This window comes from Caldivirga sp. MU80 (genome assembly GCF_001663375.1).
Classification (GTDB): Archaea; Thermoproteota; Thermoprotei; order Thermoproteales; family Thermocladiaceae; genus Caldivirga.
Genome location: NZ_LCTF01000009.1, coordinates 1 through 57,671 on the forward strand (window position 1 = coordinate 1; position 57,671 = coordinate 57,671).

Consider the following 57,671-nt stretch of genomic DNA (forward strand, 5'->3'; position numbering starts at 1 on the left):
CTGTTAGGTTTAATGGGTCGATTAGTAGGGTTGTTATAAAGCCCACTGTGTCGAGGAGTTACAGGGAATTGCTCAATGCTGTTCTTTTTGAACGTGTCAAGTACATGGGTAGGGTTGTGGTTAGGGATTACGGTGTTAGGGGTAGTCAACTGTGGGTTCATGGTGAGATTCAAGTGACAGTGCCAATGGATGTTTATTATGAGCACATGACTAGGCATAAGAAAAACAGTGGCAAGCTCATTGGTGGTGTTGACGTTAACTCGGATAGAATCAACCTAGCAATCATTGATGAGGAGGGTGAGCTTAGGGACACCCACACCTTCTGGTTCAGTGAGGTGACTGCACGAGGCTTTCCCATGCACAAGGCTTGGGGCATTATTGGCATGAGGATTCACGAATTACTTGATTACGCTTACCGCCATGGCGTTAAGACCTTGTTCCTAGAGAATCCGGAGGTTCTCGGTAGGCTGAGGCTAATGTGGATTAGGAGTGGTGATAGAAATCATGAGAATTACAATCACAAGGTCTCAATATTCAGGAGCTCAATCATTGAGAAAATAGCCATGAAGGCACCACTATACAGCATAGAAACCAAGTACGTAAACCCAAAGGGAACAACAAACTCAACAAAACACGACGAACTAATGAGAAAGCATGGGCTGGACAGGCACACAGCATCAGCCTACTCAATAGCCCTAAGAGGACTCACTCACCAACAAAAATAAACACCACAACCACGAAAACCAAAACAGCCCCTAAGGTTTATTACGGTGAAGCGTATCTTGTTTAATATTAGTAAAGCGTAAAATACCTAACCCTAGGTGCTGGTTGATGAGGCTGCTTGAGTATAAGGGTAAGGAGATACTGGCTAAGTATGGTGTGAAGGTGCCTAGGGGTGTTGTCATCGGTAAGCCTGATGATGTGGATAAGGCCAGCTTAAACTACCCAGTATTCGTCAAGGCCCAGGTGCCCTTCGCAGGTAGGGCTAAGATGGGGCTTGTTAAGAGGGCTGGTAGTAAGGATGAGGCCAAGAGGATAGCCTCAGAGTACCTGGGCAGGGTGATCCAGGACTTCGAGGTGAAGAAGGTTCTACTGGAGGAGGGTGTTGACGTTGTTAAGGAGTACTACGTCTCAGTGACCATAGATAGATCCAGCAGGACCTTCATACTACTGGCCTCACCTGAGGGTGGGGTTGACATTGAGGAGATAGCTAGGACAAGCCCGGAGAAGATATTCAGGGGTAGAATACACCCGTTTGAGGGTTTAAGGGATTACACTATTAATGCCGTTAACAAGTTCATGGGGTTCACGGGTGATTTAGCCTACAAGTTCGCCTCACTGCTGAGGGTAATGTACAATGTCTTTGAGGCTTACGACACAGAGTTGGTTGAGATTAACCCACTGGCCTTAACAAGGGGTGGAGACTTCGTTGCCCTGGACGTTAAAATAATGGTAGATGATAATGCCCTGTATAGGCATAGCGACATATCTGTTGAGGAGGAGGGTGACTTGACTAGGGAGGAGATTGAGGCTAGGAAGTACGGCTTCCACTACGTTGAGCTGCCAGGCTACGTGGGTGTCATTGGTAATGGGGCTGGCTTAACAATGGCAACCATGGACCTGGTTAGGGAGTTTAGTGGGGAGCCAGCCGACTTCCTCGACGTTGGCGGTGGCGCCAGTAGGGATGTTGTTAAGGCAGCGTTAACGCTACTGCTTAAGGATGAGAGGATAAGGGGCATAGTCCTAAACATATTCGGTGGTATAACGAGGGGTGATGAGGTTGCCTACGGTGTGGTGGATGCGTTTAAGGAGGTTGGGGCAGCCAAGCCACTTGCCATAAGGCTTAAGGGCACTAATGAGGAGGAGGGTAGGAGGATACTGGCTCCACTCGGGGTTAAAATTTATGAAACAGCCGAGGAGGCCATAGGTGAGTTAATGAGGAACCTGCAGGGTGGTGGCAGATGACGATACTGGTTGACCAGAACACCAGGGTACTTGTGCAGGGGATAACGGGTAGCGAGGGGTCTAGGCACACGCTGTACATGCTTCAATACGGCACTAAGGTAGTTGCAGGGGTAACGCCTGGTAAGGGTGGTCAGCAGGTCCACGGGGTACCGGTTTACGACTCGGTGGAGGAGACTTTACGGAGACACCCTGATGTAAACACATCAATAATATTCGTACCGGCTAGGTTTGCCTCAGATGCAGTCTACGAGGCGGTGGATAATGGCATAAGGCTAGTGGTCATAATAACAGAGCACATACCGATACACGACGCGATTAGGTTCGTGAACTACGCCAAGTACAAGGGTACTGTCATAATTGGCCCGAACTGCCCAGGCGTGGTTAGCCCTACGATAAGTAAAGTCGGCATATTGCCTAACAGCGTCTACACGAGGAAGGGGCCAGTGGGCATAATATCACGCAGCGGTACATTAACCTACGAAATATCATACCACCTAACCCAGGCGGGCTTTGGGCAAAGCACGGTGGTTGGTGTTGGTGGTGACCCAATAATAGGCACGGACATGGTTGAGGCAGCCTTGATGTTTGAAAATGACCCGGAGACCAAGTACCTAGTGGTGATAGGGGAGATAGGTGGTGACCAGGAGGAGAGGTTAGCAAGCCTAGTTAGGGAGGGTAAGATAACTAAGCCCATCGCCGCCTTCATAGCTGGTAGGACAGCACCCCCTGGGAAGAGGCTTGGGCATGCTGGGGCGATTATATCAATGGGGGTTGGTACATATGAGAGTAAGGTTAAGGCCCTTGAGTCGGCAGGCATAAGAGTTGCAAGGACGCCGCTGGAGGTTGTTAAGATAATCCGTGAAATATCAGGGAAGTGACTTACCTCCTTTTAAAACTAGTCTAAGTCAACAAGCCTTTATTCAGAGTCCTCCGGATTTGAACCACATGCTGAGTTGATTGTTAAAGTGAGTTGGGTACAGTTATAAAGCCCATTAGTGCGTACTGGTTAAATGGCCGGTGAGTCGTGTATTGTAGCCAGGATTAGGAACTATGCGCTGGTGAGTAGTGAGGTTGTTAGTGGCAAAGTCACCGATGTGGTTAGGAGGGTGGCCGCTGAGTTACTTAAGGAGTGGGACCCAGAAAGGGGGGATTTCATGGTGCTTAGGGATGATAGGGTTATTCAAGTCAAGCTACCCTTACCATCCCCGGAGCTCTACGATAGGTTGAAGAACTACAACATTAGGAGGAGTGGTGACTCAGCGGAGGCGACAATACCGGTCTACGAGATAATATACTCAGGGGACTGGGTTAGTGGAGGTTTTAGGGCTGAGGAGGCTGTGTTAGTCTTCCCATTCATATCAAGCGAGTTAAACAACCAGATAATAAGCGACATCATTAACACCTTGAGGACTGAGGAGGTGGGGTTTGAGGAGGAGTAGATGACCTTTTCCCGGAGGGTAGGGTTTTCACTTCGGGGTTTGGTTATTGCCCTGTCTATTATGGGGGTCAAAGTTCGCAGAGTTGTAATGCTAGCCGCAGCAATGTGGGCTATGTTTCATTGACCAGGCTGGTTAGGAACTCGGCAACACCCTTCCCACTTGGGCTCCTGGTGACTAGTTTAGCCTTCTCCTTAGCCCTCTTGGTTGCGTTTCCAACGGCAACGCCAAGCCCGACGACACCGAAGGCCTCAGCGTCAATATCACTGTCACCTATGAAGGCCACTGTTGAGCAGTCCACCCCCATGAGCTCGCACATCTTGGCAATAGCCTTAGCCTTACCGCAGTCACGGGGCCTAACGTGCACGGCGTAGCCACTAGTCTCAACGTCATATAGGTCACCTAGCCCCATTCTCCTTAACTCATCCTTAATCCTCCCCACAACCCCGTAATCATCGCCAACAACATCAATGGTAATGTCCAGGTACCTGCATTGATACTGGTATGTTGGCCTTAACCCAAGCCTCCTAATTAATTCGTCAACCACCTCCCTGGCACTTAAGTTGCTTAACCTTATGATGGTTGACCCAACTTTGACTATGCAGCCGTTTTCGGCTATTATGGGTGAATCATCCCCCAGCCCAATGTACCTAGCTAAGGCTTCAGCCACTATTAGGGCGTTGCCGGTGACTAAACCTATCTTAACCTTATCCTTAACCCTTTGAATAACCCTAATGGCATCTGGGTCAAGGGCTAGGTTACCCCTATCCACGGTTAATGTTCCATCGACGTCCAGTAGGACTAGGTTAATGGCCATGCCGTTGATCATGGCTTAGGGTTAATAAGCCTTTATTGCTCTTTAAATTAAGACCTGAGGTATTTAAAGGGGTATCTATTAGGCTTCACGTGGATGGGCAGGTTAATGCTAGTGTTGTCAACTACAGGGAGTTGAAGAGAATACCGTATATACTGCTGCTTCTGCAAAACGGAGTTAATGACCACGGCTTCACTAGGGTTAATGTAAGCGACTTGTCTAGGCAAATAGGCACCACACCGCAAAACGTCTCCAAGGTCCTTAAGAGGCTTGAGAGGGAGGGTTACGTGATTAGGAGTGGGGCCAAGGGTGAGGTCAGTCTCATGCTCAGCGAGAGGGGTAGTGCGCTGTTGAGGAGCCTAATGGACTTGATGGAGAGTTTACTGGGTAGAAACATAACGATAGTGCTCAGGGGTGTGGTGACGACTGGCCTTGGGGAAGGTGGCTACTACATGAGCCTTGAGGGCTATAGGAGGCAGTTCACCAGTAAACTGGGCTTCGACCCATACCCAGGCACTTTGAACGTTAGGCTACTTGACCAGTACGTCAAGTATAGGCTATACCTGGAGAGGATACCTGGAATCAGAATTGAGGGCTTCAGTAACGGCGCAAGAACCTATGGTGGGGTTAAGGCCTTCAAGTGCGTGATAAGCAGCATACAGTGCGGGGTGCTGCTCGTTGAGAGGACTTCACATGGCCCAGAGGTGATTGAGGTTATAGCGCCCGTTAAGCTTAGGGATAGGTTAAACCTGAGGGATGGGGATGAGGTGACCATTAACATACTCCTCTAGTCCGCTCAATAACGAAAACGGAGGGTTAGCCCGACTCCTTTCCCCACCTTTTTGGCTAGGATGCACTGGGGTCTTGGGGCTACACCCTCCTTACGGGTGTTGCTAAGTTTCTGGGTGTGCGCCTAGTGGTGCAGTGGGCTAGTAGGTCGATGACCCCCTCCCCGCCTTGTTGGGTGGGGTTTGACTGTGGGGGTCTTGGTTGTTACCCCGCCTATTGCGGGGTTATTAAACACCCCAGTAAAGCAGGGGTAGTAAACCTGACGCATAAGACCCCACGCAATGGGACAACCCCGCCCTAAAGGGTGGGGCTTGACCATTTTGTCAAACGGTAATGCTTTAAAATACATGTACAGGGAGGAGAGTTGGTGAGTTGAATGGCAGCTCAACAGGAGGCCACAATACTGGTTGGTAAGAAGCCAACCACAAACTACGTAATAGCCACGGTGATGCAGTTCAACCAGGGTAGCAGGAGAGTTATCCTGAAGGCCAGGGGCTCAGCCATAGCGAGGGCCGTGGCCGCGGCCACAATGGTCCGCGACAGGTTCCTGGCCGGCCAAGTGGATGTGAGGGAGGTTAAGCTACTAAGCGACAAGATAACTGGCCAGGGCGGTAAGGAGAGGGTTGTGGCGGCCATCGAGATAGTAATCGAGAGGAAGTAAGGCCGCCCTAAAAACAAGGCGACTCATCATTGGTAACGCTTTTTTGATTTCACCATTAATGTGAAATAAGCATTATCTTTAAACTATAGGCAAAGTGCATGTGGCACTGTACGTAATAGGCGTTGGGCCCTGGGACCCTGAGCTAGTCACAGTGAAGGCTATTAAGGCTATGGCAAGGGCCCACGTGGTTTACTACAGCTCACTGGTTAACCCAGAGATCCTTAGGCGGTATGCACGCAGAGCTAGGTGGGTTTACATGGGGCACGTTAGGGGTGTTGAACATGAGGCTTACGTTAGGGAGGCTATTGAGTACGTTAAGGGTGGCCTAGAGGTGGCATTCCTCAAGAACGGTGACCCAACCCTCTTCAGCAGGGGCGTGAGGATATGTGAGGAGGCTAAGAGGGAGGGGGTTGAGTGCGTGATAATACCTGGGGTACCCAGCTTCACGGCGGCGGCCGCCGAACACCTACTTGAGTTAGGTGACGTTGTGACACTTGTATCCTACCCAAGCGTGGCTAGGGGTAGGGTTAGGAGGACAACCGTAGTATTCATGGCATCTGGGGTGATTGATAAGATAAAGGAATACGTGGGGAATGGCGACTCAGCCTTAATTGTAAGTAGAGCCACCTACCCAGACAGCAGTTTGACCAAGCTAACCAGGGATAATATAGGTGGGTTAATTGTTAAGGCGCCATCACTAATCTTCATCAGGGGTGGTTGGGATGGAATTAACGACGCCTAGGCTGATCATATCCTCGTATAAGGGTAAGTCAGGCAAAACAATAGCAACCCTGGCCATAGCCAACGCCCTAATTAGGGCAGGCTTCACGGTCTCCATGTTTAAGGTGGGGCCGGATTACATAGACCCAAGCCTACATGGCTTAATCACCGGCTCACCAAGTAGGAACCTGGACTACGTACTAATGGGTAGTGGGGTCCTTGAGAGACTCTACAGATACTCCATGGGCAGTGACATAGCCCTAATAGAGGGTGTGGCTGGGCTATACGACAGCATTGACGGTTTCAGTGAACTTGGCAGTACGGCTCAGTTGGCTAAGTTAATCAAGGCACCAGTGCTGCTAGTCATTAATGGTGAGAGGATTAACAGAACGGCCAGGGCCATCATCAGGGGGTTGAGGCAATTCGACCCAGAGGTTAAGATAATGGGCGTCGTGTTGACTAATGTTCCCCCGAGGCAGGTGGATAAGTTAACTAGGATCGTCGAGGAGGAGGGGTTACCGGTGGTTGGTGCTATACCGAGGAGTGAGGATATTGAGGAGTCATTTAGCTATAGGCACCTTGGCTTAAGGCATGCCAAGGAGGTTGCCAGGCAACAGCTCATTAGTATCGTGGACTCTGCATCAACAGGCATAAACACAGACATAATTGTGAAGATGGCCAGGGAGTACTCCGAGCCCATAAAGCTTAATGGCCAGCTGGAGGTTGAGGTGCCCATTGTAAGGGGGAGGCCCAGGATAGGTATCATTGCAGGTAAGGCCTTCACCTTCTACTACCCAGAGACCCTTGAGGAGGCCCTAACCTTAGGTGAGGTTAAGTTACTGGACCCTGAGGTGGATGGTGACGTTGGGGATGTGGACATACTCCTAATAGGTGGTGGGTTCCCTGAGGTCTATGCAAGTGGCCTTGAGGGTAATAGGGCCTTTAGGGCATCCGTGAGGAGGTTCGTGGATAAGGGTGGTTACCTCTACGCCGAGTGCGGGGGTTTAATGTACCTAGCAAGTTCAATAATATTCAACAACAGTGAGTATGAGATGGCTGGGATAATAGACGCAGTGGCTGTGATGCTGAATAGGCCCGTGGGCCATGGGTACGTGGTGGCTAGGGTGATTAAGGACACTTTAATTGCACCCAGGGGAACGGTGCTTATGGGTCATGAGTTCCACTACTCAAGGCTAATACTTAAGGGCAGCTACGACCTGGCTTTGAAATATGAAAGGGGCTTTGGGGTTAATGGGATGGATGGATTCACAATCAACAACACCTACGCCCACTTCATGCACCTACACCCACACACCCACGACGTACTGAGGTCAATAATACTTAACCACGTTAAGGGAGCTTAAACCATAGCCGTCTCTCTGGAGGCGGCGGAGGTGTTAAACCTCCACCGTCTCCTTCTCGACGGTCTCCCTGGGCCCCCTCACCGCAGCAGCTCCCCACCCGTCGCCGGGGGTTCCCAGCCACTACGGGTCTCGGAAACCCAGGGTAACCAGTAAGGGTTACTAGGGTTTGGTTTATAAGCAAATCGCTTCAGCACCAATAGCAACAAACCCCACGAACAATCACGAAAACCGAAATTGCCCCATAGCCCAATGCTAATCCGCATCCTAATTACCGCTATTAGTTGTTAATGCTATAGTTTATAACCAACCCCTTAGCGGCTTGCTTAACCGGTGATGAGCCTAGGCTGGGTGATTGGTGAACGGGGTTAATAGCGCTGATACTTCATGGCAAGCATCCCTCATTAAAGTAATCCGCCACCTGGTACCTCTACCAAAGCCAGCTCTATAAGGCCTTATGCACTCTCGGCGTATGGAGTATTTTTGATGTGAATTATTTATAAATTAAGGCTTAATGGCTAGTTGATGCAGCCATTTTCAATCTTCGACGCACTCGTGGCGTCTGTGCAACTGTACGCAATAATAGACCCATTGGGGGCCATACCGCTATTGGTTAATGTACCAAACTACGAGAACCTGATGGATAGGTTCCTTAAGCTGGTAGCCCTCACGGTACCCACCCTTCTGCTCCTCTTCGCCTTTGCCGGGCCATTCATATTAAGCATATTCAGCATAAATATAGATGATTTCAGGGTGGCTGGGGGAGTGATACTACTGATAATAGCCGTGGATGTGCTTAGGGAGGGTACACCCAGGACTATGGGAATTAACCCAGAGGAGTACATAATAGTGCCCATAATAACACCCATGCTTGTTGGACCTGGGGCAATAACATCAGTGATGGTCATGGTTACGTACTACAACGAGCTCAGTGTACTCACGGCCATACTAGTGGCATCACTGGCAACGTACCTAACCATGAGGTACTCCATATACCTAGTCAGGTTGATAGGCAATAACACGCTTAGGATATTCGCAAGATTCTTCAGCATAATAATAGCATCATGGGCGGTTCAACTCATAGCCTTAGGAATACTAGGCATCGTTAAGGCCGCCTAGCGTTAAAGAACTTTAAACCAACCAAACCAACGGCCCCTATGATTAGGCGCATCATTAGCACCGGCGGTGATGTGGTGATCGAGTTGAGCAGTGCCGCATCAATGTTGTCAAGTACGGTCGACGGTGGGTTAAGGTACGGTGTAAGGTTCATCATACACCACCACGTACCAAAAGACTTCAACGCAGACCCAGCCACAGAGGTTAAGGTAACCCACATTAGGCTCGGGATTAACAGTAATGAGGCGGTAACCTTCCTAACAGCGGCTGAACTATCCAAAAGCCATGTGATTCACAATGAGCAGCACGGTGACATAGATATCACCGTATCCGTAACCATGGGGCTAAGTAACCCATATAGGATCGATGGACCTAGGGTCATTGAGATGTGGAGGGGGCCATCAACAGTGAACATTGCCATCATCGTGAATAGGCCACTGACGGTTACCGCTATGGTTGACGCCATCGCCTTATCGGCTGAGGCCAAGCATGAGACGCTTAGCAGTTTAAGTGGTGGTAGGTTGCATGGAACCACAAGCGATGCATTAGCCATAGTCTCACTAGGTGAGGGTGAACCCGAGCCCTACGCTGGCCCAGCCACCAGGGTGGGTAAGGCAATAGTCAGCTCAATCCACAATGCGCTAACCAAAGCCTACACCATTGTTGAGTCAGGTTAATCAGTTTAATGGTTGGAAAAATTTAAAAGTTAAGATGTGAAGCGCATTGAGGCCGCCGTAGCTCAGCCTGGTGGAGCGGCGGGCTGTTAACCCGTAGGTCCCGGGTTCAAGTCCCGGCGGCGGCGCCAGAGAATGACACTCCCCCACATTCCTCTCATTCAATTCTAACCCACCATTCATACTGACATGTGTGGTCATTAATATGCAACATGCTATGCAATTTATGGATTTGCTTATTGTGGATCACTCAGCCAAGTACTGAGACATTGTTGTAATTGGTCATGCTGGGTGGACTCTCTACGACCCCTATGGCTACACGTTAGTGATGTGGGTAATGCAACAAGGAGCCTTCTACATTGCCGGCTAAACGGATACCCTAAGCTAGTCTGCATTTAATGGATGAGTCAATGTTTAGGGAGCGTGAAGTAGGGTTTAGTAAGATTGTTGATACGCGATTAAGCGCTGATGTCTGCATAGCCCATGATCCTAGGTCTTCTAGGCTTTGCATTCACATTAATCACTAAAGCCCTACCGTTAACCAATGGTAACTCCCTACTAAGCTTTACCTCGCCGCTCTCAAGCCTCCCCATAACCTTTATACCATTGAAAACCACGTGAACCTCCCTTGCATCATCACTCCACTTAAACTTAGTGAAATTGTTTATTGAGTTTGTAAACCTAGTGCCAGGCTTAACAAGCGCCTGTACGTCTTCCACGTCCTCGAGCCTAATGTTCCTAAGTGCCAACCCGACACGTGTACCTGGCATTACCTCCTCCTGGTCATCATCGAGTACCTGTATGCTCCTTATCTCGACCTCTCTATTCACTGGATATACAATGAATTTATCATGAACGGCTACCCTAGTTAATGCGTAACCCAGCACTACAACGCCAACACCCTTAACATTGAAGGCCCTATCGATAAAAACTAAACCCCTATCCGCCGCGTCACCATCAAGTTCTCTGAATTCGGTAGAAACTAGCCTGGATATGTTAAGTTCCTTAAAGAGCTTCATAAACATCTCAACATCGCTTGTAAGCACAACGCCAGGTATGTTCGCAGACTCGGCAAGTAACGCCAACTCACCCTCAATCCAAGTAAACCTGGGCATGCTTAGATAGAAGGAGCTGGATATTGAGAGGGCTCTCGCTACCTCAAGAATGCTATCGGTACTGGGTATTAATACGCTTCGAACCAATTCGCCAATCCTCCTGTAGTAAACCCTTTCCTCCATCTTATCCCTTTTACCTAACATTGACGCTATGTTAATAGCATCCTTCTCCTCCGATGAAAGCACTGTGATTATGCTTCCTTGAAGCATGAGGCATGGGGTAGGGATGATTTATTTTTAAAACTATCGTAGTATGTAAGTAAAGTACCATGATAGCGGTCTTCCTCCTTAGGTAAACCATGGCTTATACAGGTCTTGTTTAGGCGCTTCGTGATGTTCGTGAATTAGGGAGGGAGAGTGGGAGGTAATTCCACAATGATCAACCAGCGCTGCATGTTATATACGTCTTCATGGATAGTAGGGCTGGTATGCATGGATACCCATGAGAATATGCATGGTTAAGGGAATTGAATGCTAGAAGGCTCGTTCCTTATGGTGCGGGGGGTGGGATTTGAACCCACGCAGGCCTACGCCAACGGGACCTAAACCCGCCCCCTTTGACCAAGCTCGGGCACCCCCGCTATGTTGGTTTAGGCCTAGGCCCCTTTAAAGCTTTTACCTTACTCCTTACTGGTTAACTGTTGTTTGCAACCTCTATTTGAGCCGCCCTGTACAACGCCTGTAGGTAGCCTATTGCATGTAGCCTACCCAGTGCTGAGTAACCTGGCACGGATAATTGGGCTATGTCACCGCTTAGGGTTGGGGTATGGTCCACTCTGAAGGGTCCGTTGAAGCCGTGCTTAACGAACTCTTTCATTACTAGGTAGAATTGGTCAGGGGCTTCGTCTATGAAGACCTCCTCGAAGGCCCTTGCATTGCCCCTGACAGCCCTGAAGTGGACGAAGAAGACCCTACCCGTCTCGAGGAAGTGCCTAACGGTGGCCAGTAGGTCGTTTGTCATTAATGAGAAGTTGCCTAGGCATAGGGTTATTCCATTGTACTCACTTTTAACCAGGCTTAGCAACCTATCGAAGGCATCAACGGTATTCATTATCCTAGCCACGCCCGGCGGTGCCTCAGGTATTGGTGGGTCATCTGGGTGTAGGGCTAGTTTGACGTTTGCCGACTCGGCTATTGGCACAATGTACTCCAGGAAGTCCTTAAGCGTCCTCCATAGGGTGGAGGCGTCGACCTTACCAAGCCTTGGTGGTGGAGAGTCCTTAAGGTCCTCCTCGTAGAAGCCCGACGTATAGGCCCCACCCCTACCCCTTAAGGTTGCCCTAGTCCTAAGCCAACCCGTGGGCATCCAGTTGTAGACCCAGATCTGAATCCCAAGCTTACCCATGTTCTCTATCAACTTAGCCACGTTGTTAAGCTGCTCCTCCCTGCCTGGTAAACCATAGATTAACCTATCCATTGGTGGGTTATCCTCAATGATGGTTAACTTGAACCCAGCCCCCTCAACCATCCTCTTGTAGTTGGCCAGTGGCGCATAGTCCCATGGTTCATAGGCCCTCCACTGTCTCCAATCAGGGTAATTCCTAGGCAGTATACCAGTGGCCTCCTCGACGCCAACCTGCCTAAGCATGTCCCAGAAGATAGTTGGGCTACCCTCCAGGAGTATTTCAGCAATCCTAGGCCTACCACCCACCACTGCGTTACCCATATCCACCACACCACCTAGCCTATTTTAACCGTGTCGGTGTGCTGGGCAGTAGTGTTTTAAGAGAGACGTGGAGTCGCTTAAGGGAGGGCCTTGGTGATTTAGGTGGATGTTCAGGGTGGTGAGTCTAAGGTTGGGGAGTTGCGTAGGATTAGTGAGGAGGTTGAAGCCTGTTCAAAATGCCCCCTACACCTTACCAGGAAGAGGGCTGTGCCCGGTGAAGGCAACCCAAACGCCGAGGTAATGCTGATTGGTGAGGCTCCAGGTGAGGTTGAGGATGAGACAGGTAGACCGTTTGTGGGTGCTGCAGGTAAGCTGCTTAACAGCCTGCTCCAGGATATTGGGGTTGATAGGTCAAGCCTATACATAACCAACGTCGTCAAGTGTAGGCCACCCAATAATAGGGACCCCACTGACGAGGAGATTAACGCATGTAAACCGTACTTAATAAGGCAAATAGCCGTGGTGAGACCCAGGAGGATAGTGACCCTGGGTAGGCACAGTACCAGGGTTATACTTGGCCTCGGTGGTTTGAGGGTAAGCGAGATCTCTAGGGTTAGGGGTAGGGTGTTTAGGGTCACCATAGCTGGTGTTGAGGTTGAGGTTTACCCAACGTACCACCCAGCAGCCGCATTATACAATCCATCACTCAAGGGAGTGCTTAAGGAGGATTTGGCCAGAGCCATTAGAGCTGGCGGATCTGGCCCAGCAAGCATCTTGGATTACCTCAATGGTGGTTAATTATTTAAGCGGAGGCGCCTTGAGTAAGAGTTATAAATAGGAATACTGTGGTATTACAAGTGGATTTAGACGAGTTGGCATTATCATTAACTGGACCGTTGGTTAACTGGTACGTTAAGAGGAATGAGCAGGACCTTGAGAGGTTTCTTAAAAATGCTAGGGTGTATATGTCACCTGAGAGGTTCATGGCAAGGGTCTTCTTTGCAACAGTCATGATGGCCATCTTCTCCGTACCCATTGGCCTATACTTAACATACATGGCCATTGAATCACTCCTCAACACCCTAAGCCCCTCCGTTGGACCTATGATTATGCTGGTGTTCGGTGTTGTAATGCTAATCCTCCCCCTCATGGTCTACTCAATAATGATGGCGTTGCCTAGGATGCAGTCATCTGACTTTCAATTCAAGGTTGACTCGGAGCTCCCCTTCTTCGCAGCGTACCTAGCCATGATTTCACAGTCTGGGTTAAGCGTCACCTCAGCCATAGAAAGGATTGCCGGGATTAAGCTCCTAGAGGCCATTGGTAAGGTGGCTAGGGAGATTGTTGTTAAGAATAAGGCATTTGGTATGGACCCCTTAACGGCATTAACCGAGACGGCCTTAAGCACCCCAAGCCACCTATTCCAAAGCTTAATAATGGGTTACGTGACCAACGTCAGGACGGGTGGGGACATATTGCATTACCTTGAGATTAGGCTTAACGAGATAGTCAGTGACACAATTGATAGGGTTAGGAGGGGTGCTGAGTTCCTATCAACACTGATGGAATCGTACATAGGGGCTGGGGTTATACTGCTAATTGGGCTTAACGTCCTCTACCTAGCCCAGGCAATAACACCCACTGGCAACCCAATTGGTGCCCTTCAACAGGCCGTGAACAACAACCTACTCTTCGGGTTACTCGTGGTGCCGGCGATATCAGTAGCCTTCATATACCTAGGTGAGGTTTCGATATACAGGGTTCCTTACACGGATACCAGGCCATACATAGCCTTCGGAATATCCACAACGGCGGCCATGGTTGCCATACTGGCTGGTTATACCTCAATGTTTCACAGCGACTTGGGCTACGTCATTAAAGTGGGGCCCATTAGCATAGACTTCGCCATATACATGGCCACAGTCATGGTCATAGCCTACACCCCAGCAGCCATATACGCAGGTAAGGTTATAGCCGAGAGGCGCAGCCTAGAGAGGGCCTTCTCAGACTTCCTGAGGGACTTCACGGAGCTGCGTAAGAGCGGCTTCACACCCGAGAAGATAATAAGCACGTTGGCTGATACAAGGGATTACGGTGCCCTTTCAAGGTACCTTAAGGACATTAGTAAGCAGATTAAGTACGGCGTACCTATTAGGGTTGTCCTATCGGAGTTCATGAGTAAGACTAAGTCCTACTACGCCAGGGTCTTCGCATGGCTACTCCTGGAGTCCATTGAGTACGGTGGTGCAACCCCAGAGACCCTTGAGTCCTTAGCCTCATTCTCATCACTGATGATTAGGATTAATGATGACTTGTTGGCCAGGCTTAAGCCCCTTAGGTTCGTGCCGTACATAGGGGCCATGATACTCACCCTAACTCTAGTCATAATGGTGTTCACGGTTGTTAGCCTGTCCAGTGTCCTACTCAACTTATCCGGCTACTACGTTAACTACGTCACAAGCAGCTTCGCCCTAACGACTGTAGTCGACTCTTTCATAATGGGGCTCGTGGCAGGTAAGCTAGGTGAGGGTGAGTTATCCGCCGGCTTTAAGCATGCAGTGGCTATCACGGCCCTGGTGCTTTTAATCTACCTTGCCTCACCGTTAATATCAAAGCTGTTCGTTGTATAACTCACCACTTATGTGGCTCAGCCTCACCGCTCATTATCACCCTAAGCCTCTCAACCCCCTTAACCTCATCTATTATCCTAGCCACTGAGGCTGGTACGAGCCCCCTCCAGGACTGGTCACCCTTAATCATCATCTCCCTTATCCTGGTTGAAACATACCTATCCCTATCGTACATAGGCTGCTGCCTAACCTCAACCCCACCCTCCCTGAGGAGCATGGCCACGAATGGATTGCCCGTGTAGGCAACTTGGAATGGGGGTAGGTAGGACTTTATGTAACTCAGCCAAGCTGCGTTATTCTCAATGTTAGGTATGGGCACTATTATAACCCTGCCTAGGTCAACCTCACCTTCCTTAAGCCCCTCCCTAAGCATCCATATCCTCTCCCCCACGGTAAATGGATCCTTCTCTATGTAGTTGAATTGCGCGGACCCAATCACCACTATTAATTCATCCACCTCGCTCAGTATAGCCTTAATCGCCCAAACATGCCCCCAGTGGGGTGGTTGGAACCTACCTATGAATAGCCCCCTGATCACGCATCAACATCAGCCATGGCGTATTTAACGCTTTCCCAACAAAGCTATTTAGATTAGCCGTAGGGTATTGGGTTAAAATAAACCCACCCCCTGTATTTAAGCTCCCTTGAACCCACGTAAACCCCCACACCCTCCTCCACCCTAGCGAAGTCCATGAACCCCAAATCCCTGAATAGCCCTAGGCAGGTTGGCCTTATGGAGAAGACTGGTAGGTACTCCTCACCACCATTAAACACAACCTCCTCCGGGTCAATGTTAAGTGCGCTACAGGCTTGCTTAACATCAGGGTTTATTGGCAGTGAGTAAACCGTGACCCTAGCCGCCTTACCCATCTCACTCAGCACCCTCCCTAACCCATCACTGGAGTCCATTGATGCGCTTATGCAGTCGATATTACTCGTTAACTCATCACTGGGGCTCCAGGGCCTTGGCCTCCTGGTCAACTCAATCCCCCTAGCCACAACTGGGTCGTTAGAGTGCATTTCAAGTAGGCCGCTGTACCATAGCTTAAAGGTGAGTCCAGTGAACCCGAATTGTGGTATTGTGACTAAGACGTCGCCTGGCTTAGGTGACCTACCTATTGGCCTTTTAGCCACCCCAAGCATAGCCACGTCCAGGACATCATCATTGCCCTCGTTTAAGTCCCCGCCAATGTAACTTGCCCCAATGGCCACGGCGGCATCCCTAATCCCCTTAACCAGGTCCTCGAACTCGCTCCTCGTGTGGTCACCCTTAAGGGTTAATGATGCTACTAGGGCTATTGGCTTAGCCAACTTAACCAATAGGTCAGATGCAGTGCCCACGGTTACCCTCCAGCCAACGTCGTAGTAACTCATGAAACCTGTTTTAATCCTAGATAGGGAGCCTCCATCAATCTTAAGGGCAAGTAAACCAACCCCTGGGAACTCCACGTAGGATACGTCATTATCTACGTTGGGTGGTGTCAAGCCTATTATACCCTGCATGATGCTCATCAACTTATCCTCACCAAGCCCACTAAGCATCATGAACCTCATGCGTGATTATCTTTATAAACGCTTAGGTTACTAGGCGCCTCGTGTCTAGTGAAGCTACACAGGGTGAGCAGGCTGCGCAGCAAGGCCAGGTAACCACCGGGGAGGTTACACCTGCTGCGGCACCGCAGTTGAGGAAGCTTAGGTGGGGTATAGCCTACATTTACGCAAGCACCAACAACACCATGATAATAATAACGGACTTAACAGGCGCCGAGACTGTGGCCAGGGTTAGTGGGGGGCAGGTTGTTAAGGCTGATAGGGATAAGCCAAGTCCATACGCGGCCATGATGGCTGCCTATAAGGCGGCGCAGATAGCCATGGCGAGGGGGATTAACGCAGTTCATGTTAAGGTTAGGGGGCCCGGTGGCTATGGGCTTAAGGTTCCTGGGCCCGGTGCTGTTGCGGCGATTAGGGCATTAGCCAGGGCCGGTATGATAATAGGTAGGATTGAGGATGTTACACCAATACCCCACGACACCATTAGACCACCTGGAGGTAGAAGGGGTAGGAGGGTCTAATCCAGTATTGTTGAAAAATCTTTATATACCTACTGTTGCCTAAGCTTTAAAAATATGAATATGAATGATTTGATATGGATGGTTGACATAGTACTAGTGGTGGTTCAGACATTCATAGTGGCCCTAATACTCAGGGAATACTTAGACACGGGCTTCACACCGGTGGGTAGGCTGCTCATCACGGCTGCATTCCTATTCCTAGTTCAAAGCATAGTTCTGTTATCCTCCTACTACTACTGGTGGGCTATACGCAACACTGATTACCACGTGGCCGTACCCTTATTAGCATCAACCCTGCTGAGCCTAATAGGGCTATACATGCTTTACAGAATAAGCAAACTATGAGACGCCAGCGTGCTTAACCATACCCACCTACACCGGCATGTATGCTTAAATTACCCAACTACCTTAGGGTGGGTATTAACCCTTATGCCCATCCCTAATCCTATGGATATGCGCATTGCACGGCCTTACACCTTCCATGGGGGATGGCAGGTCTTGAGGGTTTATGGTTTAATTGTTGCCATTGGGAAAATAAACAAAAATCCGACGCAGGGGGTTTGGATTAATGGATACTGGTAGGCCACGGTTACTAACCAGGAGGGTCCTCTTATACTACCTCCTAACATTCATACTACTGGCCCTGGGTGAGGCCTTGGGTTACCTACTGTCAATAAGTGGGATCAAGGTTATACCCAGTAGTGAGCTGCAGGAGTTGGAGCAGCTGGCCCAACATCCATCACCCATGGTTATTTTTAGGCATAATTTAACGCTGAACCTACTAATGAACATACCGTTCATAGGACCAGTGATATATGTCTTCCTGATTGGGTTCACTGGAGCGGCGCTTGGCTACATAGTCGTCGCTAGGATGGGCTTAAGTATCATATATCTGATTGCGGCCTACGTGACCTCAGCTGTACTTCCACATGGCCTACTTGAATTATTCTCATACTCACTCTCAGCCTACAACTCTGTTGATGTCTCCGTGAACCTGATTAAACGCAGGTACATCGCTGCATCGCTAACTCACTGGGTGATTAGGCTAGTAATCTCGATGGTGATACTATTCATAGCAGCCTACGTGGAATACATTGAGTTAACCATAGCGGGTGCCTTTGCTAATGTTTAATGTAATGCTCAGGTTTAGGGCGGTGTGGGTTATTTTAAGGGTGTTCACGGTAAGGTACCTACTCTTCTCCGTGGCGTCATCAATAGCCCTGGTGTCCATTGCCCTGGCTGGCCATATTGCGTTGCTTAACCAGCAGTACACAGGTGGCCTACTTAAGGTGCCCGTGGATTACGGCTTAGTTAAACTCGGCAACATGTCCATACCCTTCTACGTCACTAATGCAGCCTACGCAAGCCTATACGGCATCAGTGTTAGGGGTAACGAGTGCATTGTTCTTGGGGAACTACCCCAACCAGTAGTTGGTGAATTAACTGAGGTTTTGAGGTGCGGCTCACTGGTCACTTACCCTGCGTATGGCTACTTAATGGTGGTTAAGCTAGGTGAACTGGGCAACGGCTCCAACGGAACCTTAATCATACCTAAGGACCCGGTCTCCTACTTCTCAACCGTACTAATGGGTAATGTGTCAGGCTTCACTTCACTGATGTACGTGGTGTTTTTGACAATAGTTGGTTTATCATCCACGTACCTATCCCTAAGCCACCTAGGCTACTTAACAGAGGCCTTCAGGAGACTTAGATTCATCATGGGTGGTGGGTTAGTTGAGGCAGTCTCCCACTTAACGGTGTTGGTGGTTTCATCTTACCTATTGGTGGCTACGCTTGAGGACTTAGCCCTTGGGTTGCTTTTAAGTAGGCAGAGCCTGGTTAGGTTTAGTTACGGGGCTCCACCATTAATGGTAATTGGGCAGTTAATCACCCTAATCACTCCAATGCTGATTGCGGTGGTTGCGTCGTGGAGGTTAAGCTCACGTTAATGATGCTTAGGAGGACCCTGGTTCATGCATTACTTGCCTCGATACTCATAGGGCTCTTAACCTACGGCATAGCCCTACTTGCCTCACTGGCCTACGCTGGGTTAACCATGGTTAAGGCGCCCTTCGGCATGCACGCAATAACAAGTAACGGCTCATTAATGCCCTTCACAGGCATGGTACCCATGAGTCTCTCTTACGCCTTAAGCCAACTTGGGATTAGGAACACGCCCATTGTGATAGCCCTAGCCCTAGTCGATTACAGGTACGTGGTGATGGTGATGGGGTTAAATAACATCACTGGGCCAGTCTGCATAGCCGGCTCCATTGTGGGTGTTAAACCTGGGTTACACTTACTCACGAGTTACGTTAGGCAAGTGACCGTGCCCATTTCAGTGGTGGTTAGGGGCAGTGAACCATTCCTCATGTGTAGCATCAACTACACCATGCCCCTCTCCAATGTTGGCTATGGCGCGGCGACAATGATACTTATCCCCAATGAATACTGGGGGAGGGTTGAGGGGTTGGTGAGGCGTGGGATCAACATAACAATAGTCAATACCCTTAATGAAACCGTAGACCTAAAGTATGGTTACTTGGGCTTAGGCTATCTCGTAAATTATGGCCCAGTTAAGCCGGGGGTTAATATAGTGAACTTACCGCTGAACTACTACGTCATCTACGCTGTATTAAATGGGACACCGATACCCATTGGCGAGGCTCCCAAGGAACTAACAATGACCATCAATCCCCCCTCAAAGCCTTCAAAGTTCACTAGGCAATGCACGTTAACTGTGAATTCACCCAGTGATGCCGAGGTCTCCGTGGTTAACGGTAGCGGCGTGGTCCTCATTATTAGGCCTGGGGGTAACTTTAACGTCACATTGCCGTGCGGTTCATATGTAGTAACCGCCTATAGGGGTGGTGAGTTCTTCACAACCAGGGTTAACATAACGGGAAGCACCGTTGTTAACGCATCGCTGGTGTCCTTTACCGGTGAGTTGGCCGGCATTGAGGGTAGTTACTCCGAGTACGCTAGATCTTACTTCAGGGGCCTTGAGATGCTTTACGCCAGTTTCGTAGTACTCCTTGCAGTGGCGGTTGGGCTTACCTCAGCTGGCCTATTAGGACTAGTCTCAATGATCAGGGTGATTGCCTGGGCCATTGGGCCTATAGCTAAGCCACTGCAGTACGTGGCTACCCTCGAATACGCTAGGCGGGTTGTATCAACATTCACGTTAATCCTAGCCTCAGTGATGTGCGTGGTCTCTTGGCTCATATACGGCATGTTGCTTAACATCCACACAATTCTAATAATCAGGCAACCTATGGAACTAAGCCCAGTGATAACGTTACCCACCGCCGTTGCGGTATCGCTTAGCGTATGGTTAACCCTAGTTACCTCATTGAGGTCTTGACCCCATTGCCCAGCGGTATGGGGTAGGCTGATAACTAGTTCATTGGCGCAATACTATAATACACCCAACACCTGCTACTACATATGAGTTCGGGGGCAATATCTGTCCTGGAGATGAGGGTGCTGGACGCCAATACGGTGTACCTTGGTATAGACAGTAGGATACTTATGGAGAACGCCGGTAGGGGTGTTGCTCAAGTTGTTCTGTCGAAGTGGCCTGAGGCCAAGAGGATCCTGGTGGTGGCTGGTTTAGGCAACAATGGTGGTGATGGTATTGTGGCCAGTAGGTACCTGTACAATTCAGGTAGGGAGGTTGTGGTTATACTTCTAGGCAAGGTGAGTGACCTAACCGAGGAGCCGGCTGCCACGAACCTTAAAATATGCCTAAACCTACTGGGCTGCAGGATACTTGAGGCTAGGGATGAGATTGAGCTGCTGGCTTACCAGGACTACTTCGTTAAGTGGGCTGACGTCATCATTGACGCCGTCTTCGGCATTGGGATTAGGGGTAGGATTAGGCAACCGGCCTCAGCGGCCATAGACCTAATGAACATGTCCAAGGCGCCTAAGGTGGCCGTCGATGTGCCATCAGGCATGGATCCGGATACTGGTGAGGTCACTGATAAGGCGGTTAAGGCTGATGTAACGGTCACCATGCATAGGGCCAAGAGGGGCCTGGTGACTGAGGGTGCTAAGCAGTACGTGGGTGAGTTAGTGGTCGTGGACATTGGGATACCTAGGGAGGCGGAGTTGATAGTGGGCCCAGGCGACCTACTTCACTTAAACTACGCCAGGCGACCTGACTCGAAGAAGGGTGACTTCGGTAGGATAGCAATAATAGGGGGCTCCAGGGAGTATACGGGTGCAATAGCCTTAACAGCCCTGGCTTCACTGGTTACTGGGGCGGATTTACCAATAGTCTACGCTCCCCATGAGGTTGCCCACGACATTAGGTCCCAGACGCCCAACCTAATAGCCGTACCCCTTGAGGGTGAGGTGCTTAGCAGGGATAACGTGGGGCCTGTGCTTAAGGGTATTGAGAGGGCTAATGTGGTTGCCATTGGGCCTGGGCTTGGGCTTGAGAGGGAGACGATGGAGGCGGTCTACATTATACTTGAGGCAGCGGGTAAACTGGGTAAGAGGGTTGTTATTGATGCGGATGCCATAAAGGCGATTGGGGCTGGTAAGAGACTTAACCTACTTAGGCAGGGCATGGTGCTAACCCCACATGCAGGCGAGTTGAGGGAGTTAATTGGGGTTGAGGTGCCTAAGGCGACACCACTGGAGCTTGGTCAATGGCTAACTGAGCAGGTCTCAAGGTGCTGCCAGGGGAGCGTGGTGCTACTTAAGGGTAACGTGGACGTCATTAGCGATGGCTCAAGGTTCAAGCTTAACATGACGGGTAACCCAGGTATGACAGTCGGGGGTACGGGTGACGTGTTAACTGGGGTGCTGGCGACAATGCTGCATAGGGTTAATGACCCATTTGAGGCGGCCGCCATAGCGGCATTCGTAACTGGTGCGGCAGGCGACTTAGCCGCCTTGGAGTTGGGCTACCACATAACTCCACTCGATGTGGTCAACAAGATACCCAAGGTCTTCTCTATATTCAAAAACTCCAAGGAGGTGGTTAAGGAGGCCATACATAAACCCCTAAGGGAATACCTAAGTAGACGTGGACTACTTAACGGATAATAGCAACTTAAACATGGCCTTAAAGGGGGTCATTTAATTTTTAATCTAAGGTCTACTACAGACTAGGTAGGAATCTTTATCATTCCTATTGCCAGTAGTATATGCCTTTTAACCTAATACACCTAGCCACTTAACAGCGTCCTCAATGTGCACCTCAGGTCTAGGTGGGTTATTCATGGAAAGACCGTGAAGTACTTAGGATCCCCTTGTTAATAGGTCTAATAGTGCCTTCCTTAGGCTTTCATTGTTTAGGTATGCGCTTGTTAAGGCTTCGTCGTACTTACCCTCAACGTACACTGAATCATTCTCCACAGTTACGTTAAACCACTTCACCTCGAAGGGTTCATCAGGCATGGTGCTTAGTAACTTCTCGTAAATCCTCTTAGTGACCCTCAGGGTAACAATGTCAATCAGGTTCATGTTGATTTTAGCCATGTATTGGCCGGGGTTGTACATGGGTATGAGTACGTAATCCCTGAAGCGCATCTTGAATCCACCTTCAAGGTCACTTATGGCCTTGTTAATCCACTCAATATCATAGCTTATTATCCTCTTAATGTCCTGGTATGGTATAGGCTTTAAACTACCATTCCCGGATCCCCCACCCTTAAACGACTTGATTAAGCTAACCTTAGCTAAGGCATCAACTCTACCTATCAAATAAGCCTCAATCCAAAGATCCCCCCTAATCCTGTAGAATGGTATCAGCATTAATTAGGGGGTTTAAGCCGGCTTAAATTGATTATTCAAATCGACGGGCAATAAATGCATATATACCGGTATCCAATTGGGTATTTAATGGACGTGAGTGGTAGGGAACTTAACAGTGGCATGCCACTAGGCGGTATAGGTGCAGGCGCAATTGAGTTCTTCCCAGATTTAACCATAGGCAACGTGACCATAATGAACAACTGGCTCAACCCAATTAAAGTTGTTAGGGGTTTCCACGTAGTCCTACTTGAGGATGAGCCACTGTTCCTCCAGCTAAACCCAGGTAAGCACGTGGAGGTTAAACCCAGGTATAGGCATGTTGACAGGATTAACGTCGAGGCGCAGTACCCTAGGATAAGGTACGTGTTCACTGGCCTACCCATCAGTGAGGTGGAGTTCTACACACCCATCGTTAAGGGTAATGTAAAGGATTCGTCACTACCCCTAATAGTGGCGAGGGTTAGGGGTAGTGGGACAGTGGCATTCTCCTTCCCAAACATAGTGGGGAGTAGGAGGTGGGGTAGGGTTAACTACTCCGTTAAGGGTAAGGTCAATGGGGTCCTCTTCAGGAACCTAAGGTCACTCCAAAGTGACCCAGCCTACGGCGAGGTCTTCATAGGGTGTGAGGGCTGCAGCACATATTCAGGCTACCCATACTGGATACCTACCGTGGGGGGCATGACGGAGGATATATCAGTGTTCAGTAGGTTAAGTAAGTTGAGTGATGAGGGTAGGTACACCATTAAGCCCTACGCAAGGGAGGAGATTGCCGGTATAGTGTGGAAGAGGGTTGATGGGGAAGCCTTGTTCTTCATAACCTGGTTCTTCAACTCAAGGCCGCATCACTACCCCTACGGGCATTATTACGAGAACTTCTTCAACTCAGCCGTTGAGGTAGCTGAGTACGCCCTGGAGAACTCTGAACACCTAAGGCCACTTGACATTGACATAGACGGCTGGTTAAGGGATGCTGTGTTGAACAGCCTATACATCCTCTCATCATCAACCTGGTTGACTAAGGATGGTAGGTTGGCTGTCTACGAGTCCTTATCCATAGCACCGCTCATGAACACCATAGGCTCAATGACATGGGATGGCTTATCCTTCGCCCTCCTAGACCTATACCCAGAATTGGTTATCAAAATGGATGAGCTCTTCGGTTTCTATATACGCAATGGCGAGGTTCCGCATGACCTAGGTGAGGAGAGCATAGAGGATCCAATATACGGCGCATCCTTCATGTACCCATGGAATGACTTGGGGAGTACCTGGGTCCTCATGATCTATAGGGATTACGTGTTCACGGGGTCCATTGAACTGCTTAGGAGGAACTTCAAGAGGATGAGGGAGGTTATTGATTGGTTAATGGGAAAGGATCACGATGGGGACTGCATCCCAGACTCAAGGGGTGGGTTCGACAACTCCTACGATGGTACCAACATGTACGGCGCCTCATCTTACGTGGCCTCACTGTTCCTGTGCGCAATCCAAGCCCTATTGAAGTCCGCTGAGGTGCTTGGTGTCAAGCTGCCTGGTAAGTATGTGGAGTGCCTCAGGAGAGGTAGGGATGTCCTCAACTCCCTATGGAATGGGAGGTACTTCATAGCCTGGAGGTCAAGGGATGGTTCAGCCAATGAATCATGCATGAACAGTCAGGTCCTTGGGCAATTCTGGTGCGACATGCTTAAGCTACTCCCAATTGTTGATGATGATAAGCTTAAGTCGGCTTTAAGGTCAATATACGAGCTTAACCACAAGCCCTCCCCATACTGCCTAGCCAACTCCGTTAAGCCTGATGGGACCGTGGACTTATCCTCAGGTCAAATGAGGTCCTGTTGGCCTAGGGTAAGCTTCACGGTAGCCGCCCACATGGTGCTTAGGGGTATGGTTAACGAGGGGCTTGAGGTGGCTAAGAAGGAGTGGGAGACAATAGCCAGGCTGGATCCGTGGAACCAAAGCTCAAGGATAGACGCAGTGGAGGGTAGGAATGTGGGCCTCGACCACTACATAGGGAGCGCCTCACCCTACCTACTCTACATGGCTATGAAATACGTAAACAAGGCCCAATGAATTATGTTCCTTAAAAGTAGTAGGGTAATACGTTGTTCTTAACGTACTCCAGCACGTTTTGCTCGTGGGTGAGCATTTTAATGAAGGCGGCGTCGGCGTTTCTGGCTGCTATGGTCTCGTAGACTTCCCCATGCTCCTTAGTCTCCTCAAGTCTCCTACTGTAGCTTGTAAATATGTTAACTCTGACTATCTTTAACTTAAGCCTAATCTGCTTAAGCACACTTGATATGACTTTATTGCCGCTGGCCTCGGCCACTAGTTCATGGAATTCGCCGTTTAGGTCAGCTAGCTTAATGGGGTTTGGGTTAGGTTGCATGACCTCAACCTTTATGGCCTCAATTATGCTGTTCATCCTGGCTAGCTGCTCGTCAGTGGCTCTTTGAGCTGCTAACCTGGCCGCCATGGCCTCAAGGGGTATCCTGGCCTCGTACAGCTGGATAACATCCTCCTTGGTTATCGGGGTAACCACGTAACTCCTCCTATCCTTAATAACAAACCCCTCCTTCTCAAGCCTAGCCAAGGCCTCCCTAACAGGGGTTCTACTTGCACCTATCATTGATGCTACCTTATCTTCCCTAAGTATCTGCCCTGGCTTAAATTTCCCCTGGATTATTGCGTTTAACAGCTCCTCATATACCTTATCCACCAGTAGCCTAGTCTCCATAATCACCTAGGTATACCTCTCAGTGTATTTATAAGTTTATTTTTCGTTAAAGGGTCCTGGACTTTAACTTAGGCATTAAGGCCGCTGCGGATTTTAGGGAAAGCTTTTTAAAGGTTTCCGATATCGGTGGCGCTATGACTGGCAGGGCGTTCACTTTACTGTTAGTAACGGCTACGCTACTCATCACGGTGCATGTGGTAAGTGCCCTAGTGATTACTGGGTATGTTAACGTGTTGGCTGCCCCCGGGCAGGATGCAGTGCCATTGGTGATAAGGGTGGTTAACAACGGTAACCAGGCGTTATTCAACGTAACCATTAAACCACTATTCACCTTCCCCTTTGGCCCATATAACTACGTAAATGGGTCATACAAGGCCACAATACCTGTATTACCACCTGGATCAAGCATCAACATTACTGAGCTTATTGATGTTAACCCAGGGGCTGTTAACGGCATTTACCAGCTTAGAGTTAACGTGACGTACGTGGAGTTAAGTGAGGTCATCTTAAACAAAAGCATACTGCTAATTCCTAAAAACATGAGCAGTGAGTTCAACATCACAATACCCATACTCGGCTACGTGAAGTTCAGCGGTGGATTACCTGTGTGGGGTTCTTTAAGTAACCCCATTGAGGCGACACCCGGCGTAGGCATCCTACCCCTGGTGGTGCCCATCCTCAACCTCGGCAACGTTGTGGCGAATAATGCATCCGTAACGCTGATAGTGAACAATGGACTAGTGCCAATAATTAACAAAACCTACGTGGGCTACGTGCCACCTGGAACACCGGTTTACGCAATTTTCCTCATTAACGTGACTAGTAATGCGCCGATTGGGGTAGTTAACGGTAGGGTGGTCATTCACTACTTCTCTAACGCCACCCAAAACATAACCATAGGCATACCCATTGTGGGTGAGCCAAGGCTAACCGTGGAGGGCACTGGCTGGGGTTCGCCAAGCAGTCCAATTGCGGTTGGGCCAGGTTACGGCGTTGTACCACTATTCGTAACCATAGTTAATTCGGGCACCGCCAACGCCGTTAATGTAAATGCAACGATAATCCTACCAAGAGGCTTCAAGGCACTTATTAACTCAGTAACCATAGGCGGCGCACCCATTGGGGTCCCAGTTTACGCAGTTTTCATGGTTAACGTGACTGATGTAAGCCCAGGTACCTATTATGCAAACTTAACTTTAACTTACAACAATGGCTTAACCGCAATTGTAAAGGTCCCACTCGTTGTCTCAGGGGAACCTAGGCTGGTTGTGGAGGGTACGGTGTGGGGTTCGCAAAGTAGCCCAGTCACCGTTGGGCCAGGTTATGGGGTAGTACCATTAACCTTCATAGTGGTGAACTCAGGTACGTCACCAGCCTTCAATGTTAAGGCTAATGTATCATTACCAAATGGCCTAATACCGTTAACCAGGAACGTAACCATAGGTAATGTACCTGTTGGCGTACCAATATACGTGACCTTCATGGTTAACGTAACCAACGTGGGGGCTGGGACTTACTACGCTAACTTAACGTTAACGTACAGCGGTGGCTCATTAACTGTGAGGGGGATTCCGGTGGTCATTTCAGGTGTGCCTAATGTGGTGGTTGTGTCGTACTACACTAACCCACCCAACCTATTCCCAGGTTACCCACAGTCCCTACTAACAGTCTACATAGGTAACTCAGGGACGGCAGTGGCTAGGGATGTTAAGGTTAGGTTGATTGGGGATAATTACGTTACCGTGGTTAACCCATCCAACGGCGTAGTTGACATAGGCAACCTACCTGTTGGTGAACCAGTGCCCGTGAACTTCGTGATATCCACGGTTAACAACCTGTACACCACTGTTCACGCCAACCTAACGCTCATAGTTAATGGGATAAGCTTCAACAAGACCTACATCATACCACTGGTCATTAAGCCTAAGGCAAACCTAGTGGTGGTTAACGTGACCAGTAATTTAAGCGTTGGTGATAGCAATGTCCCGATTTACATAACGATAGCCAATGAGGGTAATGTAACGGCTAATAATATTGAAGTCATTTTAAATGGACAAGGCGTCATTGAGCCCCATGTCAGTAGTAGCAACCCGCTAAGCGCCTTAACAGCTGGCACACTATTCATAGGTGATTTGAAGCCTGGTGAGGAGAAGGAGATAATATTCATGGTTGACGTGCAGAACGGCATAAACCCAGGCGACTACAGGGCCACGTTGACCCTGCTATGGAACCAGACAGGTTCGTTAATACCCATGGTTCAGAACGACGCATTCACCATACACGTTAACCCATCGTTATCCCAGCAGTTCGTGAGTTTATTAATACCTAACAAGCCATCATCAATACTGTTTTACATAGTGCTAATACTAGTGATAATCCTCATAGCTCTACTAGCCAGAAGCCGTGCATCACTACGTTAAGTTGAGTGGTAATATTAGTGGGATGCATGTTTTTTAAACGGTAAGTTATTATTACTCTGAATCATTAACCAGAGTGTATAGGCATGGTTAAGTTAACTAAGACTGAGCTTGCGGTTGGGGACCTTTACTACAGGCAGGGTTTAAGGCCTAGGGAGATAGCCCAAAGGCTAGGCATCTCAATAAACACTGTCTATAAGGCATTATCGAAATACCGCTCCCAGCTAAGGGGTGACCTGAACATTAGCGAGCAGGCTGAATCACCAACAGGCGGTAAGGAAGATTATGTACAGCCCCAGGGTGGGCAAGCAGGAATTACCCTAGTCAACTTAAGCTTCACAGTGAACGCTACTCAGCCGATCCAACCCAGTGTTGTTAACCTCGGAGAGGTTAACGAGTTACTGGCGTCGTTAAGTAGGGATATTAAGCTCCTTAAGGATGATTACTCACGGATCATTGATGCTTTAATGGAGTTGAAAAAGTTGGTAAGCTCCATGGCGGTGGTGAATTGTGGTGGTTATGTGGATTCGAGGGTTAGCGGCGATGGCAGGGACTTAAATCTGCCGAGTTTTGTTAGGGATAATGTTTGGGTTGATATAATTAGGAGTAAGGAGGGTGGCAGGTCAATGCTTACCTCTGCGAAAAGTTCATAAGTTGAGTCCGCATTAGTTTAACTGAAGTGTTTATGGGGCAAAGAAGCCCAATAATGCCCCTGGACTCCAGGTTAACAGATGTAATAGGGTTGATAGACACCATACTAAACGACTTTGGGGGTAGGGCTGACATATACGCCGTCGCTCAACACATGGATGCTGACCTAGATGACATAATACCCAACTTAAACGCTGCAATATACCTAGGTTTCATCAAGGTGGATAATGGTGACGTTGCGGTCACTGAGCTAGGTGTCAAATTCCTCAACTCCAAGATATCTGAACGTAGGAGGATGCTTAGGGACCTGATATCCAACATTGAGCCCTTTAAAACTGCCATTGAAATAGGGCGAAGTGAACCGTTCCCATTGGATAAGCTAATAACGGCACTGATTAACAAGGGGTATAGTGAATTTAAGGCACCGGGCATAAGGGACCTGTTAACAGTGCTGTTGTCTGAGTGGGGTGCATACGCTGGTTTAATAAAGAAGAGGGGTGATGAGTACATCATAGTTTAGCCGTCGTCCCCAACTAACGGTGGTGGCCACTAATCTGTGTTTCATGTGTACCGTTAATAGGTAATAGGTGTGCCTCAACTCCATGTTACTTAATTGCCCATAGCCGTAATCGTTAAGGTGAGGGCAACTTAATCCTCCTTAACAGGGCCTGGACCTTACTATCCCATGGCGTCAACCCAAGCCACGTCAGTAGCTCGTAAACGTCACTGGGACTGGTGGGTTTAGTTAGGTTCAATTCCCTGTTGAGCCTAACCAGCTTATCGGCCTTGGACTGGTTAACTATGATTGCATCATTAATGCCGTAACCGCTGAACCTAACCATCAGTAGTATTGAAACCACCTTATTTATCCTCTCCGGTACCCCAGTCAACACACCTCTGAGCGTTATCCTAACCCTGGGCACGTTATACTCACCCAGTTTAATCAGCCTATACAATTCGTACGTTTCACCCCTCCTAACGACCTCACTGTCACTTATCCCACCTATTATGAAGGTTTCAGTGGTCTTAACCATGGTTTCCGTTAACTCGACCTCGCCGTAGGGGTCTAGCATTATAGCCGACTTCAAGTAATCAACAGGTATGCCGCCTGTGAACTTCACCATGGTTCTCATGTTGCCTGCGGCTGCCTTGAAGAGGCTTATGAATTCTGGGTCAGCGCCACTTATGGTTATGTTCCCATCCCACAGGTACCTCCTCACCTCCCTGATGGTTTGCATCAACTGAACCATTAGGCTACTTAACTCACCCTTGGTGTGCCTCCTCCAAAGGGAAACATCGATAATGAACCGCGGGTGCTCGGGCATTGCTGCATTGCAGCTAACCTGGTCACTGCACTTATGGTCTATTAGGCAGTCCGCCTCATGGCCACCTACCCCGCTTAGGATTGGGAAGTCGCCAACCATTGCCACAACATCCCCGATCCCACGTCTCCTGCACACCCTAAGCCTACCAAGTAACACCTGCACTGCGACTTCATTAAACCCACCGTACCTGTTAAGTAGCCTACCGTTGATGTAGAGGCCGCTGCACATCCCCCTCAATGCTGATGATAGTGAGAGTAGTGCCTGCATTCTTAGCCTGCTACTTAACTGGGGCGTTGAAGCTTAATTACGTTACTCTTGACGTTACCCCTATCGGCGTTCCTAAGTAGCGCCTCCAGGAGTTCGTTATCCTGGGTGGCTAGGATAACCTGCCTAATAACCCCCTCCTCAACGGCCTTGGTTATTGTTGCTGAGAAGGTTTCCTTGGCGTTAACGTCAACGTACGGTATGGGTTCATCCATCAGTATGAACCCTGCGTTATGCTGCATTAGCCTATACACAGCCAGTACGAAGGATTGGGCTAGGGTTAACCTTTGGCCATCGCTAAGCCTAGAGATAGGTACATCCCTACCGCCCCTAGTGGCGTAGAGCACGTAGTCGCTTCCCCCACCCCTCCTCTCCTTAAGCCTAACTGTGATGCCCTCCAGGTCACTGTAGGGGTAAAGCTGCCTAAACAGGTTTGCAACGTTGGACTGTATCATCTCCACAACCCTCCCCCTAACCTTCCCCTGAACCTCCCTAAGCCTACCCAGTATGCGCTGAAACCTGGCGTTGATATCCTCAAGCTCCTTAACCTCGCTGAGCAGCTTCTCAACGTCAACCTCCCCCTGGCTTACCCTCGATAGAACGGTGTCCAGTTGCATGTACTCAGCCGTGGCCTCCTCAAGCCTCTTCCTAAGCTCATCCATCCTCCTCTCCATGTCCCTCATCGCCTCATCCACACTGACAGCCTCCTCAAGGTTCACACCACTCCCCTTAAGTTCATTAAGTAGCCTATCCTCCTCAGCCCTAAGCGAGTCCCTCTCCTTAAGCTTCCTGTGGATTAGGTACCTCTTCTCAGTCTCCTCAAGTCTCTTACTGGCTAGTTCAACCACGCTCTTATACTCCCTTATCCTCCTCTCCAGGTCCGCTATGGACCTTTCAACCCTCTGCAACTTATCCAGGTACTGGCTTAACTGCGCCTTATATTCCCCAGCCCTATTGGTTAACTCCTGGTACTGGAGGTACTGGTTGTAGAGGTTCTCCATCTCCACGGCAACACCCTCAAGTTCACTGATACGGTTCTTAACGTCAATGACCCTTAACTCGCTTAACTCCCTCTGCAGGCCACTGGCCCTCTCCTTAAGTTCACCCAGTTTATCCTGGGTCACCTTAAACCCGTACACTGGGCACGTCGCCTCACCATGTAGTTCAATTTCCCTTATCAGGTAGTTAAGCACCTCGAGGGCTGATGCCTTAACCCTGGCCGTTGCCTCAAGTTCACTGTACCGCGCCCTCGCCTCCTCAAGGTCGGCCTTAACCTTGCTTAGGTCCCCATACCTCTTGGCGTACTCAGAGTATTGCCTAGCCGCCTTCTCAAGGTTGTTAAGCCTCTCGGTTATTGAGGCTAACTCTCCCCTAGCCCTCTCTATTAACCTATTCAACTCCTCCCTACTCCTCCTCATCTCCTCAAGCTCCTCCTCAAGCTCCCTCACCTTGCCGTTAAGCGCATTAACGCCGCTGTAGCTTAACTCAAGTAGTTCATCTATCGTTGTTGCCTTCTCGAGCCTCTCGGCTAGGTCCTGTAGCATGGCTGTTTCGAGTCTTGGCATAAGCATGTGCCTAATGACCTCTAGGCTCCCTTTAATCAGGGTTTCCCCGTAATCCTCCTCCCTAACGCCCCTAAGCTCCTCCTCAAGCTGCCTGAGCCTCTCCCTAACGTAAAGGTACCTGGTATACTGCTCCTCAACCTTCCTAATAGCCTCAAGGTACCTAGACCTCCTGTTGGCTAACTCAACGTAGGCCGATGATATAGACTTAATCTGGTCCCTAATACCCTCCACCTCGGCGGCTAACCTACTCCTCCTATCCACTGCAGCCTTGATTGAGCCATACCTGCGTAGCAAGTCCTCCACCTCCCTTATGCTGGCTAGCCTCTGCTTCCTGGCCTCAATGGCCTCATTAACCTGCCTAATGGGTAATACGTTGCCCAGTATTTCTAGGAATTCCAGGCCGAAGAGCCTATCTATGGCTATTGTCCTCCTTTTAACAGGCCCGTAAACCAACTCCTCAAGTGTCTTGTGGCTGACCAGTATGAACCTCTCAAAGTCGTCGTTGTCAATGCCCAGCAGGGCGACGACCTCTTCATCAGGCACCCTGTTGCCGTTCAGGGTCAGGCTTTGGTAAGTTGAATCACCCCTGCGGGTTAGCCTCCTAACTATCATGTTATTCCCCAGTCTAAGCGTTACGGATGCCTCACTACTCTCCTCGTTTATCAAGTCGCTTAACTTAGCCACCCTCTCCCTGGCCTCGAGTTGGTTGCCGTATAGTGCGAACTCGATGGCTTGTATTATGCTTGACTTGCCTGAGCCTATTGGGCCGTGGATTATGTTTATCCCATCAATGAAGTTGAAGCCTACCCTACCCTTGAAAACCCTAAACCCCTCCAACTCCAGAGAAGTGATTGTTAGGCGGTTGCTCATACCTTAACCCCATACTTACCAAGCATGCTGCTTAACTCCTCCCTAACCCCCCTAACACCCCTCTCCCTATAAGCCTTATAAAGGCTAAGCACAAGGTCTGAGTCCTCACCGAACTCACTCCTTATCAACTCAGCCACGTCATCAGGCCTACTGCTCATCCAGCCCTTAGAATGTTGAGAGTGATTATTAAGGTTTCGCTCCAGGTCTAACACAGGCCTGGGTTTTTAGCCCCTCTCGTGTGCAGGTGATTACCGCCTTGAGGGTGATGGCTTATTGAGAGGTTTGCTTAAGTATCTTTGGCGCTATGTCTGGGGCTAACTCCCTGATCCTATCCTTGTACTTCTCGAGGAACTCCTCATCATCCTTCTTATTCCTCAACTCATCGGGCAGTAGTATGGGTATCTCGTCCTTTATCGGGTACCACCTACCGCATGTTGGGCAGTAGAGTATACCGTTAACCACCTCATGCTTTATGCACTCACCGCATGGAGCCTCCTGGGCCGGGTTCTTCATATCCTTGATGTTCATCTTCTTGAATGCGCAGTACAATTCGCAGAACGGCACCTTACCCGTATACGTCCTCTCCGGGTACTGCTTCTCCTCAAACACCACTAGCGTTAGTGGGAATGTTTTATCGTACGGGCACGCTAAAATGTCCATTAGCCTATATTTCATCAACAGGTCTTGACACATGTACTTAAAAATATTACTCCAGAGCCCTAGCATCAAGTAGTTGAGCAATGAGCCTGGTGCAATGGACCTGCCTAGGCTTGCCTGCGCGTGATGTGTAGAATCATATCTATTTGTACTGTGGAAACTTTTTTAAGGGATTATTGACGTCGGTGGTAGTAATAATGCGTAGTGATGATGCGCTTAACATGCTTCACCCATTGATTAGGGAATTGATGGTTAAGAGGGGGTTTAGGGAGCTTACAGAACCCCAGGTTAGGGCAATACCAGTTATTTTAAGCGGCAAAAACACGCTCCTAATGGCCCCAACGGGGAGTGGTAAGACTGAGGCAGCTCTCCTACCCGTCTTATCCATGTACCTCAACCTGCCCCAGGATAAGCCCAGGGGAGTTTACATACTCTACATAACCCCCCTAAGGGCTCTTAACAGGGATTTGTTGAGGAGGATTGAGTGGTGGGCTAGTAATGCCGGTTTAAACGTGGCGGTTAGGCATGGGGATACTGATAAGAATGAGAGGGCTAGGCAGAGCAGGAACCCACCTGAATTACTCATAACTACACCTGAGACACTTCAAATACTCTTCATTGGGAGTAGGCTTAGGGAACATATATCCAAGGTTAAGTGGGTCATAGTCGATGAGGTCCATGAGTTGGTTGAGGATAAGAGGGGCAGTCAATTGGCCATAGGGCTCCAGAAGCTTAAGATGCTCGCCGGCAGGTTCCAGGTGATTGGGTTATCGGCATCCGTGGGTTCACCCAGTGAGGTGGCTAAGTTCCTGGTCGGTAATGATGAGGACTGTGAGATCATTAACCTATCCTTTGTGAGGGACTACAAATTCGACGTCATTAACCCAGCCGTGACGTTAAGTGGTGACGAAATAGAGGAGCTTAAGGGTAGGTACGTTAAGGCCGAGGGTATTAACGTCGATGAACTCTTCCACAGGGATGCCCTAGCCAGGCTACTGTACATAATGAACCTGATTGACAATGAGGGTAAGTCGTCGATAGTCTTCGTTAACACGAGGTCCATGGCTGAACTGCTAACCTCAAGAATACTGATGGTTAACCCAACCTACCCAGTGTCGATACACCACAGTTCACTATCCAGGGTTAGTAGGCTTAACACTGAGGAGATGCTTAGGGGTGGTAGGCTTAAGGCTGTTGTGGCCACCTCAAGCCTGGAGTTGGGCATAGACATAGGGCACGTGGATCAAGTCATCCAATACGTATCCCCACACCAAGCCACTAGGCTGGTTCAGAGGGTTGGTAGGAGTGGGCACAGGTTAGATAAGGTGCCAAGGGGTGTTGTGGTGACTGAGGACATTAACGATACATTGGAGGCCATAGCCATTGTTAACAGGGCTAGGGCGGGTTGGCTTGAACCCACTAAAACACCCGAGAAGCCCTACGATGTCCTATTCAACCAGATAGCCTCCCTGGTGTTGATGAGGCCTAGGTGGACTGTCGACGAGATAATGAACATTGTTAAGGGTTCCTACCCCTACAGAAACCTTTCCAGGGATGAGTTGGTGGCTGTCCTGAGGTTCATGAGTGAGGGCATTAGGCCTAGGTTAGTGTACTTCATTGAGGATGAGGGGGTGGTGCTTAAGCCAAGGAACCCCAGGTCCAGGGCTGAGTTGAGGATGTACTTCTTCAACAACCTATCCATGATACCAGAGGAGAAGCAGTACCTAGTCACCAGGATAGACACCAATGAAGCCGTGGGTGTACTGGACGAGGCCTTCATGGCTGAGTACGGTGAGCCTGGGGTTAAGTTCGTCTTCAGGGGTAACGTCTGGGTGTTAAGGTCCATCAAGGATGATGTCGTCTACGTTGAGCCAGCTAAGGATCCAGTGGGGGCGATACCATCGTGGATTGGGGAAGAGATACCGGTGCCCTTCGAGATAGCCCAGGACGTTGGGAGGATTAAGAGGGTAATTGCCGACGAGTTAATGGTTGGGAAGGGTTACGAGGCGGTGGTCGACGAGCTCACGGAGAAGTTAGGCGTATCAAGGCGTACCATTGAGTACGTGGTGTCGGCTGTTAGGGAACAGTTGAGGCACGGCTTCGTCCCAACAGACGACGTAGTGGTTATTGAGAGGGTTGGTGAATTAGTGGTGGTGCACGCCAGCTTCGGTACACTGGTTAACAGGACCCTCTCTAGGTTGCTGGCCAGTTACATGACAAATGAGCTTGGCTTACCCGTCAGGGTTCAGCAGGACCCATACGCAATAATACTTCAATTACCCAGCAACGTTAACACCAGCATTATCATAGATGCCCTTAATTCACTGGCCAGGTTAAGCATGGATGAGCTACTGCAGTACATAAGGAGGATTGCCCTTGAGACAGGGCTATTCAAGAGGAAGGTGATTCACATAGCCAGGAGGTTCAACGTGATTAAGGGTGACAAGTCCCTCTCAGACATAAGCATAACAAACCTAATCCAGGCGCTTGAGGGGACACCCGTCTACGTGGAGGCCCTTAGGGAGTTCATAACAAGCGACCTTGACGTGGATAGGGCAGTGGCCGTGCTTAGGGCAATTAGCCAGGGTTCAATTAAGGTTCAGGTTTTTGAGAGGAGTGAGTTCAGCCCAATGGCTAGGGAGATACTGAGCAAGGCCAGTAGTAGGCTTGAGGTAATAGCCCCGGAGCGCCTAGATAAGTTGATAATGGAGAGTGTTAAGGCTAGACTAATGAATGAGTCATTGACCATGGCTTGCCTCAACTGTGGCAATGTATATGTTGGTAAGGTTAAGGAGTTGATTAAGGATTTAAGGTGCCCAAGGTGCGGTTCGGTTAAGCTGGCGGCTTCTAAAATGGAGCCTGACAAGGTGGCTATGCTGCTTAGGAGGGGTGATGGTGATGATTATGAGAGGTTGGTTAAGGCTGGTGAGTTGATAACCAAGTACGGTTGGAGGGGCCTACTGGCCGTGGCCAGTAGGATTAGTCTGCGTAGGGCTGAGGAGTTGCTGTCATCGGATGGGTCAACGGAGGAGCTGGGTGACCTCGTGGCTAGGCTGTATAATGCTGAGAGGGAGGAGATGAGGCAGAGGTTCTTCTCATAACCCGCTACTTCTCAACAATAATAACGGCCTCACTTTCGGCAACTGTGGCACTACTCCAGGTGCAACTCGGAACTGGGGTTGGTGCTGTTGACCAACTACCGCTGACTAGGGTCACTGGCGACTGCTCGTTAAGGCAGTTTAAGGCTACCACCGTGAATGGCTCAGATGATGAGTAAACGGGTAAGTTAACCCTGCTCACCTTAACGTAAAGCTGCCCTAGGCTAACGGTAACCGTGACGTTGGCGTAGAGGCCAACCCCACCCCCAGGTAGGTTACTGGGGTATAGGGTTACCGTGTAGTAGAGTGCCATGCCCTGGCTAGGGGCTGTTGAGCTTGGTAGGGTTAACTGGTACGTGAAACTGCCAATTACGTTACCCAACGACGCCAGTGCAGCGGCACTCTGGAACTCATGGACCACGGCATTGTAGACTAGGGATTCCAGGTAATTGGCAGTGTTAAGCATGTTGTACGTTAGGTAGTAGTTGACGTAGTAGTAGATCGCCATGGCAAGGGCCACGAGGACTACCGTTATTATTATGTAACCCACCAAGTCCATTTAAGTCACCTGAAGGTTACTGTCATGTTAATGAAGACCAAGGTAACCACCCCACCGCCTGGTATAGTATAACTGTTGTTGAATGGGCCACAGGAGTCACTAATCGTGAAGCTGCTCTTGGTGGGTAGAGTCATTGTGTAGACGTTAGTGACGTTGATGTTTAACCCGGTCCTAAATGACGACGGCTTAACGTTAATCATGGGGATGTAGATGTAAGTGTTTGAGCCGCTGCTGATAGCCATTAACCTCGGGAACATGGCTATGTAGGTGCCGTAGGTTACGCCGTTCAACTGGCCGTAGCCGAACTGGACTATTGATATTAACGGTGCAGCTGGGTTAAGCACAATTGTACTTTCATTGGTGGAGCTTGGTAGGCCATTAGCACCCCCACCCCTAATCACGTCTATGAAACCACCTTGGTATGATACCAGCCTTGGTGGTACCCCATACACCACGGCGCCACTACCATAGGTGGTTCCGTTTATTGATATTGTGCAGAAGCCGCTGACTAGGTTAAAGACGCCGTACCCAGTGGTTGGTAAGGCGTAGACTAGCACAGTACCAGGCACGTACATTGATGCCTCGACATCATCAGCTACGTTAGTCATGAACGCCTCCGCCTGGGCAAGTGAGGCTAAGGCAGCTGACCTATTGAAGTTACCCATGGCGTATATCATGAAGGCTGCCGCCATGGCGAGGACCACCGCTATTAATATAACAACCCCCACAAGGGTTGATTCACCAAGCCCAGCCATGTTAACCACCACTAAGGCTTTGTAGTTCAAGGGCTATTAAGTAGTATGTCCCATTGGGTAGCACAATAACCGTGTATGCCCCAGTTGTCGGGGTGAATCTTAAGCCTACTATACCGTAAGCGTACTGGCTTGGTACAACGTTGTAGAGGATTGCGTAGTTGACGTAGGCGCTTGCAATTAGTGTTGAGTATGCTGGTGAGGTGAAGAGTAGGTCATAAATAACTTCAGTGGTGTTGTAATAGTAGTAATTGGGGTAGCTGGGTGGTGGGGAGGTTAGGCTCAACGCAGCGCCGTTAATGTTCATTGACGTTGAGGCTGATGGATTATACTGGAGGCTAGCTAAGCTACAGGGTAACTGATACGACCCAATCATAGCCCTATCGACCCCCGAAACGTAATCATGAATATTAACACTTACGGTTACGTTAAAACCCGCTAAATTGCCTGGGCACTCTATCGCATACGAGTAGGCGCTTATGGTTAAGCCGTACAGGTAAATGTAGTTAATGTTACTTAGCGCTGCGGTTTTCTGTCCATTAATATAGAGAATCATGTTCATGGTTGATGAACCGTACTGGAAGGCTAATGTGACTGGGACTTGGAATTGCTGGTAGGCGTTGCCGCTGTATAGGGTGACTTGGTAATTTAGGTTCAGGTTGAATTGAGCACCTGGTATCGCCTTAATCAACTGCCCAACCATGTACGCCAATGAACCACTGGGCCCTGGGTTAATGATACTGCAGGCCTCCGTTGAACCCTGAGGAACATTGAGAGTCAGTGAGTAACCCCCTATACTGTAGTAGCCATTACCACCACAGTTTATGTTGCCTATCGTAAAGCCGAGGTATGTTGAGTAACCCTGCTGTGTATTGAAAACTGCCGCACCGTTATTGTAGGTCAGTGGTTGAAGGCTCGTTGAATCGGCCATGAACGTGCTGGCTCCACCATAGGGTGGGCAGTAGGCCAGTTTGCAGTAGGAGCTGCTCAATGGGTTGTAGGGTACGTCTGAGTTCGTGGAGACGTAGAATGTTAACCTACCTGAACCACTAGGCACATATAGCCAAACCTCAGCCTCCTCGGTTACGTAATCGTAGCTTTGAAGCCACCAGTAAACTGGCCCACCGTTGGACGTGGTTATGAAGACGTTGGCCATCGGCACGGTGGTGTTTACCCTGTACCTCAACGGCAAGCCCTGGTTAAGGATATAGATGGGTATGGTGACTAGGGCATAACCACCGTTAATACCTGGGCTTGGGGCTATCGACACATTGAAAGCCACGTAACTACCCGTAACCCTGTATGAACCAATCATGTAAGCCCTGTAGAGTGGTTCAATGCCTATGAACCAGTTGAACTGAGGCCCAACTATGAGTGAGGCCAGTGAGTGTAGTTCACTCCAGTTACCATTTTGAATAGAGGCTATGAAGGCCGGGTTGGTGACTAATGCGTACAGGGAGTTGTAGGCGTACTGGTTCACATCAACCTGGACCTGGCTTCTAAGGGGTGTTAGTGGTGTCTTAAAGAGCATGGGTATCATTGAGAAGATGACCACAAGCACCGTCACAGCGGCCACCGCCTCAATCAACCTAGCTTGACCAGCCCTCAACACGGCTGACCACCGCTACCTGGTTCATAGTAGGTTAATAATACGCCGTTCTGGGTATTACTAGGAGTGATGAATATTAAGGCATAGTTAGAGTAGCTAACCCCCGAGTACTGCCCAATGCCCGTGCAGTCCATTATAGTGTAGCTGAAGTACACGTACGGCAAGGTCTGGTTAGGGAAGTGCTGGAACTCCCATATGTAATTAGTGGATGTAACTGGGTTGGGAGCCGAAGGTGGTAACCTGGTGACTTCACTCACCATTACGTACCCAGTGGGTTCATGGGTCAGTAGCACGCTATACGTGTACGCCGTGTAATTGGCGTAGAGTTGACCCATTACATTAAGGAAGCCTGGTAGCTTAACGGGACCCGTGTAGTAGTAGGCTATGCCGCTTATGTATGCTGTTACATAGAATCCCTGGTAAATCTCCAGCAATGTGGGTGATCCACCATTCCAAAGTGGGAATACGTAGAGCAGGGTATTCGACGTTGTGTTGTATATGATTAACCAGTAGGGGCCCATGGAGGTGGCTGAGTAACCCCCTGGAATATTGTTAATACTCCATAGACCATAGTACTTAAGCGACCCAGCTGCCCATGGGTTGAGCAGTAGGTTAACGCCGTTGTAGCTAACGTTAAGTAGGTACTGGTAGTATGGGTAATCCCTCAATTGGCTTGTCAAGTTATTGAGATTTGGCATGGTTACGCTGAATATTACGGCATTACTGGTTATGTTGCATACCGTGTAGTTGAAGCCAAGGTAACCTGGCTTCACCACTGTAACCCCCCCACCAGGCTTAACAATACTTAGGCTTAACCCTGACCCAACAGCTGGAGCATTATTTAGGCTAACGGCCATGTAAACTGATGTGGGTAATTGATAGGTTGAATATAGTTTAAATGACGCCGCATTAAGGACGGCATTACTAAGCAGCACCACTACCCAGGAACCCAACATCACTGAAGGATTTAAGTTGGACTGACCACTAAATATGTAAGCGTAGTTATTGAAGGCGGATGAGTAGACGTAGTGCCATGCCGGTAGGTTAATCGTGGTACTGTACACCTGGCTCCCGTTTAGGTATAGGTAAAGTGTCGCGGTGGGTGTTGAGCTGAATACGCCGTAGGGCGCGTTGGGAACAATGTAGACTGTCAGGTTTTCAAGGTCACCGACAGCGGGGCTTTTACTATAAATATTATTACCGTTGAAGTAAACACCACTTGGCGTAACGTAGTACGTGTAGCCAGTCGTCGATGGTACACTGCTCGATGGGTATTGAGCCAGGAAGTTTAAACCGATTAGGAAGTTACTTGAGTTAACCCTGAATAGTGCGCTTATTTTAAATCCACTTGGCCCATTAAGTTCATCAATTGGGTAGACTAGCATGAGCGTATTCACACCACTGCCAGCCACCCAACCTGTACTGGGGATGTAACTTAGGCTACTGCCGTATTGTGGCGCCCAGGGTTTGTTTGCGACCCCAGTTTTGCTGAATCCTGGGCCAGTGCAGGTGTAAGTGTTGCTAGTGAAGTTGAATAGGCACCTGTAGGTTGCGGTGTAGGTTATTGGGTTTAGGCTTCCCGTGCATGTGGCTGTGGATGGTTTAACTAAGCTTACAGTAAGGTTGAATACAGAGTTTAAGGTTAGGTTATAGACGCCTAGTGTGGGCATGTTGTAGCTCCCAGTCACATTGATGAATATGGCTGAGCTGTAGCCCCCGGAGTAGACGTACCTTAGGCCAGTGCCCAAAGCCCCATAGTAGTTCGTTATGTAGCTGAACTGGACGTTGCTAGGCGACGTGGGTATGGCTAGGCCAGTGGGAGTGTAGACTGTGTTAACTATCATCCCGTAAACCTCCTTTAGCAGTTCAGTAAGGCTCATGTAGACTGGGGTTACGCCGGCTATGGAGTAGAGGTATAGGTTAAACCCATCATAGACCATGTATTGGCTGAAGTTCCTAGCAAAGCCCAGTAGGGCAGTGTTCATGTCGAGTACTAGGCCCTGGGCAACGAGGGTTGGGTTGTACTTAAACACGTAGTATATGCTCCTCTGGTAAACGTAGGCTGGCGTCATGGCGAAGACCCTGTAGACCACAGCCAGGGTTAGGACGGCTAGGGCTATTACTAGGGCTATCAGCAGTACAGCCTGCCCACACCTAACCAACACTGAGACCACCGTAGGCGTTACCCCTGTAGTAGAGGTACAGCTTAACCAAGTAGGCTGCGTTGCCTATGTAGACGAGGCCCTGGGCAACACCGGTTGGCGCATACTTAACGGCCCTACCGAATATGATGGTTCTATCGGTTAGGTAATACTCTGGGTTGTAGCCGTATGGTATGATTAGTAGCTGGCTAGTGGGTACGCTATTGCTTTGGCCCTGGCTATTCCTCTGAATCCACACCAGAAGCAGCATTGGCGTACTTGGTAGGTTCCAGTAGCAGGCGGCGTAGTTGGGGGTGTTAATGCTGCTTAGGTAGCTGCAGGGCACTGGGTAGCTATTACTCCCCCTGCCTGGGTTTATAGTGAAGTTAATTGACCTGAAGGTGTAGCCATACTCAGACTTAAACACGGCTATTATCCTCAAACCCAATGCCGACTGTCCAGGGTTCGTAATCAAACTCTGGTTGAGTAGGCAGTTTGTGAATAGATGCGGGTCAGCGAAGACTATGCTGTTACCCACACCGTTTAATGCCGGTAATAGCCCAGCCACAAGTAGTGGTGTCTGGTTGAAGGATGGGTACTGGTAGTAGCTGTAGTCACCTAGGCCGGACACGGAGGCGTATATAACGAAGTAGTAGTAGTTATCGCTATCATAAGCCATGGGTAGCGTTAACCTGGCAATCCCAGAGGCGTTGGTTACCCCAGTGGATGTGCCTTGAATGACTAAGCCAGGGTTGTACTGGATGATGGTGAATGATGATGGTGATGGTAGCGGCGTACCGTAGGGTGCGTTAACGCAGGAAACCTTAACATTACTCATCGATGCAAGTATGCTTGAGTAGTTGCAGGCTAAGTCATCACCACCCTGATCCATTGCAAAGTAGTTTAACGTGACTGAGGCGTTAGACACAGGCTGACCAGTGGCATAGTTAGTTACCTTAACGTAGACGTAGAATGAATTTGTGGTGAATGAGGACGATGCCTTAACGGTTATGTTGAGGACAGGTGTGATTACTAGTAGGAAATCGTAACTGTTGTCCAGGCCAAGGAGCCGTTTGACGTAACTGTAGCTTATTACCCACGGAGCCTTAGTGGGCTTGGCGATGGTGAATAACCAGTCTGAGGTTAATGAAACGTAGCTCACGTTGTATTGGCTTAGGTACTGCTGGAAGCCAGCACCATTAATCTGGCTTAAGCTGCAATAGCCTTGGAGGTTACCGGGCGATAGTGCATCACTGACGTTGTTAGCGTAGTCCCAGTAGACCAGTTGAAGCACCTTAAAGGGATCCAGGTCATAGAGCTGTCCCTCCTCAGCCAACCCGAAGGATAGTAGGCCAGTGGCATTAAGCCCCCAGTTGGGTGGGTTACCTGGATTAGTCACTATGTATGTTAATAGGCTCTGCGCCATGGCATTGAGCTGCAGGTTATTAACCTCACCCCCAGTCGTCCTAATGTAGCCTGGGAGTAGCCTAAGTACGAGCACCAGGGCTAGGATAAACACTACCACCACTATAATGGCCTCAACAGCGCTTGCCTGCCCACCCCTATTATGCATAAAGATAATACCGGTGTGGCTCACTAATAAATATTTCACCATATCCCAATGCCGGCTAACTGGGCGTTTAGGTTTAATTTTTTAAAGGGGGGTGGTGCACCGGAGTCCGTGGTAATTCATGGCTGTGAGTGGGTATAAGGTGCTTAACAAGGGTGAGTTACCGGAGGAGGGTGAGGTGGTTATAGATGCATCCAACCACATAGCGGGTAGGTTAGCCACAGTGGTGGCTAAACTAGCTCTGCAGGGTAAGGCTATCGTAATTGTGAATGCTGAGAAGGCTGTGATAACGGGGGACAGGAACATGGTCATTAATTGGATTAAGAGGAGGATGAGTGAGATAAGGACCCACTACAACCCGGAGAAGGTTGGCCCCAAGTGGCCTAGGAGGCCTGATAGGATACTTAGGAGGATAATTAGAGGCATGTTACCGCACAAGCAGCATAGGGGTAGAGCCGCCTTAAGGAGAATTAAGGTGTACGTTGGTGTGCCTGACAGGTACGCCAATAGGCAACGTTACGTTGTGCCTGGCTCAATGCTCAAGCCAAGGCCTGGGTTAAGATACGTCACCCTGGAGGAGGTTTGGGCAAGCATTGAGCCTGAGGATTACAGTAACTGGAGGAGTTCATTGGTGGAGAGGGTAACCAAGGGTAAGCATTAGTTGTGTCAGGTATTTCACGTGTATTGGGTGTACTAAGGCATGTTTTTATATACATGCACATAAGCCGTGCCTTATGGGCCTAATACTGGTGTATACTGGGGATGGGAAGGGTAAGACTACCGCCGCCCTTGGGCTTGTGGTTAGGGCTTATGGACATGGCTTAAGGTCAATAGTGGCCCACGTTATGAAGACACTGATTTACAGGGGTCAGTGGGTTGGGGAGTACCTTGCATTATCCAAGATGAGTGATCTGGTTGAGGTCTACTACATGAGTGATATTGCCCTAAGAACACCGAGAGAGGTGTTCAATAGGGCTATTGAACGCAGCGTTGAGGTTAAGCCATTCCTGTTAATCCTAGATGAGATCAACAATGCAGTAGATAATGGGTTAATGAGCGCCAGTGAGGTTATTGAGGGTATAAGGAAACTGCCCAGTGAGGTTAACGTTGTTTTAACCGGGCGGGGTGCCCCAAGGGAATTCCTTGAAATTGCAGACTTGGTTACCGAGTTTAGGGCTGTTAAGCACTACTATGATAGAGGAGTTGTGGGCGTCATGGGGCTTGAGTGGTAATGCTGAGAATGGTTTAAAAGGGACCCGAGGTAAAAGTTAAAAAGGCTAAGGTGACCATAGGGGTGGGGCCCGTAGCTCAGCATGGTAGAGCGTCCGGCTCATAACCGGAAGGTCCCGGGTTCGAATCCCGGCGGGCCCACTAGTGAACGTAAGGTTAATGATTAATGCTTAGGTAATGTTTCTTAGTGATCCTGAATTGATGGTGGACTAAAGGGTATAAATGGCGATTATTGTTATTGCTTGCCGCCCTCCATCATTAACTTGATGCGTAGGCACGACTCCTCCAACCCTTGGTCCTGAACCCTTCCATTAAACGGCTCGGCGAAGCCCTCCAGGTAGCTTAATATTACCCTTGAGAAGTTGTCCGTTAGGTTCTCACGGCAAACCCTAACCAGCACTGAGCCGTCCATAATCTGAACTTGAACCCTACCTAAGCCCCTTAATTGAGCTACGTATAGTTCATTGGGCTTGAAGGTGCTGTACATGCCTAACATTAACTCACCATCCTTCCTCCCCATGGCTCTTACCATGCTTAAAACCTGCTCGCCCATTTGCCTCTCAAGTACGTCATGGTCCACTGCCAATACGTAATTATTGTTGAAGGTTGGTATTGATAACGTGGCCAGGACGTAAATGTCGTTATTAAGTACCTTCTCCATTACATCGTAGATGAAGGAGAGTTTCCTAAGCATCCCCTCAACATCACTTATCGACGACACTGAATTTGTGAAGTCGGCAACGACGTGAATCATCTTCTGGAGCCTATTGAAGGACACATTAAGAATGTTGACGCCGTTCTCAGCCAGCACATCAGATATGGCCGCTAATATACCTGGTCTATCCTCACTAAGCCTAATGATTAACTCCACTATAGTCCTATTACCAGCCTCATACATCATTGAAAGCTCCCTATGAAACATCATCAAAACCCTTAATACACCCCCCTATTTAAACATGATACTAAGTTTAACCTAACCACAGAGCTATAATCTGTGACTCACCCCTAAAGGGTGCGAAGCCGCCGTATATTACGGCATGAGGTAATATGAAATCTAATCCATATGGAGGGCATCTGCACTTATTAAATATTTGCAAGACCAGATGAACATAACTAATGAGGGATTTAGGTAAAGCTTAATAAACCGTGGATTAATGACCCATGGGGCCCGTAGTCTAGCCTGGTTAGGATAGCGGTCCAACCGCCCTAAAGTCCGCCTTACGTGGAGGTTAGCCTAAGAAAGCGGGAGATCCCGGGTTCAAGTCCCGGCGGGCCCACCAGGCGGCATTAATACGCCGTAACTGGTTCATTGTGGAAATGCGCAGGGTTTAGGTAACCCTAACCCTTAGCACATGGGGCTGTTGCCTGAGCAATATGCGGTGGTTGATGGCGCCTACTAATAAACCTTATTAATCCCCGTTAACTTAGGGGTTCGTGTCATCGAGGAGGTTTATTGAGGCTGTGGAGCCGGTGCTAACGCTAATGCCCACTGTGCCAAGACCCAATAGACCTGTGAGCCTGGGTAGTAGGCTAATCTGGACTTTCCTAGCCGCAACAGTCTATCTACTATTGTCAGTAACACCACTGTACGGTATTGTCGCATCATCTAGCAGTCCGCTCTTTAACCCACTGGTGGCTATAATATTCGCGTCGACCAATGGGACACTGGCCCAGTTGGGCATAGGCCCGATAATAATAGCAGGCATTATAATGGAATTGGTGGCCTTCTCGGAGTTAATGGACGTAGACTTAAATGACCCCAAGGATCAGGCCAGGTTCACGGCCTTAACTAAGCTGGTCGCCATAGTGATAGCCATGTTTGAGGGTGCCTTCATACTATCAACCCACCAGGTTGTGGCTGCTTCCCCAACCCTAGCCTTCGTGGTTTGGCTTCAGATGCTGTTTGGTGCAATAATAGTGATCCTGCTGGATGACATGGTATCCAAGGGTTGGGGTATTGGGAGCGGCATATCCCTCTTCATACTCATAAGCATAGTTAGGTCAATATTCCAGTCAACCTTCCTACCCGTAACCGTGGGTGCCGGGGAGCTACTGGGTATTATACCCGCGTTAATTGCAGCCATCTACAACGCTGCCACTACTCACGCCCTCGCCCCACTCCTATCAGTGGTTTACAGGTTTAACCTACCGGGCCTGGTGGGCTTGGTATCAACAATAGTCCTCGGGGGTTTCATAGCCTACGTCGAGTTGATGGAGGTTAGGATACCGCTTTCCCTAGTCCAGTACGGTGGGTATAAGGTTTCCTACCCCTTCAAGGTCATGTACGTGTCGGTGCTGCCGATAATATTCACGGCCTACACAGTCGCCTTGATATACAATGGATTGTACTTCATCTGGGCAACCTACAACCCCCATAACGCCAACGCCCTCCTTAACGCAATAGCCTGCATAAGGACTGTGAGTACTGCTAAGTTCGGGACCATTAATGAACCATGCACGTCATCATTGATATACTACTTCACAGTGGTCCCCTTCAACATGACGCCTCAGTACGTGGTAGTCCACATACTGATGTACATTGCCTTGTCAATAGTTTTCGCATACCTATGGGTTAACCTAGCCGGCTTAAGCGCCGAGGATCAGGCCAGGACGATGGTTACCAGTGGCTTATCCATACCGGGCTTTAGGACCTCGGCTAGGTCACTTGCAATGCACCTGAGGAGGTACGTTAACTCGCTCACGTTCACCAGTGGGCTTCTTGCCGGTTTAATAGCAGCGTTAGGTGATGTGCTTGGTGTTTACGGTACGGGAATAGGGCTGATACTGCTCGTTGAGATAATAATACAGTACTACACCATAGCGATGCAGGAGCAGCTGTTTGAGGCTTACCCAGGACTTAAGAGGATTCTTGGCGTTGAGTAGCGTTAAGGCAATGGGGCCTGCTCCACACCCCTCTTAACGTCATCAACAGTGAACACCTTACCCCTCCAGTTTATCCTCCTAGTCAAAGCCGTGGCCAGTATTGCAGCCCAGGAGAAGTAGACGTTGATTATTGAGGCGAGGGCTAGGGCATAGGTATACCTACCCTTAATGATGGTGGCGTAGAAGGGCCCCAGCCCCCTAATCCTACTAACCCTGTAATAATCCTTAAACACACCCACCACGTAGGGTACTAGGCCCAGCGCCAGGGCCCAGTGGATTAATGCTGAAATGGCCACTGCTATGGGTAGTGTTAGGGCGTAGAGTGTGTATGATGCCGCATATAGGGCGAACCCACTGAAGCCGTAGACCTTAACGTACCATAGTTGCCTAACGGCCCACCTAAACGCCTCGCTCACGTTAGTGTCTTCCAGGGTGATGACCATTGACCTCGGTGTGAAGCTTATCTCTAAGCCATCCCTATGAGCCATGTGCGTTATCACGTAGTCGTCACTGAGGTAGTGGGGGAGGTACTTGGTTACGTTCCACTTCAGGAGTAGGCTCCTCCACACTGCCGTTGACCCACCCCAGGCGAACCTAGCGGTCTTATTCTGCATGGCTGTTATCCCAATCATGTTGAAACTAGCCTTAAGCAAAGTACCGAGGCTAAGTCTACCCAGGGGTGAGTAAAACCTATACGTGGTCGCTGCCCCAGCACCAGCCTTAAGATGCTTGACTAGGTTCAGGAGCCAGGTGTCGTGGACGTAGGCGTCGCTGTCGACAAAGACCACCACATCCCCCTTAGCCTCACCAATACCCCTAGCCAACGCGGAGCCCTTGCTTAACCCTCCCTCGTTAAGTATAATCCTGGCATTGCCGCAACCCTTAATCACATTACCCACAATCTTGTAGGCTGGGTCATCTAGGTTGTCGATGATGAATAGGTACTCCACCGAGGCTGGGTACCTTTGCCCAAGGACGCTTCTAACGTTACCCTCAAGGTTCTGGTCCATACCCCTAACGGGCATTATGACGGTTACCGTGGGCCATCCACCATCACCATCAGGTTCCCTTAACCCACCCCAGTACTTAAACTCGAAGTAAAGTGATAGGATTGATGACAACGAGGCCACTATTAACATTAAAAGTGCAAGCACCAGTAAAATAACCACACCCGGTTAATGGGAATGCGCTTTTAAGCATAACGTCTCCTAACAGGTTGTACTTAACGGACTTTACAATGATGATTACCCCAGCGGTAAAGCTCACTCACATCTCGAGGGTGGGGAGATTACGTCAATGCATTGTAACCTTGGGTCAGTTTTATAAAGGTAACCGTTATCGGTTAGTTCATGGACGATAAGGGTGACATTACCCTCATAATGTTATCTAGGGTTTTTAGGAGCATTGCAGCTGGTGCCCTTGGAGTCACCACTGGGCTATACCTCTACAATGTGCTTCACTTGTCGTTCACGCTGATAGGTGTGTTCTTCGGTGTTGGGGCATTCTCAGCACCACTAATGAGCCTCTACTTCGGTAGGTTGGGTGACTGTTACGGTAGGAAGAGGCTACTCCTAATTACCCTACTCTTCCTACCATTATCAATACTAATCCTCCTCCTAACCTCAAACTACCCCCTACTACTGCTAGCCGCCGCCCTAGGTGGCTTTGGCACGGCTGGTGCATTGGCCAGTGGTAGTGTGGGTGCAGTGGCGGCTCCAATGATGACTGCCCTACTGGCAGATAAGACAAACGAGGAGAACAGGACCATGGTTTACTCCCTACTTAACCTAGCCTCAGGCCTGGCTGGGGCAGTTGGGGCGTTGTTATCTCATTTAAGCTACAGGGAGGGGTTCATAATAGCCCTAGCCCTATCATCAGCTTCATTAATTGTAATACTACCGGTTAGGGATAGGTATGGTGAGGGTGTTGGTAGGGCTAGGGATTGCGGCTCCTTTAATTCAGCTAACCTGAGTGAGTCGGATAGGAGAGTCATCAGGAGGTTCATGGCCACGGGGGTGTCGAATGGCATTGGACAGGGCCTGGTAACCCCATTCCTACCCTTAATCTTCGAGGTGCTGCTCAAGGTGCCTAAGGGTGAGATAGGTAACATATTCTTCCTCGGCGGCATAGCAGCTGCACTCATATCACTCCTAACCCCCGTGATAACCGGTAGGCTTGGTTTCGTTAGGACCATTGTGTTAACCAGATCCATATCCACTGCAGCCCTGGTGCTACTGCCATTCGTGAACAGGTTCTCGCAAATCCTAAGCTACGATCTGGTGGTGGCATTAGTGCTGTACCTAGTCTACGTTATGTTTAGAGTTGTTTCATTACCAGCCCAATCGGCTTTAATGATGAGCTTGGTTAGCCAAGGCTCAAGATCCACCGTGGCGGGTACGAATCAAGCAGCTAGGTTACTACCCTCAGCCGCTGCGACTCTGTCAAGTGGGGCTATGATAGATTACCTGGCGCTACCAGTACCATTCCTAGTAGCCCTCATAGTTAACGCTGTTAACATATACCTGTACACCAGGTTCTTCAGGGATGTTAAGACAAGCCGTGGCGTGAGGAGTGTTTTAATTGAATGAAGGCCGTGGGTGTTTTTAAGCCCTATAGGGTGGGTGTAGTATGGAGCTGCTAATCGGCCATAGTCCAGACCCGGATGATGCGTACATGTTCTACGCCCTAAAGGCTGGTAAGGTGAACTTCCCCTTTAAGATAAGGGAGTTCCTAGTGGACATAGAGACGCTTAACAAATTAGCCATCTACGGTAGGCTAGATGTAACAGCCATAAGCACCCATGCACTAGCCTATGTGGCTGACAAGTACTACGTGCTTAAGGTTGGGGCCTCCATGGGCCTTAGGTATGGCCCTGTGGTGGTAGGTGGTGGAGGGAGTGAAGTGGAACTTGTAGCCGTGCCAGGGACGTACGCAACGGCCACCCTACTGCTTAGGCTTGCCATGCCTAAGGTTAAGACCGTGGAGGTGCCCTTTGATAGGATTATGGATGCTGTACTGAGTGGAGCAGTTGATGCGGGTGTGCTTATTCATGAGGGGCAGATAACCTATGAGAGGTATGGCTTAAGGAGGATAATGGACCTTGGCGAGTGGTGGTATGAACAGACGAAGCTACCCACACCACTAGGCCTAGACGTAGTTAAAGCATCATTGGGCTTGGATAATGCAAGGGTTATTAGGGATGCACTGCTCGAGTCCCTTAGGTACGCCATGCAGCACAGGGATGAGGCCCTTGGATACGCCATGAGGTTCTCAAGGGGCTTAAACATGAGTGACACAGGTAAGTTCGTTGACATGTACGTTAACAATTACACAATGGACATGGGTAGTGACGGCGAGAGGGCGATTAAGACATTATTACAGTGGGCCCATGACAATGGGCTAACACCCGAGGTCAGCTTCACAATAGTCTAACCTTAATGCATTCAATCCCAGGTAAGTGAACAATTACGTAACCTTTAATGACTAAAAGCTTTAAACGTAAAAGAATGCTTCATCACTTTATCATTGATGTAATCCTCTTAATTAGCTTACCGTAGGCTTTACTTGGCGGGTATTCGACCTTAGGCATTAGGGGGCTTAGCTTGCTCACTAATTCATCAAAGTCTATGTTTAAGTTATAGTTATTGTTGAAGTACCTTGTTATGTTCCTCAAGTCTCTAAGTAGGATTACCCTAGATCCCTTTACATTTAAGTACATCCACTGGGGCCAGTCTATTATTCTTATCTCCTCGTTGTTTGGGTCAATTAAAATATTGTACTCGTTCAAGTCACCGTGAACCATGTTAATCCTCATTAAACCTTCTATTGTTGATACCACCTGCTCAAAGACACCCCTTGGGTTACTTAGTCTAAACCTGTAAAGCTCAACACCGTTAATGAACTCCATTGCGATTAGGTGCCTAGTCACTGCCTTCGGCCTTGGCACCGGGATACCAGCCCTATACGCCTTAACTAGGGCTAGGTACTCCATGTGCGCCGATATCTTGGCTTCGTAAAGCCAGGTTATGTGCCTCCTCTCACCAATCCAAACCCTATACTTCCTAACGTTCCTGAAACTAACCCTACCAAGCCTATGAAACTTCAAGGCATACTTAACCCCACCTGGTGAGTCCGCCGCATACACATCGGATTCCTTACCAACCCCCAGTGGCGTTGGGGAGATGGCGTTGATAACCCCCCTCTTGGCCATTGTGTGTATGGCCAGTATGTCATAGGCTGGGAACGTTAACCTAACGTTATCGAGCCCCCTCCTGACGAGTAGCTTAAGCTTATTCATTTTTGAGATCGACTTTACCACCAACTCCTCCTCAAGGCCCATGTAGTTGGCTATACGCCTCACGGGGACGTATTCATGGTCTCTGTGCAGGACCTCAATAACCCTGAGGACCCTTAGGTCTAGTTTACTTAATTCATTGTACGACGCCACCAGCCTACTTATGCTCATGCTCCCCACTCATCAGTCTCCAAACCTCATCATCAATGTGATGTATGTTCTTAAGCACCTTACCCCTACTCATCTTCATCAACTCCTCGCTTTCAAATAGGCTAACGGCAATGGCAATAATCCTCCCACTGGGGCTTTTAATAAGCACGACGTCACCCACCTTGAAGGGCCTGCTCAGCCCCCTTATCCCAGGCCTCATTACATCGGCGCCTGTGGCTATTGGCTTAACAGCCCCCTCATCAACCTGCGCCACTGGGTAGTAATTAAGGATCACTGGGTACTTGTTGGCGGCTAGTAGGGTTGGGTAGGTTACATCCCTGCTGGCTTCATTAACCTTAATGGTGGCCTTAACCACAGCCACCTCGTCCCCAACCTTATACAACCTTAAGTCGTCCCTAACCTCAATAACCTCAACCTCATCTAGGTTATTGTAAGCCTCACTTAACCATGGCACTTCACCAACAAGCTCCTTAACATCCCTCTTACTGAGCATGTGTCTCTTGATTACCATAGCCCCTCCCCTAGGTGCATACTGAGTCCGTGAAGCGTTTAGCAACCTCCCTGGCCTCATCAAGGTTACCCACGACTTCAACGCAAGCCCTCTCCTCATCAACCATGTAAACCAGGTAATTGTCCCCCAGCCTAAACACCTTAGCCTGGGCGAAACAATTCTCCTCAATCATGGTCCTGTAGGTTTCAATAGGTTCATTCTCCTCCGCATTAACCTCCCTCAGTAATTCACTAACCTTACCTTTATCACACTCCACGCACAACCCACCTGGATTGGTTTATAAAGCATTATAGGCATCCGCCACGCTGTTTAAATGGGGACTAGTAGGTAGAGTAGTATTATCACTATTGGTACGGCTAGGCCTATGAGAATGGTTACGGTGGGCGGTATTTTAACCTTCTCAACCTCCTTAACATCCCTGAACATAAGTAGCCCAGCGCTCATGAGGGGCTGCATACCACTACTCCTCCTACGCCTACTAGACATAAGCCCAGTATCTTGAGGCCGGTTTATTTACCTTTCCACATGGGTTATGGTTAAACCCCACCATCTATACCGCTTGGGTTATGTATTTAGCGGGAGTTTGCAACATATAAACCCCATAGGTTTTTACCCTATAAATTCTTTAAAATACTAAATACCATAGCTAATTTATGAAGGTTCCACGCGTTAGGACATACATACCTGGGTTGGATGAGATACTATACGGCGGTATACCAGACAGGAACATTGTACTTGTTTCCGGCGGTCCAGGTACAGGTAAGTCGATCATGGGTAAGCAGTTCCTCTACAACGGCTTAACCAGGGGTGATGCAGGGGTTTTCGTCGCCCTCGAGGAGCACCCAGTGGCCGCTAGGAGGAGTTTCAGGCATTTTGGTTGGGATGTGGATAAGTTCGAGAGGGAGGGTAAGTTGGCCATAATTGACGCTTTCACGGCTGGTGTTGGCGCTGCTGCCCAGAGGGAGAAATACGTGGTTAAGGATGTTGACAATGTGCATGAACTCGTCGATGTTCTTAGGCAGGCTATTAAAGATACCGACGCCAGGAGGATAGTCATCGACTCGGTGAGCACCCTGTACCTAACCAAGCCGGCGACCGCCAGGTCAGTGGTGATGATGCTTAAGAGGGTTATTGCAGGGCTTGGGGCAACTGCAATGTTCATTAGCCAGGTGTCCGTTGGCGAGAGGGGGTTTGGTGGGCCTGGGGTTGAGCACGCCGTGGACGGTATAATTAGGCTTGACCTGGATGAGGTTAACGGCCAACTTTACAGGTCCATAGTGGTCTGGAAGATGAGGGACAGTAAAATAAGCATGGTTAGGCACCCGATGGATATAACTGATGAGGGTATCGCAATACAGTGGGATAAGTACCTGAAGATCTCCTCAACCTCAGTTACCGTTCAACCACTACCCAAGGATGAGGTTGAGGAGATGAGGAGTGCTGTTGCGGAGGCTGAGAGGGAGGCTAAGGAGGTTAAGAGACCGAGGGTTGAGGAGGAAGAGGAGTAGCTGTCCCTCCGGAGGCAGCGGTTCATAAAATCCCCACCGTCTTCTTCTCGACGGTCTCCCTGGACCCCCTCACCACAGCGGCTCCCCAACGGTCACCCGCGGCTCCCGGCCACTACGGATCTCGGGACACCAGGGTCACCAACAAGAGTGTTGAAGTTAGTCTTAAGACCCAACGCCGATGGAAATGAGCACTACAAATGACTATGAAAACTGAGACTGCCCCTACCCCCTAATTAAATGGCTGATAACTCATCCATTGCCTGCTTTAAAAGATCCCTAACCTTACTTAACTTCTCCCTCAACCTAGTCAACTCCTCCGATTGCATAGCTGAGACTGCAATGGGTAGCTCCACCTTAAACCCCTCCTTGGAGAGCCTTTCATAGGCCTTAAGGACGAGCTGCCCGGCCTTAGTCTCACCCCTCAGATGCCTCCTAAGGGTTGCTTCAGTAACCCCAATCTCATCAGCTATTTGGCTAAGGCTCATGCCAGCCTTGCTCCTAGCCAAGGCTGCAGCGGCGGTGTATAAACTATCAACCCAAGTTAACCTTCCATGGGGATTCTGAAGCTCCTCAAACGTCTCCCTCGAGAAGAGGACCATTGTCAGTAATGCCGACTCAAGCTTCCTAATATCCTCTTTACCTAAAGGCTTAAGTGGAATTTCCTCACTACTCATTGCTAACTATTCACGGCCCCATTAATAAGCCTTAGGTTAAAAACAGATGTAATATATGATGATAAATATATTAAGTTACCATTCAATCAGTGACTGTGCGGTAAGCATTAAAAGGTTGCGTATACATGTCAAGTGGCAGTGGTTATGGCTAACTTACCCATGCCTCCTAGGGAGGTTTACGACCTGATAAGGGAGGGCACGGCCATTGTGGCTCATCCACTGGCCTTAACTGAGGATAGGAGGATCGATGAGGCTAGGCAGAGGGCATTAACAATATATTACCTCGCCTCCGGGGCTGGTGGTGTAGCTATCGGCGTCCATACCACTCAGTTCGAGGTTCATGATAACGGTATGTATGAGCCATTGCTGAAGATGACGAGCGAGGTTGTTGATGAATGCGGCAGAAAGGTTGGTAGAGTGGTTAAGGTCGCCGGTATAGTAGGTGGCACTAGGCAGGCTGTTGAGGAGGCTAAATTAGCCTATAAGTTAGGCTACCATGCCGGCCTAGTCAGTCTCCATAGGTTCATCGGTGAGCCCCAGGATAAGATCGTTGAGCACGTTAAGGCCGTGGCCAGGGAGATACCTGTCTTCGGCTTCTACCTCCAACCAGCTGTGGGTGGGTTAAGGCTTGGCTACAGCTTCTGGAGGAGACTCGTGGAGGAGGTTGAGAACCTAGTCGCCATTAAGATTGCCCCCTTCAACAGGTACGCCACTATAGACGTCGCCAGGGCGGTTGCTGATGCAGGTAGGGCAGGTGAGGTGGCCTTGTACACGGGCAACGACGACAACATAATCATAGACCTGTTAACCAGGTTCAGCTTCACGGCAAGTAATGGGGAGGTTAGGGAGGTTAGGATAGTGGGTGGGTTACTGGGCCACTGGGCCTTCTGGACTAAGAGATCGATGGAGATCTTCAGGCTGGTTAAGTCAATAGCGGACTCCAGGCGCCAAATACCACCTGAGCTACTAACCCTAGGTGCCCAGGTCACTGACGCAAATGGGGCCGTGTTCGATGCGGTGAATAACTTCAGGGGGGTTATACCGGGGATTAACGAGGTTCTTAGGAGGAGTGGTCTACTTAGGGGTAGGTGGACCCTTAACCCTGGGGAGGACCTATCCCCAGGTCAATTAGAAGAGATAAACAGGGTTTATGCATCGTACCCACACCTGAGGGATGATGAATTCACCTCCAAGTACGTTGATGAGTGGGTTAGGGGTGAGTGTGTGGGGTTTGGGGAATTAAGGGAATTGACTATAGATGACGTTAGGCTAATGGTGGGTGGTGGGTATGGCCATTGAGGCATCGTACACTAAGGTCAAGGTAACGCCACCCCTCGGGCTTAGGCTGGGGGGTTATGCGCATAGGCTTGGTAAGCCAGCCAGGGAGATTCACGATGACCTATACGCCAGGTTACTCATGTTAACCACGGCCGATGCCGAGGCAGTTATAGTTCAACTCGACCTACTTGGGTTATACAGGCAGGACGCATTAATGATAAGGGAAGCCGTGAGTAAGGCAACAGGCGTTGAAAGGGGCAATGTAATCGTCGCCTCAACGCACACGCACTCGGCACCGGAGACGATCATACCCATGTGGCCCAACACACTCCCCTACAGCGAGGGGGAGAGGAGACTATATGATGAGTGGTTCAGCGGTGTTGTGGGTAAGGCCAGTGAAGCTGCACGCGAACTCAACGGCACCGGGAAGGCTGAGGTGGCCGTAGGTATTGGTGAAGCTGGGGGTTTATGCTTCAACAGGTCTTTTAAGGGGGGTTTGGTTGATGAGGAGTTACCAATACTGGTGGTTAAAATAGGGAACCGTAGAATTGCACTACTCAACTACGCATGCCACCCAGTCTGCAACACGGACCTGGGCTTCTCGGCGGATTACTCAGGCGTCGTGTATGAATCACTACTAGGGCGTGGGGTTGAGTCAATTTTCATAACCGGGGCCACTGGTGACATAGACCCGGTTAGGAAGGGGAGGGGTTACATGGGTTACCTGGGTGAATCCTTAGCATCAGTAGTGGTTAATGTGCTTGGTTCACTTAGGCCAATTGGGCACACCATGGACGTGGTTAACATTGGGCTTAGGCTACCTGCCAGGGTTGTTGATGGGGAGTTGGCTAGGGCTAGGTATGAGGAGGCGCTTAAGAGGGTCATGGGTAAGGGTGGGTTGCCCAACGAACCCACGGAGTCCATATGGGCTGATGAAGACTACTTAAGGTTAATGTACAGTGATGAGGAATATGCTGTGTCTAAGGTAAGTGAAGCAAACATTGATACTGAGGCCACGCTGCTAAGGCTCGGTGACCTACTGCTGGTGGCGATACCAGGCGAACCCTTCGTTGAAACTGGCCTAGCCATTAAGAGTAGGGCGGTTGAACTAGGGTTTAGGGTAACCATGGTGGCTGGTTACGTCAACGACTACGTGGGTTATATACCAACCAAGGCCTCCTTCATCATGAACACCTATGAGGCTAGGTTAGCCAGGTGGAGTAGGGTAACCGAGGAGGCTGAGGGGTTGGTGAGGGGTGAGGTGTTTAACGCTATTAAGAACATAAAGTAAAACACGTAGGTTATACCATCCTCCAATCCCTAACCCTAACTCCCCCTTATGCTGTGTTTAACTGATCGCGGCTAATTACCTTAACCTTAACGCTCCTGTTGGTTATCGCGCTCAATAGCTTAGCCATGTCGGTTGGCTTAAGCTTAAGCCTCCTGGCATCCCTCTTCATTATCCTAACCTCGGTTTCATTGGTTCCATCAGGTAGCCAGGTTGTGGCCACCGTGGGCTTGGCTGGGTAGGCTATTTGCGTGACCAGTTCGTTAATGTTAGCCGTGTACTCAATTATCTTAACCCTCCTGTTGAGGATCTCGGTTAACTTATCCTCAAGCGACCTAACTATGTTTATCGGCACTCGCCTAATGCCCTTAAGCGCTATGAAGTAGGTGTTACCCACGTCATAGGATTTATAATACTCAACGTCACTCAGCATACTCTTCAGCTTCTGATCCTCGTCAGTTAGCTTAAGTATAGCATCTATGACGTCAACGTCATACATTTCATACTGACCACTGTTGAGCAGCGACTGGCACTTGCTGCAAAACAGCCTCGTCTTCACGCAAAACTCGCAGAACGGTATCCGCATCACCCCCCTCATTCAGTTAGGATATATAAAACTTTCCTTCCTAGGAACTCCACGAGGAGTTTAACCTAGTTAAGGGGAGGCGCGGCGGCTTGATTACGGTTGGTCGTTGATGAAAATGGGTTAAATTACTGTTCCTATGCCCCGTTTCCCCGCATCCCAACGACCCTAATCATTCTTCATCCCTTGTCGGGTATCCCCATTCTTGGGGCATCACTGGTCAGTTTTCCCACGGGGCTGGGTGCTCGGGCACTCACGGTTGCCTCGTGCCCGAGACTACTAACTCTAATACTCTGGGGTATTTAAATCTA

At 49.3% G+C, this 57,671-nt stretch carries 54 protein-coding genes, 4 tRNA genes and 1 pseudogene; 34 read left to right on the top strand and 25 right to left on the bottom strand.

Annotation, left to right across the window (positions count from 1 at the left end; all coding sequences use genetic code 11):
* The 4 genes and pseudogenes from AAX04_RS12140 to AAX04_RS03815 all read left to right on the top strand — a co-directional run.
* Positions 1–725, top strand: a pseudogene (locus AAX04_RS12140) (hypothetical protein); the annotation flags it as partial.
* Positions 726–831: 106 nt separating this feature from the next.
* Positions 832–1,965, top strand: coding sequence for an ADP-forming succinate--CoA ligase subunit beta (sucC, locus tag AAX04_RS03805; RefSeq protein WP_066794268.1), 1,134 nt, complete (start codon positions 832–834; stop codon positions 1,963–1,965).
* Complete coding sequence (gene sucD, locus AAX04_RS03810; RefSeq protein ID WP_066794270.1) at positions 1,962–2,843, top strand: succinate--CoA ligase subunit alpha; 882 nt, start codon at positions 1,962–1,964, stop codon at positions 2,841–2,843. The genes sucC and sucD overlap by 4 nt, the downstream gene beginning before the upstream one ends.
* 132 nt (positions 2,844–2,975) lie before the next feature.
* Positions 2,976–3,404, top strand: a complete 429-nt coding sequence (locus AAX04_RS03815; RefSeq protein ID WP_066794272.1) for a DUF2286 domain-containing protein — start codon at positions 2,976–2,978, stop codon at positions 3,402–3,404.
* Between the two features lie 109 nt (positions 3,405–3,513).
* Here AAX04_RS03815 and AAX04_RS03820 read toward each other — a convergent pair whose 3' ends face one another.
* Positions 3,514–4,218, bottom strand: coding sequence for a phosphoglycolate phosphatase (locus tag AAX04_RS03820; RefSeq protein ID WP_066794403.1), 705 nt, complete (start codon positions 4,216–4,218; stop codon positions 3,514–3,516).
* Between the two features lie 89 nt (positions 4,219–4,307).
* On the opposite strand from AAX04_RS03820, the gene AAX04_RS03825 reads away from it, so the two are divergent.
* From AAX04_RS03825 to AAX04_RS03855, 7 genes are all read left to right on the top strand, one after another.
* A complete protein-coding gene (locus AAX04_RS03825) occupies positions 4,308–5,006 on the top strand; it encodes a DUF120 domain-containing protein (protein ID WP_084761183.1) in 699 nt (232 codons plus the stop codon).
* A gap of 374 nt (positions 5,007–5,380) precedes the next feature.
* Complete coding sequence (gene albA, locus AAX04_RS03830; protein WP_066794274.1) at positions 5,381–5,665, top strand: DNA-binding protein Alba; 285 nt, start codon at positions 5,381–5,383, stop codon at positions 5,663–5,665.
* A 94-nt stretch (positions 5,666–5,759) separates the two neighbouring features.
* Positions 5,760–6,407, top strand: a complete 648-nt coding sequence (locus AAX04_RS03835; protein WP_238377790.1) for an SAM-dependent methyltransferase — start codon at positions 5,760–5,762, stop codon at positions 6,405–6,407.
* Positions 6,388–7,749 (top strand): cobyrinate a,c-diamide synthase, encoded by a 1,362-nt coding sequence (locus AAX04_RS03840; RefSeq protein ID WP_066794410.1) that lies wholly within the window; start codon positions 6,388–6,390, stop codon positions 7,747–7,749. Before AAX04_RS03835 ends, AAX04_RS03840 begins: the two co-directional genes overlap by 20 nt.
* A gap of 522 nt (positions 7,750–8,271) precedes the next feature.
* Positions 8,272–8,865: a MarC family protein gene (locus AAX04_RS03845; RefSeq protein WP_066794276.1), complete on the top strand. Its 594-nt coding sequence runs from the start codon at positions 8,272–8,274 to the stop codon at positions 8,863–8,865.
* Positions 8,866–8,903: 38 nt separating this feature from the next.
* Positions 8,904–9,539, top strand: coding sequence for an adenosylcobinamide amidohydrolase (locus AAX04_RS03850; RefSeq protein ID WP_066794278.1), 636 nt, complete (start codon positions 8,904–8,906; stop codon positions 9,537–9,539).
* A 51-nt stretch (positions 9,540–9,590) separates the two neighbouring features.
* Positions 9,591–9,667, top strand: a tRNA-Asn gene (locus AAX04_RS03855).
* A gap of 327 nt (positions 9,668–9,994) precedes the next feature.
* Here AAX04_RS03855 and AAX04_RS03860 read toward each other — a convergent pair.
* The 3 genes from AAX04_RS03860 to AAX04_RS03870 all read right to left on the bottom strand — a co-directional run bounded on the left by AAX04_RS03860 (position 9,995) and on the right by AAX04_RS03870 (position 12,317).
* On the bottom strand, positions 9,995–10,861 hold the full coding sequence (locus AAX04_RS03860) for a translation elongation factor (protein WP_066794280.1): 867 nt from the start codon (positions 10,859–10,861) through the stop codon (positions 9,995–9,997).
* A 283-nt stretch (positions 10,862–11,144) separates the two neighbouring features.
* Positions 11,145–11,232, bottom strand: a tRNA-Leu gene (locus tag AAX04_RS03865).
* Between the two features lie 53 nt (positions 11,233–11,285).
* Entirely contained in the window at positions 11,286–12,317 is a 1,032-nt protein-coding gene (locus AAX04_RS03870; RefSeq protein ID WP_066794283.1) for a mannonate dehydratase, read from the bottom strand.
* Between the two features lie 102 nt (positions 12,318–12,419).
* On the opposite strand from AAX04_RS03870, the gene udg reads away from it, so the two are divergent.
* Complete coding sequence (gene udg, locus AAX04_RS03875) at positions 12,420–13,055, top strand: type-4 uracil-DNA glycosylase (protein WP_066794285.1); 636 nt, start codon at positions 12,420–12,422, stop codon at positions 13,053–13,055.
* A 59-nt stretch (positions 13,056–13,114) separates the two neighbouring features.
* Complete coding sequence (locus AAX04_RS03880; protein ID WP_066794288.1) at positions 13,115–14,887, top strand: type II secretion system F family protein; 1,773 nt, start codon at positions 13,115–13,117, stop codon at positions 14,885–14,887.
* A 1-nt stretch (position 14,888) separates the two neighbouring features.
* Here AAX04_RS03880 and AAX04_RS03885 read toward each other — a convergent pair whose 3' ends face one another.
* Positions 14,889–15,425, bottom strand: coding sequence for a nicotinamide-nucleotide adenylyltransferase (locus AAX04_RS03885; RefSeq protein ID WP_066794290.1), 537 nt, complete (start codon positions 15,423–15,425; stop codon positions 14,889–14,891).
* Between the two features lie 53 nt (positions 15,426–15,478).
* Positions 15,479–16,432 carry a thiamine-monophosphate kinase gene (locus tag AAX04_RS03890; protein WP_162270107.1) on the bottom strand — a complete coding sequence of 318 codons (954 nt, stop codon included), beginning with the start codon at positions 16,430–16,432 and terminating at the stop codon, positions 15,479–15,481.
* Positions 16,433–16,569: 137 nt separating this feature from the next.
* On the opposite strand from AAX04_RS03890, the gene AAX04_RS03895 reads away from it, so the two are divergent.
* From AAX04_RS03895 to AAX04_RS03920, 6 genes are all read left to right on the top strand, one after another.
* A complete protein-coding gene (locus tag AAX04_RS03895) occupies positions 16,570–16,959 on the top strand; it encodes a 30S ribosomal protein S11 (RefSeq protein ID WP_066794419.1) in 390 nt (129 codons plus the stop codon).
* Positions 16,960–17,019: 60 nt separating this feature from the next.
* The gene (locus AAX04_RS03900) at positions 17,020–17,304 is read left to right on the top strand and encodes a hypothetical protein (protein WP_066794293.1); all 285 of its coding nucleotides are present in this window, start codon (positions 17,020–17,022) and stop codon (positions 17,302–17,304) included.
* Between the two features lie 223 nt (positions 17,305–17,527).
* Positions 17,528–18,091 carry a stage II sporulation protein M gene (locus AAX04_RS03905; protein ID WP_066794295.1) on the top strand — a complete coding sequence of 188 codons (564 nt, stop codon included), beginning with the start codon at positions 17,528–17,530 and terminating at the stop codon, positions 18,089–18,091.
* Positions 18,084–18,908: a hypothetical protein gene (locus AAX04_RS03910; protein WP_156519680.1), complete on the top strand. Its 825-nt coding sequence runs from the start codon at positions 18,084–18,086 to the stop codon at positions 18,906–18,908. The genes AAX04_RS03905 and AAX04_RS03910 overlap by 8 nt, the downstream gene beginning before the upstream one ends.
* Positions 18,887–20,323, top strand: coding sequence for a hypothetical protein (locus tag AAX04_RS03915; RefSeq protein ID WP_066794300.1), 1,437 nt, complete (start codon positions 18,887–18,889; stop codon positions 20,321–20,323). Before AAX04_RS03910 ends, AAX04_RS03915 begins: the two co-directional genes overlap by 22 nt.
* Positions 20,324–20,406: 83 nt before the next feature.
* Entirely contained in the window at positions 20,407–22,017 is a 1,611-nt protein-coding gene (locus AAX04_RS03920) for a bifunctional ADP-dependent NAD(P)H-hydrate dehydratase/NAD(P)H-hydrate epimerase (RefSeq protein WP_066794303.1), read from the top strand.
* A gap of 195 nt (positions 22,018–22,212) precedes the next feature.
* Here AAX04_RS03920 and AAX04_RS03925 read toward each other — a convergent pair whose 3' ends face one another.
* The gene (locus AAX04_RS03925; RefSeq protein WP_066794306.1) at positions 22,213–22,728 is read right to left on the bottom strand and encodes a hypothetical protein; all 516 of its coding nucleotides are present in this window, start codon (positions 22,726–22,728) and stop codon (positions 22,213–22,215) included.
* A gap of 87 nt (positions 22,729–22,815) precedes the next feature.
* On the opposite strand from AAX04_RS03925, the gene AAX04_RS03930 reads away from it, so the two are divergent.
* Positions 22,816–24,798 (top strand): GH116 family glycosyl hydrolase, encoded by a 1,983-nt coding sequence (locus AAX04_RS03930; protein WP_084761186.1) that lies wholly within the window; start codon positions 22,816–22,818, stop codon positions 24,796–24,798.
* A 10-nt stretch (positions 24,799–24,808) separates the two neighbouring features.
* On the opposite strand, the gene AAX04_RS03935 is transcribed toward AAX04_RS03930, so the two are convergent.
* Positions 24,809–25,462, bottom strand: coding sequence for a GntR family transcriptional regulator (locus tag AAX04_RS03935; RefSeq protein WP_066794422.1), 654 nt, complete (start codon positions 25,460–25,462; stop codon positions 24,809–24,811).
* 134 nt (positions 25,463–25,596) lie between these two features.
* On the opposite strand from AAX04_RS03935, the gene AAX04_RS03940 reads away from it, so the two are divergent.
* The 3 genes from AAX04_RS03940 (at position 25,597) to AAX04_RS03950 (ending at position 29,050) form a co-directional block, all read left to right on the top strand.
* Positions 25,597–27,882, top strand: coding sequence for a hypothetical protein (locus AAX04_RS03940; protein ID WP_066794315.1), 2,286 nt, complete (start codon positions 25,597–25,599; stop codon positions 27,880–27,882).
* Between the two features lie 83 nt (positions 27,883–27,965).
* Positions 27,966–28,532: a helix-turn-helix domain-containing protein gene (locus tag AAX04_RS03945; protein ID WP_066794318.1), complete on the top strand. Its 567-nt coding sequence runs from the start codon at positions 27,966–27,968 to the stop codon at positions 28,530–28,532.
* A 32-nt stretch (positions 28,533–28,564) separates the two neighbouring features.
* Positions 28,565–29,050, top strand: a complete 486-nt coding sequence (locus AAX04_RS03950) for an AAA-associated domain-containing protein (protein WP_066794321.1) — start codon at positions 28,565–28,567, stop codon at positions 29,048–29,050.
* A 112-nt stretch (positions 29,051–29,162) separates the two neighbouring features.
* On the opposite strand, the gene AAX04_RS03955 is transcribed toward AAX04_RS03950, so the two are convergent.
* The 4 genes from AAX04_RS03955 to AAX04_RS03965 form a co-directional block, all read right to left on the bottom strand.
* Complete coding sequence (locus AAX04_RS03955; protein WP_066794324.1) at positions 29,163–30,122, bottom strand: hypothetical protein; 960 nt, start codon at positions 30,120–30,122, stop codon at positions 29,163–29,165.
* Between the two features lie 14 nt (positions 30,123–30,136).
* A complete protein-coding gene (locus AAX04_RS03960; protein WP_066794327.1) occupies positions 30,137–32,554 on the bottom strand; it encodes an AAA family ATPase in 2,418 nt (805 codons plus the stop codon).
* Positions 32,551–32,712 carry a hypothetical protein gene (locus AAX04_RS11835; RefSeq protein WP_156519681.1) on the bottom strand — a complete coding sequence of 54 codons (162 nt, stop codon included), beginning with the start codon at positions 32,710–32,712 and terminating at the stop codon, positions 32,551–32,553. The genes AAX04_RS03960 and AAX04_RS11835 overlap by 4 nt, the downstream gene beginning before the upstream one ends.
* 112 nt (positions 32,713–32,824) lie before the next feature.
* Positions 32,825–33,229 (bottom strand): Trm112 family protein, encoded by a 405-nt coding sequence (locus tag AAX04_RS03965; RefSeq protein WP_066794330.1) that lies wholly within the window; start codon positions 33,227–33,229, stop codon positions 32,825–32,827.
* 179 nt (positions 33,230–33,408) lie between these two features.
* On the opposite strand from AAX04_RS03965, the gene AAX04_RS03970 reads away from it, so the two are divergent.
* Positions 33,409–36,312, top strand: coding sequence for a DEAD/DEAH box helicase (locus AAX04_RS03970; protein ID WP_066794332.1), 2,904 nt, complete (start codon positions 33,409–33,411; stop codon positions 36,310–36,312).
* A gap of 4 nt (positions 36,313–36,316) precedes the next feature.
* On the opposite strand, the gene AAX04_RS03975 is transcribed toward AAX04_RS03970, so the two are convergent.
* From AAX04_RS03975 to AAX04_RS03995, 5 genes are read right to left on the bottom strand one after another with little or no spacing between them, the layout of a single operon-like run.
* A complete protein-coding gene (locus tag AAX04_RS03975) occupies positions 36,317–36,868 on the bottom strand; it encodes a hypothetical protein (protein ID WP_066794334.1) in 552 nt (183 codons plus the stop codon).
* Positions 36,869–36,873: 5 nt separating this feature from the next.
* Positions 36,874–37,623 (bottom strand): hypothetical protein, encoded by a 750-nt coding sequence (locus tag AAX04_RS03980; protein WP_156519682.1) that lies wholly within the window; start codon positions 37,621–37,623, stop codon positions 36,874–36,876.
* Between the two features lies 1 nt (position 37,624).
* Positions 37,625–39,232, bottom strand: coding sequence for a hypothetical protein (locus AAX04_RS03985; RefSeq protein ID WP_066794338.1), 1,608 nt, complete (start codon positions 39,230–39,232; stop codon positions 37,625–37,627).
* Positions 39,226–41,394 (bottom strand): hypothetical protein, encoded by a 2,169-nt coding sequence (locus AAX04_RS03990; protein WP_156519683.1) that lies wholly within the window; start codon positions 41,392–41,394, stop codon positions 39,226–39,228. The genes AAX04_RS03985 and AAX04_RS03990 overlap by 7 nt, the downstream gene beginning before the upstream one ends.
* Entirely contained in the window at positions 41,384–42,943 is a 1,560-nt protein-coding gene (locus AAX04_RS03995; protein ID WP_066794344.1) for a hypothetical protein, read from the bottom strand. The genes AAX04_RS03990 and AAX04_RS03995 overlap by 11 nt, the downstream gene beginning before the upstream one ends.
* 118 nt (positions 42,944–43,061) lie before the next feature.
* Between AAX04_RS03995 and AAX04_RS04000 the strand changes: the two genes are divergently transcribed.
* From AAX04_RS04000 to AAX04_RS04010, 3 genes are all read left to right on the top strand, one after another.
* Positions 43,062–43,601, top strand: coding sequence for a 50S ribosomal protein L13 (locus AAX04_RS04000; protein WP_066794346.1), 540 nt, complete (start codon positions 43,062–43,064; stop codon positions 43,599–43,601).
* Positions 43,602–43,674: 73 nt separating this feature from the next.
* Positions 43,675–44,172: a cob(I)yrinic acid a,c-diamide adenosyltransferase gene (locus AAX04_RS04005; RefSeq protein ID WP_066794348.1), complete on the top strand. Its 498-nt coding sequence runs from the start codon at positions 43,675–43,677 to the stop codon at positions 44,170–44,172.
* A 65-nt stretch (positions 44,173–44,237) separates the two neighbouring features.
* Positions 44,238–44,311, top strand: a tRNA-Met gene (locus AAX04_RS04010).
* Between the two features lie 94 nt (positions 44,312–44,405).
* On the opposite strand, the gene AAX04_RS04015 is transcribed toward AAX04_RS04010, so the two are convergent.
* Positions 44,406–45,095 (bottom strand): ACT domain-containing protein, encoded by a 690-nt coding sequence (locus AAX04_RS04015; RefSeq protein ID WP_066794351.1) that lies wholly within the window; start codon positions 45,093–45,095, stop codon positions 44,406–44,408.
* Between the two features lie 239 nt (positions 45,096–45,334).
* Here AAX04_RS04015 and AAX04_RS11840 point away from each other — a divergent pair.
* Both AAX04_RS11840 and secY read left to right on the top strand, forming a co-directional pair.
* Positions 45,335–45,450 (top strand) — tRNA-Val (locus AAX04_RS11840).
* 154 nt (positions 45,451–45,604) lie between these two features.
* On the top strand, positions 45,605–47,053 hold the full coding sequence (gene secY / locus AAX04_RS04020) for a preprotein translocase subunit SecY (RefSeq protein ID WP_084761188.1): 1,449 nt from the start codon (positions 45,605–45,607) through the stop codon (positions 47,051–47,053).
* Positions 47,054–47,055: 2 nt separating this feature from the next.
* On the opposite strand, the gene AAX04_RS04025 is transcribed toward secY, so the two are convergent.
* Complete coding sequence (locus tag AAX04_RS04025) at positions 47,056–48,222, bottom strand: glycosyltransferase family 2 protein (protein WP_066794354.1); 1,167 nt, start codon at positions 48,220–48,222, stop codon at positions 47,056–47,058.
* A gap of 180 nt (positions 48,223–48,402) precedes the next feature.
* Between AAX04_RS04025 and AAX04_RS04030 the strand changes: the two genes are divergently transcribed.
* Both AAX04_RS04030 and AAX04_RS04035 read left to right on the top strand, forming a co-directional pair.
* A complete protein-coding gene (locus tag AAX04_RS04030; RefSeq protein ID WP_066794357.1) occupies positions 48,403–49,641 on the top strand; it encodes an MFS transporter in 1,239 nt (412 codons plus the stop codon).
* A 40-nt stretch (positions 49,642–49,681) separates the two neighbouring features.
* The gene (locus AAX04_RS04035; RefSeq protein WP_066794366.1) at positions 49,682–50,485 is read left to right on the top strand and encodes a menaquinone biosynthesis family protein; all 804 of its coding nucleotides are present in this window, start codon (positions 49,682–49,684) and stop codon (positions 50,483–50,485) included.
* Positions 50,486–50,567: 82 nt separating this feature from the next.
* Here AAX04_RS04035 and AAX04_RS04040 read toward each other — a convergent pair whose 3' ends face one another.
* Genes AAX04_RS04040 through AAX04_RS04055 form a run of 4 tightly spaced genes read right to left on the bottom strand, consistent with a single transcriptional unit; the run spans position 50,568 to position 52,515 of the window.
* Positions 50,568–51,518 (bottom strand): RIO1 family regulatory kinase/ATPase, encoded by a 951-nt coding sequence (locus tag AAX04_RS04040; protein WP_066794431.1) that lies wholly within the window; start codon positions 51,516–51,518, stop codon positions 50,568–50,570.
* Positions 51,505–52,029, bottom strand: coding sequence for a PUA domain-containing protein (locus AAX04_RS04045; protein WP_162270108.1), 525 nt, complete (start codon positions 52,027–52,029; stop codon positions 51,505–51,507). The genes AAX04_RS04040 and AAX04_RS04045 overlap by 14 nt, the downstream gene beginning before the upstream one ends.
* 10 nt (positions 52,030–52,039) lie before the next feature.
* Entirely contained in the window at positions 52,040–52,285 is a 246-nt protein-coding gene (locus tag AAX04_RS04050) for a hypothetical protein (protein ID WP_066794369.1), read from the bottom strand.
* A 53-nt stretch (positions 52,286–52,338) separates the two neighbouring features.
* Positions 52,339–52,515 (bottom strand): preprotein translocase subunit SecG, encoded by a 177-nt coding sequence (locus tag AAX04_RS04055; protein ID WP_238377791.1) that lies wholly within the window; start codon positions 52,513–52,515, stop codon positions 52,339–52,341.
* 167 nt (positions 52,516–52,682) lie between these two features.
* Here AAX04_RS04055 and AAX04_RS04060 point away from each other — a divergent pair, with 167 nt between their 5' ends.
* Positions 52,683–53,537, top strand: coding sequence for a KaiC domain-containing protein (locus AAX04_RS04060; RefSeq protein ID WP_066794371.1), 855 nt, complete (start codon positions 52,683–52,685; stop codon positions 53,535–53,537).
* Positions 53,538–53,770: 233 nt separating this feature from the next.
* Here AAX04_RS04060 and AAX04_RS04065 read toward each other — a convergent pair whose 3' ends face one another.
* The gene (locus AAX04_RS04065; protein ID WP_066794373.1) at positions 53,771–54,211 is read right to left on the bottom strand and encodes a regulator; all 441 of its coding nucleotides are present in this window, start codon (positions 54,209–54,211) and stop codon (positions 53,771–53,773) included.
* A gap of 144 nt (positions 54,212–54,355) precedes the next feature.
* On the opposite strand from AAX04_RS04065, the gene AAX04_RS04070 reads away from it, so the two are divergent.
* Entirely contained in the window at positions 54,356–55,510 is a 1,155-nt protein-coding gene (locus AAX04_RS04070) for a dihydrodipicolinate synthase family protein (RefSeq protein ID WP_066794441.1), read from the top strand.
* Positions 55,500–56,780, top strand: coding sequence for a hypothetical protein (locus AAX04_RS04075; protein WP_156519684.1), 1,281 nt, complete (start codon positions 55,500–55,502; stop codon positions 56,778–56,780). Before AAX04_RS04070 ends, AAX04_RS04075 begins: the two co-directional genes overlap by 11 nt.
* A 46-nt stretch (positions 56,781–56,826) precedes the next feature.
* Here AAX04_RS04075 and AAX04_RS04080 read toward each other — a convergent pair whose 3' ends face one another.
* Entirely contained in the window at positions 56,827–57,363 is a 537-nt protein-coding gene (locus AAX04_RS04080) for a transcription elongation factor NusA (protein ID WP_084761193.1), read from the bottom strand.
* Positions 57,364–57,671 lie beyond the last annotated feature (308 nt).

Coding starts and splice junctions, on each gene's coding strand:
- sucC (WP_066794268.1), top strand. CDS start 832: ATGAGGCTGCTTGAGTATAAGGGTAAGGAGATACTGGCTAAGTATGGT.
- sucD (WP_066794270.1), top strand. CDS start 1,962: ATGACGATACTGGTTGACCAGAACACCAGGGTACTTGTGCAGGGGATA.
- AAX04_RS03815 (WP_066794272.1), top strand. CDS start 2,976: ATGGCCGGTGAGTCGTGTATTGTAGCCAGGATTAGGAACTATGCGCTG.
- AAX04_RS03820 (WP_066794403.1), bottom strand. CDS start 4,218: ATGGCCATTAACCTAGTCCTACTGGACGTCGATGGAACATTAACCGTG.
- albA (WP_066794274.1), top strand. CDS start 5,381: ATGGCAGCTCAACAGGAGGCCACAATACTGGTTGGTAAGAAGCCAACC.
- AAX04_RS03840 (WP_066794410.1), top strand. CDS start 6,388: ATGGAATTAACGACGCCTAGGCTGATCATATCCTCGTATAAGGGTAAG.
- AAX04_RS03845 (WP_066794276.1), top strand. CDS start 8,272: ATGCAGCCATTTTCAATCTTCGACGCACTCGTGGCGTCTGTGCAACTG.
- AAX04_RS03850 (WP_066794278.1), top strand. CDS start 8,904: ATGATTAGGCGCATCATTAGCACCGGCGGTGATGTGGTGATCGAGTTG.
- AAX04_RS03860 (WP_066794280.1), bottom strand. CDS start 10,861: ATGCTTCAAGGAAGCATAATCACAGTGCTTTCATCGGAGGAGAAGGAT.
- AAX04_RS03870 (WP_066794283.1), bottom strand. CDS start 12,317: ATGGGTAACGCAGTGGTGGGTGGTAGGCCTAGGATTGCTGAAATACTC.
- AAX04_RS03890 (WP_162270107.1), bottom strand. CDS start 16,432: ATGATGCTTAGTGGGCTTGGTGAGGATAAGTTGATGAGCATCATGCAG.
- AAX04_RS03900 (WP_066794293.1), top strand. CDS start 17,020: ATGAATGATTTGATATGGATGGTTGACATAGTACTAGTGGTGGTTCAG.
- AAX04_RS03905 (WP_066794295.1), top strand. CDS start 17,528: ATGGATACTGGTAGGCCACGGTTACTAACCAGGAGGGTCCTCTTATAC.
- AAX04_RS03910 (WP_156519680.1), top strand. CDS start 18,084: ATGTTTAATGTAATGCTCAGGTTTAGGGCGGTGTGGGTTATTTTAAGG.
- AAX04_RS03920 (WP_066794303.1), top strand. CDS start 20,407: ATGAGTTCGGGGGCAATATCTGTCCTGGAGATGAGGGTGCTGGACGCC.
- AAX04_RS03925 (WP_066794306.1), bottom strand. CDS start 22,728: ATGCTGATACCATTCTACAGGATTAGGGGGGATCTTTGGATTGAGGCT.
- AAX04_RS03930 (WP_084761186.1), top strand. CDS start 22,816: ATGGACGTGAGTGGTAGGGAACTTAACAGTGGCATGCCACTAGGCGGT.
- AAX04_RS03935 (WP_066794422.1), bottom strand. CDS start 25,462: ATGGAGACTAGGCTACTGGTGGATAAGGTATATGAGGAGCTGTTAAAC.
- AAX04_RS03940 (WP_066794315.1), top strand. CDS start 25,597: ATGACTGGCAGGGCGTTCACTTTACTGTTAGTAACGGCTACGCTACTC.
- AAX04_RS03945 (WP_066794318.1), top strand. CDS start 27,966: ATGGTTAAGTTAACTAAGACTGAGCTTGCGGTTGGGGACCTTTACTAC.
- AAX04_RS03950 (WP_066794321.1), top strand. CDS start 28,565: ATGGGGCAAAGAAGCCCAATAATGCCCCTGGACTCCAGGTTAACAGAT.
- AAX04_RS03955 (WP_066794324.1), bottom strand. CDS start 30,122: ATGCAGGCACTACTCTCACTATCATCAGCATTGAGGGGGATGTGCAGC.
- AAX04_RS03960 (WP_066794327.1), bottom strand. CDS start 32,554: ATGAGCAACCGCCTAACAATCACTTCTCTGGAGTTGGAGGGGTTTAGG.
- AAX04_RS11835 (WP_156519681.1), bottom strand. CDS start 32,712: ATGAGCAGTAGGCCTGATGACGTGGCTGAGTTGATAAGGAGTGAGTTC.
- AAX04_RS03965 (WP_066794330.1), bottom strand. CDS start 33,229: ATGAAATATAGGCTAATGGACATTTTAGCGTGCCCGTACGATAAAACA.
- AAX04_RS03970 (WP_066794332.1), top strand. CDS start 33,409: ATGCGTAGTGATGATGCGCTTAACATGCTTCACCCATTGATTAGGGAA.
- AAX04_RS03975 (WP_066794334.1), bottom strand. CDS start 36,868: ATGGACTTGGTGGGTTACATAATAATAACGGTAGTCCTCGTGGCCCTT.
- AAX04_RS03980 (WP_156519682.1), bottom strand. CDS start 37,623: ATGGCTGGGCTTGGTGAATCAACCCTTGTGGGGGTTGTTATATTAATA.
- AAX04_RS03995 (WP_066794344.1), bottom strand. CDS start 42,943: ATGCATAATAGGGGTGGGCAGGCAAGCGCTGTTGAGGCCATTATAGTG.
- AAX04_RS04000 (WP_066794346.1), top strand. CDS start 43,062: ATGGCTGTGAGTGGGTATAAGGTGCTTAACAAGGGTGAGTTACCGGAG.
- AAX04_RS04005 (WP_066794348.1), top strand. CDS start 43,675: ATGGGCCTAATACTGGTGTATACTGGGGATGGGAAGGGTAAGACTACC.
- AAX04_RS04015 (WP_066794351.1), bottom strand. CDS start 45,095: ATGATGTTTCATAGGGAGCTTTCAATGATGTATGAGGCTGGTAATAGG.
- AAX04_RS04030 (WP_066794357.1), top strand. CDS start 48,403: ATGGACGATAAGGGTGACATTACCCTCATAATGTTATCTAGGGTTTTT.
- AAX04_RS04035 (WP_066794366.1), top strand. CDS start 49,682: ATGGAGCTGCTAATCGGCCATAGTCCAGACCCGGATGATGCGTACATG.
- AAX04_RS04040 (WP_066794431.1), bottom strand. CDS start 51,518: ATGAGCATAAGTAGGCTGGTGGCGTCGTACAATGAATTAAGTAAACTA.
- AAX04_RS04045 (WP_162270108.1), bottom strand. CDS start 52,029: ATGGTAATCAAGAGACACATGCTCAGTAAGAGGGATGTTAAGGAGCTT.
- AAX04_RS04055 (WP_238377791.1), bottom strand. CDS start 52,515: ATGTCTAGTAGGCGTAGGAGGAGTAGTGGTATGCAGCCCCTCATGAGC.
- AAX04_RS04060 (WP_066794371.1), top strand. CDS start 52,683: ATGAAGGTTCCACGCGTTAGGACATACATACCTGGGTTGGATGAGATA.
- AAX04_RS04065 (WP_066794373.1), bottom strand. CDS start 54,211: ATGAGTAGTGAGGAAATTCCACTTAAGCCTTTAGGTAAAGAGGATATT.
- AAX04_RS04070 (WP_066794441.1), top strand. CDS start 54,356: ATGGCTAACTTACCCATGCCTCCTAGGGAGGTTTACGACCTGATAAGG.
- AAX04_RS04075 (WP_156519684.1), top strand. CDS start 55,500: ATGGCCATTGAGGCATCGTACACTAAGGTCAAGGTAACGCCACCCCTC.
- AAX04_RS04080 (WP_084761193.1), bottom strand. CDS start 57,363: ATGCGGATACCGTTCTGCGAGTTTTGCGTGAAGACGAGGCTGTTTTGC.